We start from the raw sequence: 56,211 nt of genomic DNA on the forward strand, positions 1-56,211 counted from the left end.
CGGCGTCGAACCTCTCGTGCGCGAACAGGCGCTCGGTCTTGTCCGCGTCCGTGAGGTCGATCGCGTGCACCGGCACGTGCGCGCCGGACAGCGACTCCACGCGACCCATCACCGTGGGCTTGCTGTTGGAGAAGTCGTCCACCACGACGACGTCGTGCCCGGAGGCCACGAGGGACAGGACGGTGTGGGAGCCGATGTAGCCGGCGCCGCCGGAGACGAGAACGCGCATGGGCCAAGCCTAGGGCGTCGGGCGCCGTCGTCCGACGGGCGTCCGCACCCCGGGCCTGGCCCCTGCGTGGTGCCGTACCGGTGGTGCCGAGCGGGTGATTGCCGTGCGGGTGGTCAGCTCCCGCCGAGGAGCTCCGTGAAGCTCGGCGTCGCGGCGAACGGGTCGGCCGGGCCGTCGTTCTCGCGGCGCGACACCCGCTGCGCCAGCTCGCGTCCGGCGCGGGAGATCCGCTTCGGCAGTCCGCCGCTGTCCGGCCCTCCTGAGCCTGTCGAAGGGTCGGCGCTCGCGGCCCAGTCGTCGGTGGCGGCGAACACGCTGGTCGGCACGACGTCCGCGCGCAGGTAGGTGAACAGCGGCCGCATCGTGTACTCCAGCGCCAGGGAGTGGCGGGCGGTGCCGCCCGTGGCGCCGAGCAGCACCGGCATGCCGGTCAGGGAGTCGGGGTCGACGACGTCCCAGAAGGACTTGAACAGCCCCGAGTAGCTCGTGGTGAACACGGGCGAGACGGCGATGAGGCCGTCCGCGCCCGTCACGGTCTCCAGCGCCCGGGCGAGGTCGCCGGTCGGGAACCGGGTGAGCATCGCGTCGACGACGGCGTGCGCGAGGTCGCGCAGCTCGATCGTGGTGACCCGCACCGTGTGCCCGGCGTCCTCCAGCTCCCGCACCGTGGCGTCCGCGAGCCGGTCGGCCAGCAGCCGCGTCGAGGACGGCTGGGACAGGCCCGCCGAGACGACGGCGAGGGTGCGGGTCGGGGTGCCCGAGGCCCCGGTGGGCATGGTGGGCGTGGTCATGCGCGTGCCTCCTGCGATGCGGCGGGCTGGGTGCCCTCGGCAACGGTACCGGTGTACGGGTCGGCCGTGTCGCCGACGTGCGTGGCGCCGTCCTCCCCCGCGGCGCGGGCGGCGGCGACGCGCTCGGCGTGCGTCGGCGGGTTCAGCGGGACGTCGTCGGCGGGGCGCTTGGCCTCGACGATCTTGCGCAGCTCGGGCACGACGTCGGCGGCGAGGATGTCGATCTGCTCGAGGACGGTCTTCAGCGGCAGACCCGCGTGGTCCACCAGGAACAGCTGGCGCTGGTAGTAGCCCACCTCCTCGACGAATGACGCGTACCGGTCGATGACCTGCTGCGGCGAGCCGACCGTCAGCGGCGTCTGCTGCGTGAAGTCCTCCATCGACGGGCCGTGCCCGTACACGGGCGCCTCGTCGAAGTAGGGGCGGAACTCGTTCCACGCGTCCTGCGAGCGCTTGCGCATGAACGCCTGCCCGCCGAGGCCGACGATCGCCTGGTCGGCGCGCCCGTGCCCGTAGTGCTCGAACCGCTGCCGGTAGAACCGGACCATCTGCCGCGTGTGGTGCATGGGCCAGAAGATGTTGTTGTGCAGGAACCCGTCGCCGTAGTACGCGGCCTGCTCGGCGATCTCGGGGCTGCGGATGGAGCCGTGCCACACGAACGGCGGCACGCCGTCCAGCGGGCGCGGGGTGGACGTGAAGCCCTGCAGCGGGGTGCGGAACTTGCCCTCCCAGTCCACGACGTCCTCGGTCCACAGCCGGCGCAGCAGGGCGTAGTTCTCGATCGCCAGCGGGATGCCCTGGCGGATGTCCTGCCCGAACCACGGGTACACGGGGCCGGTGTTGCCGCGGCCCATCATGAGGTCCATGCGGCCGTCCGAGATGACCTGGAGCATCGCGTACTCCTCGGCCAGGCGCACCGGGTCGTTCGTGGTGATGAGGGTGGTCGACGTCGACAGCGTGATGTGCTTCGTGACGCCGGCCAGGTAGCCGAGCATCGTCGTGGGCGACGACGCCACGAACGGCGGGTTGTGGTGTTCGCCCGTGGCGAAGACGTCCAGGCCCGCCTCGTCCGCGTGCCGGGCAATGGTGAGCATGTTGCGCACGCGCTCGGTGTCGTCCGGGGTGTGGCCCGTCGTGGGGTCGGTGGTGACGTCGCTGACGGAGAAGATTCCGAACTGCACGGCTGCGCTCCCTGCTCGTGGACTCTGGCTCGCGGACCCGACATGAGTCCGATGGTTCATGCACGGTCCATGCGTTTGCATGTACATGGCGGTGAACCGCGGCACCCCGCCCGTTGTTCCCGGCCCCGGCCCGGGCTCCCAGGTGACGTCGCGCACAAAGGGCCCCCGACGGGCGCTCTCGAGTTGCGCACGGCGCGCCGACTGGCCAGCCTGGGGACGCAACCGTCACGTCCACCGCATCCCGCCGTGTCTCCGGCACCGGTGCGTGGACCGTGCTTCACGGGACCTTCACGGACAGCCGGAACAACCCCCGGCAGGGCCGCGTTGGAACCTCAGGCCCCTTCCCACCGACCTCCAGGAGGACGACATGCCCGACCGGTCCCTGCGCGGCATGAGCATCGGCAGCAAGAGCATGGAGTCCGACGAGGGCGTGGACTTCGCCCCCCGGTTCCAGGCGCACTACGACTGCCCCAACGGCCACACCATCATCCTGCCCTTCTCCACCGAGGCCGAGGTGCCGCCGGTGTGGGAGTGCCGGTGCGGCGAGGAGGCGCTCCTGCGCGACGCCGAGCGCCCCGAGGTGAAGCCCGGCAAGCCGCAGCGCACCCACTGGGACATGCTGCTCGAGCGCCGCACCGTCGCCGAGCTCGAGGAGCTCCTCGACGAGCGCCTCGAGCTGCTGCGCGCCGGCAAGCTCCGCCGCAGCGCCTGACACGGACTGCTGATCGCGAAGGGCGGGCACCCCACCGGGGTGCCCGCCCTTCGTCGTGCGGTGCGCACCGGCTCGCACCGGCGTGACCGTCGTCAGCCGCGCCGCGCCCGCGCCGCGGACACGATCCCGCCGACGACGAGGACCACCGCCGCGGCGCCCACTCCCCAGCCGGGCCAGTAGCCCGCCCGGACCGCCGGCGTCAGCTCCGTGCGCAGCGGCAGGTCCGCGACGAGGTGGTCCGCGGTGAACAGCTGCGTGCGCGCCACCAGCGTCCCGTCCGGCGCGACGACGCCGCTCACGCCCACCGTCGACACCTGCACCGCGGCACGGCCCGTCGTGATCGCCTGCATCCGCGTCATCGCGAGCTGCTGCGTCGACTCCGCCGTGTACCCGAACGACGCGTTGTTCGTCGGCACCACCAGCACCTGCGCGCCCCGCTGCACCGCGTCGCGCACGATCTCGTCGTACGCCACCTCGAAGCAGATCACCGTCGCCATCGGCACCGTCGCCGGCCCCGTGCCGTGCCCGATCGCCGCGCCGTCGACCGGCAGGTCGACCACGGCCGGCTCCGTGCCGGGGATCATGTCCGTCGTCACCCGGTCCACCTGCGCGCTGAACAGCCGCACGAAGGAGCGGATCGGGATGTACTCCCCGAACGGCGCCGGGTGCTGCTTCGCGTACCGCTGGGTGACGCCCACGCCCGGCTCCCACAGCAGGGCCACGTTATACCGGCCGCCCGTCTCGGGGAACTCCTGCGCCCCCACGAGGATCGGCGCGCCCGCCGCCCGGGCCGCGTCGTCGATAGCCGCGCCCACCTCCGGCGTCGTCTGCGGGTCCAGGTCCGAGCCGTTCTCCGGCCACAGCACGACGTCGACCCCGTCGCCCGGCCCGTCGCCGAACGCGCCCGCGGCCTGCTCGTCCGCGATCGCGTACGTGCCGTCCAGGTGGTTGTTCAGCACCTCCGCCCGGTTCGCGAACGAGCCCTCCCCCGGCTCCGACACGTTGCCCTGCACCGCCCCGGCCCGCAGCACGCCCGTCTCGGCCGCGCCCGTGCCCGCGTCCACGACGGTGCCGGCGTGCCCCGGGTCGGCGGCGTCGGTCACCTCCCGGGTGCCGGGGGCGTGCGCCAGCGGCAGCAGCAGCGGCCCGGTGACGAGCGCTGCCGCGGCCACGACGAACGCCCCGGCGCTCGCGGCCGACCGGGCGCGCCGTCGGGCCCCGGTCGATCCGGCGTCGCGCCACGGGGTGCGCACCAGGCGGCCGACGGCGAGAGCCAGCAGCACGCCTGCGGCCGCCACCAGGAACGACACGAGCGTGGTGCCGCCGAGCCACGCGGCACGCCCGGTCGGCGCGCCCGCCACGGTCCAGGCGAGTCGGCCCCAGGGGAACCCGCCGAACGGGATCTCCGAGCGCCACTGCTCCACCGCGACGAACACGACGGCGAAGACCACGGCCTGCGCGACGGCGTGCCGACGCACCCAGCCCCACCGCCGCGCCCACGTCCACAGCGACCCGAACGCGGCGAGGAACAGCGTCTCCAGCACCGACAGCGCCACCCAGGGCACCGTGTCCGTGGCGAAGTTCGCCCACCAGATGTGCGGCAGCCAGAACGTCAGCCCCGCGACGAGGCCGACGAGGAAGTTCCAGCCGGCCGCGCGGCGGCCGTCGCGGCGCAGGGCGGCGAACAGCAGCGCGACGCCGACGAACGCCAGCGGCCACGCCCCGACGTCGGGGAACGACGCCCACAGCGCGGCCCCCGCCGCGACGGCGAGCAGCAGGGTCGCCGGGCGGCTCGACCACCGGTCGGCCGGCGTCGTCGTGCGCGACGCGGTGCCCTGGTCTCGACCGGCATCACGCCCGTCCTCGACGGCGGAGGTGTCGGGGCCGCCTGCCCCGTCGGAGGGCTCGTCGACCGGGCTCGGGCTCACGTGCAGCACCCCCGCAGGGTACGTGACTCCGGGCTGTCGCCGAGTCCCCTCGAAGGCATCGTGGGCGGGGTCAGTCGAAGGTGTCGTACAGGACGACGCCGTCGCGCACGGTCTGCAGGCACACGGGCTCGGGCTCGCCCTCGGACAGGTCGGGCAGCAGCGGCTGGCCGGCACGCGCCTCGGGGTTCCACGCCGACAGGCGGTCCTCGGGCGCCTGGACGGACAGCGTGCCCGCCCGCCACACCGCCAGGTGCGCGGGGGCGCCGACGCGCAGCTGGCCTGCCCCGGTGTGGTCCAGCCCGGCGAGGCGCCACCCGCCGCGGGTGTGCGCGCGGAACGCGGCGCGCGCCGAGAGCCGCTGGGTGGCGTCCTCGTGGGTGAGGGTGGCGCGCACCGCCTGCCACGGGTCGAGGGGGGTGACGGGGGTGTCGGAGCCGAACGCGAGCGGCACGCCCGCCCCGGCCAGGTCGGCGAACGGCGACAGGGTCGACGCGCGGCCCGGCCCCAGCCGGGCCGCGTACATGCCGTGGCTGCCGCCCCACGCGGCGTCGAACGCGGGCTGCACGGACAGGGCCACCCCGTACAGCAGCAGCGCGGCCAGCGCGGACGCGTCCACGAACAGGGCGTGCTCGACGCGGTGGTGCCCGGAGCGCAGCAGGCCGGCCCCGTGCTCGGTGGCGGCCAGCTCGAGGCCGCGCACCACCTCGTCCATGGCCCGGTCGCCGATCACGTGGAAGCCGCCCTGCGTGCCGGCGGCCGAGCAGGCGGCGAGGTGCGCGGCGATGTCCTCGCCCGTGAGGAAGAGGCGGCCCGTGGGCTCGGCGCCGCCCGGCCCGGCGAGCAGGTCGCTGTACGGGTGGCGCAGCGCCGCCGTGCGCGAGCCGATCGAGCCGTCCGCGCACAGGTCGCCCGCGATGCCCGTGAGGAACGGCAGCTCGGCGAGCATCTGCCGCGCGTCGTCCGCCGTCGCGCACAGCTCGCCGCGGTATGCGACGACGTGCGGCAGCCCGCCCGCCGGGTCCGCGGTCAGCGCGACCAGCTCGGCCAGGCCCTCGCGGGTGTCCATGTTGGGCTCGCTCATCTCGTGCACGCCCACGATGCCGCGCGCGGCCGCGTCGGCCAGCGCGCGGCGGTAGGCGCGGGTGCGCCGCGCGGGCGACACCTGTCGGACAGCGGCCGCGGCGGCGTGGTGGGCGTCGGACGTCACCATGCCGGACGGCTCCCAGCCGGGCGTCCGGTCGATGCCCGCCGCGCGGGCGAACGACCCCGACACCACGGCGGAGTGGCCGTCGACGCGCGCCGCGTACACGCGCCGCCCGCCGCAGGCGGCGTCGAGCTCGTCCGCCGTGGGGGCGCGCCGCTCCGGCCAGCTCTGCTCGTCCCACCCGAACGCGAGCAGCACCTCCTCGCCGCCCGGGTCCGCGGCGTCCAGTTCGCGCGCGCCCCGGGCCAGGGCGTCGAGCGCCGTGGCCAGCGACGTCACGCCGCCGGCGGCGGTGAGGTCGACGGACTCGGCCGCGAGCCCCGTCTCCAGCAGGTGGACGTGCGCGTCGACGAACCCGGGGGCCACGAGGGCGCCGTCGAGGTCGACCACCCGGTCGGCCCGGGCCGCGAGGCCGGCGGCGGTGTCGTCGGCGCCCAGCCAGGTCACGACGCCGTCGTCGACGAGGAGCGCCTCGGCGAACGGGTCGGCGGGCGTGTGGACGACTCCGTTGCGGTACAGGGTGGAGGTCACGGCCTGCACTCTATGTCAGCCCTGCCGGGAGGGGACCCGTCAGACGCTGGAGTAGGCGACGACGCCGCGCAGCACCGCCGTCTGCGCCTTGCGGGCCGTGGCCCGCAGGGCGGGCCGGGGCGCGGCCTTCGCCAGCTGGTCCAGCACGTCGAGCACCTGCTTGCACCAGCGCACGAAGTCCCCGGCGGCCACGTCCGTGCCGCGCAGCACCGCGTCGAGGTTCTTCCCGGACGCCCACCGGTGCACCGGCGCCACCAGGCCCAGGTCCAGGGGCCCCGTCGCCTCCAGGCGGTGCTCCGCCTCGAGGTCGGTCACCTCCGACCAGGCCCGCGTGGTGGCGTCCAGCGCCTGCGCCAGGCGCCCGTGCGGTCCGCCCGGCACGAAGGGCTCGGACGCCTCCTCGCGGCGCCCCGAGTACACGACCGTCGAGACCGCGGCCGCCAGCCCGGGCGCGTCCAGCTCGTCCCAGATGCCGCGGCGCAGGCACTCCGCGAGCAGCAGGTCGTCCTCCGCGTACAGCCGGCCGAGCCAGCGTCCGTCGTCGGTGACGCGCCATGCGCCCGGCGTCCCGTCCTCGGCCCGCCCGTCGGCCGGGCGCTCCAGGTAGCCCAGCCGCGTCAGGACGTCGCACGTGCGGTCGAACGTGCGGGCGATCGTGCCCGTGCGCCCCTCCACCCGCCGTACCAGCTGCTCGTGCTCGGCCCGCAGACGCTCCCAGCGCTCCGCCCAGCGGGCGTGGTCGTCCCGCTCCGGGCAGCCGTGGCAGGGGTGGGCCCGCAGCGCGGCGCGCAGCCGCTGCAGCTCCGCGTCGGACGCCGCGTCCGAGCGGCGCCCCGGCCGGCCTGCCTGGCCGCCGCCCGCGGGCCCGCCGCGACGCCCGGGGTGCCTGCCGGTGCCGGCGTCGCCGGAGAACGCCCCCAGGGCGTTGCGCATGCTCGAGGCCAGGTCGCGCCGCTGGTCCGGGCGGCGCGGGTTGAACCCCTTCGGGATCCGCACGACGCCCACCACCTGCACGCCGTCGGGGGCGTCGGCGAGGGTGAGCTTCTTGACCTGCTTCTCCTGCGTGAGGACGGTGGGTCGCGGCCCGTCGAAGCCGCGGTCGTCGCGTCCCGTGTCGAGCACCACGACGTACCCGCGGCGGCGCCCCGACGGCACCTCGATCACGTCGCCGCGGCGCAGCTTCTCGAACGACGCGACGGCGTCGGCGCGGCGCGCCCCCGACGCGGCCCGCGACAGCTCCTTCTCGCGGTCCTTGATGGCGCGCCGCAGCCCCATGTACTCGGCGAAGTCGCCCCGGTCGCACGCCATCGACGCCGCGTAGCCCTCCATGGCCTCCGCGTGCGCCTGCGCCTGCTTCGCCAGGCCCACCACGCCCCGGTCGGCCTGGAACTGGGCGAAGCTCGTCTCCAGGACGTCGCGCGCCCGCTCGCGGCCCACCTGGCCCACGAGGTTGACCGCCATGTTGTACGTGGGCCGGAAGCTGGAGCGCAGCGGGTACAGCCGCTTGGACGCGAGGCCGGCCAGCGCCACCGGGTCCAGGCCCGTGTGGTCCACGACGACGGCGTGGCCCTCGACGTCGATGCCGCGCCGCCCCGCACGCCCGGTGAGCTGGGTGTACTCCCCCGGCGTCACGGGCTGGTGGGCGGTGCCGTCCCACTTCACCAGCTTCTCCAGCACCACCGACCGGGCGGGCATGTTGATCCCGAGCGCCAGCGTCTCGGTGGCGAACACCACCTTGACCAGGCCACGGGAGAACAGCTCCTCCACCGTCTCCTTGAACACCGGCAGCAAGCCGGCGTGGTGCGCCGCGATCCCGCGCGCCAGGGCCTGCGCCCACTCCCAGTACCCCAGCACGTCGAGGTCCTCGGTGGGGATGGTCGCGGTGCGCTCCTCCACGATGCGCCGGATCTCGGCCTCCTGGGCGGCGTCGGTCAGCCGCAGCCCGGCCCGCAGGCACTGCTGCACCGCCCCGTCGCAGCCGGCGCGGGAGAAGATGAAGTAGATGGCGGGCAGCAGCGCGTCCGCGTCCAGGGAGTCGACGACGGCGAACCGCGGCGGCGTGCGGCGGTGCGCCACCAGTGCGCCGCCGGGCCGCTTGCCGCCCCGCCCGCGGTAGCCGCGGTCGCCCTTGCCGCGGTGCCCTCGCGAGCCGTGCGGGGACTCCGCCCGCGCCGCCGTGCGGAACACCGCCTGCAGGTCCGGGTTGATCGGCGGGTTCGTGCCCGGGTCGGTCGGGTCCACGTGCCCCGCGTACAGGTCCATGAGGCGCGGCACGCCGCGCGGCTCCGGCGCGGACACCACGACGTGCTGCCACAGCGGCACCGGGCGGCGCTCGCTGACCACCACGGCCGTGTCGCCGCGCACGGTGGCGAGCCAGTCGCCGAACTCCTCCGCGTTGGACACCGTCGCGGACAGGGACACGAGCTGCACGTGGTCGGGCAGGTGGATGATGACCTCCTCCCACACCGGGCCGCGGAACCGGTCGGCCAGGTAGTGCACCTCGTCCATGACGACGTAGGCGAGCCCGTCCAGCGCGGACGACCCCGCGTACAGCATGTTGCGCAGCACCTCGGTGGTCATCACGACCACGGGCGCGCCGGCGTTGATGGACGTGTCGCCGGTGAGCAGGCCGACGTTCGCCGCCCCGTGCCGCGCGACCAGGTCGGTGTACTTCTGGTTGCTCAGCGCCTTGATCGGCGTCGTGTAGAACGCCTTGCCGCCGCGGGCGAGCGCGAGGTGCACGGCGAACTCCCCGACGACCGTCTTGCCCGCCCCGGTGGGCGCGGCCACCAGCACGCCGCGGCCCTCCTCGAGCGCCACGCACGCGTCCACCTGGAACGGGTCGAGCTCGAACCCGACCACCTGCCGGAACAGGCGCAGCTCGCCCTCGGCGTCGAGGCGGTCGCGGCTGCTGCGCGCCCGCGAGGCGGCGTACCGCTCGGCGGGGCTGGGTGCGTCCTGCTCGGCGGGCGCGCCGGAGCGGGGGCGGGGGTGGGCGGTCATGCCGCCAGCCTAGGCGCCGGGCCCGACGCGCGACGATCGCCGCCCGGTGCGTCGGGCGCAGGTCATGGCGCGCCGGTCAGCAGGGCTCGACCAGCACCCGTAGCGCGTGCGCCCGCACCTCGACCCGCAGCGGCAGCGGGCCCAGGCGCTCGCCGTCCGCGTGCGCGACCGGCAGGGGGCGCTCGCCGGCCGCCCAGGCGTCCGGGCCGGGCTCGACGGTCACGGCCCGCGCCCGCACGAGGTGCACCTTGCGGCGCCGCACGTGCCCGCCGGTGAACATGCGGGGGAAGACGGCGACGGCTCCGGCCTTGGACAGGTCGGTGGCGACCAGCACGTCGAGCAGGCCGTCGTCGAGGGACGCCGCGGGCGCCACCCGGATGCCGCCGCCGATCTGCGGCCCGTTCGCCGCGGTGACGAGCGCCGCACGGCCGGTCCACGTCGCGGTCCCGGCCGGCCCTGGGCGCAGGCGCAGCGCGGTGCCCGCCCCGGCGTCATGGTCGGCGTCGTGGTCGGCGACGCCGTCGAACGTGAGCCGGTAGGACCAGGGCCGGTAGCGCGCCAGCTCGAGCGCGGCCGCGACGGTGTACCGGGCGCTGCCGCGCGGGTGCCGCAGCTGGTTCGCGCGGGCGTTCACGGCGGCGTCGAGGCCGGCCGAGACCGCGCCCGCCACCCAGCGGGGCCCGCCGTCGAGCCCGGGGCCGGTCGCCAGCGCGGCGTCGACGGGGCGCCGTCCTGCGGGGCCGGCGTCCAGCGCCCGGCACAGCGCGGCGCCCGCGGCGGCCGGGTCGCGCACGGGCAGGCCGAGCGTGGCGGCGAAGTCGTTGCCCGTGCCCACCGGGACGATCCCGAGCGGGACGTCGGTGCCGGCGACGGCCTGCGCCCCGAGGTGCACCATGCCGTCGCCGCCCACCACGACGAGCGCGTCGACGGGCGCGGCGGGCCCGTGCGTCCCTCCGGTCCCGTCGACGGCCGCCCGGGCCCGGGCGAGCGCGACGGCGGCGTCCGGCCCGGAGAGGTCGACGACGTCGTGCCCCGCCCGGCGCAGCCCGGCAAGGACGCCCGTGCCGGCGTGCGCGGCCCGCCCCTTCCCCGCGGTCGGGTTGACGACCACGCCGAGGCGCAGCCGGCGCGGCCCCGTCTCAGACAGTGGGGGCGACCCTGCGCTTGTCGACGCGCCGGTCGTGCAGCACGCACAGCCCGAGCGCGCCGAAGTACAGCACGCAGATCGGCAGCGCCACGAAGATCATCGTCAGCGCGTCGGGCGTCGGCGTCATCACGGCGGCGAACACGAACGCGACGAGCACCGCCCACCGCCAGCCCTTGGCGAGCGTCTCGTGCCGCAGCACCCCGGCCATGTTCAGCCCGACCAGGAACACCGGCGACACGAACGCGATGCCGAACGCCAGCACCAGGCGCATGACGAAGCTGAGGTACCCCTGCGCGTCGGTGAAGTTCACCGCCCCGTCCGGGACGAACCCGGCGAGGATGTCCACGGCGTGCGGCAGCACCCACCACGCCAGCGCGGCGCCGCCGAGGAACAGCGGGACCGCGGCGCCGAGGAACCCGTAGGCGTACCCCTTCTCGCGCCTCGTCAGCCCGGGGGTCACGAAGGCCCACAGCTGGTAGAGCCACCACGGGCACGTCACGATGACGCCGAGGAACAGCGCGACCTTGATCTTCATGTCCAGCGCCGACGCCATGCCGGTGAAGTTCAGGGCGATCGTCTTGCCCTGCTCCTGCGCCGCCGCCGACAGGGGCGCCTGGAGTGCGGCGAGCAGCGGTTCGTACAGGACCCATCCGGCGACCGCACCCACCACGAGGCCGCAGGCGGCGAGGAAGAGCCGCTTGCGCAGCTCCAGCAGGTGCTCGCGCAGGGGCATGCGCCCCTCGGGGTCCCGGGAGTTTCCGGGCACCGACTACGCCCGCGGCTGCTTCGGGTCGATGAGACCCGGGATCTGGTCGTTGCCGTTGCTGCCGGCGCTCGGGGTGCCCGACGGCGGCTGCGCCGTGGGGGCCGTCGACGCGGGCGGCGCGGACTGAGCGGACTGAGCGGACGGCGCCTGCGCCGTCGGGTCCGCCGGCGGCTCGTTCGAGTCGTTGAGCTTGCCGTCGTCCGTGAGGTCCTTGACCTCCTTCTTGAAGATCTTCAGCGACTGGCCGACGCTGCGCGCCAGGTCAGGGAGCCTGCGCGCCCCGAACAGCAGCAGGATCACGACCACCAGCACGATGATGTGCCAGGGCTTGAGCATGCCCATGAGAATGGCTCCTCGTTCTCGTCCGCCCGTGAGCGGGGGTGTGTCGTGGTCAACCCTAGTGGGTCCCCGCGGCGGCGAAGGTGACGGTCAGGTGACGACGCGCCGCTTGCGGGCGGCGGGCCATGGGGCGGGGTGGACCGCACGGTCAGAACGGGTACCCCTGCACCCGGGACTGCACCGTGACCCACTGCGTCTCGGTGAACGCCTCGACGTTGGCGTCGTGACCGCCGAACCGGGCGCCCGTGCCCGAGGCCCCGACGCCGCCGAACGGCGCCTGCGCCTCGTCGTCCACGGTCTGGTCGTTGACGTGCACGATCCCGGCGGGCAGCCGGTCGGCCAGCTCGTAACCGGCGAACGCGTCCGTGGTGAGGACGGCGACCGACAGCCCGTACTCGCTGCCGCGTACCAGCTCCACCGCCTCGTCCACGTCGTCGAACGCCAGCACCGGCGCCACCGGGCCGAACACCTCCTGCGCGAATGCGGGGTGCTCCGGCCGCACCCCGGACAGCACCGTGGGCGCGTAGTACCGGTCGGTGTACGTGCCGCCGGCCTCGAGCCGGGCACCCGCGTCGAGCGTCGCGGTGACGAGGTCGTGCACGCGGTCGCGCTGGTGGTCGTCGATGAGCGGCCCGAGCGGGGCGCCCGAGGCGGGGTCCCCGGCCACCAGGGCGCGCGCCGACGCCGCCAGGCGCTCCACGTACTCGTCGTGCACGTCGGCGTGCACCAGGTGCCGGCCCGTGGTCATGCAGATCTGCCCCTGGTGCAGGAAGGAGCCCCACGCGCCCGCGGACGCCGCGGCGGCGACGTCGACACCCGGCAGCACGATCATCGCGTTGTTCCCGCCGAGCTCGAGGTGCACCCGCTTGAGCAGCCGGCCCGCCGTCGCCCCGATGGCGCGCCCCGCCGCCGTGGACCCGGTGAACGACAGCAGCGGCACGTGCGGGTGCTCCACGAGCGCCGTCCCGACGTCCGACCCGCCCGGCAGCACGGCGAGCACCCCCGCCGGCAGGCCCGCCTCCTCCAGCACCGCGGCCAGCAGCAGCCCGCCGCTGACCGCCGTGCGCGGGTCGGGCTTGAGCACCACCGCGTTGCCGAGGGCCAGCGCCGGCGCCACCGACCGGGACGACAGGATGGCGGGGAAGTTGAACGGCGAGATCACCCCCACCACGCCCACGGGGCGCCGTCGCGCCAGGGACAGCCGGGGGCGTCCCGACCGCAGCAGCTGCCCGTACGGCACGAGCGCCGTCGCCGCCGCCTGGTGCAGCTCGGCCACGACGAGGCCCACCTCGAACGCCGCCTTGCCGTGGGCGGAGCCCGCCTCGTCCGCGAGCCACCGCTCCAGCACGTCCCGGTGCGTCTCGAGGAGCGCGGCGGCCCGCCGCAGCACGGTGGCGCGCTCCTCGGCCGGTCGGGCCGCCCAGTCGGCCTGCGCCGCGCGCGCCGTCTCGACCGCCCGGTCGACGTCGGCCGGCGACGCGTCCGCGACCGTCGCGAGCGTCTCCCCGGTCGCGGGCGAGACGACGGGCCGCGTGCCCGCCAGCCGTGCCCAGCCGCCGACGTACGCGGCGGCCTCCCAGGTCTGCGGTGCGAAGAACGTCATCGTTCCCTCCCGGGTGCGTCGGGTGCCGCACCGGCCGGTGCGGCGGGTGGTGGGAGGCTAGCGCCTCCGCGCGGGCGTGCGGGACCGCAGCCCGGCGTGGGCGGCCTTGTCCGCGGTGCGGGCGGCGAGCCAGCTCTCGGAGTCCCAGCGGCGCCACGTCGTGGCCTGGCGCTCGCGGCGTACCGCGGCCCGCTCGGCCTTGAGCCGGCGGCGCTCGGCCACGCGCTCGCGGAGCACCACCGGGTCGTCGAAGAGGGTGGGCGACGTGTCGACGCGGTGCGCCTCGGCCTCGGCGACGGCGGCGGCGATGCGGTCGGCCGACGACCCGAGCACCTCCCCGGCGCGGGAGGCCTCCCGCAGGGCGCGCATGCCGGCGCGCCACAGGTGACGTCCGAGGAAGAACGCGCCCACGAGGGTCGCGACGACGAGCACCGCCCAGATCCAGCCCCACATGCCGGTCAGCCTACGGTCTCGTCGGTGGTGCGGTCGGTGCCGTCGGCGCCGGTCGCCGCGTAGGCGGCGAGCGCGGCCCGGGCGGACTGCGCGACGTCGCGCGCCACCTCGGGCGGGTCGACGGCGACGACGTCGGGCGCGTTGGCGAGCAGCAGGCGCCGCAACCACGCCGGGTTCGTGACCCGCAGCCGCACCTCGACGGTGCCGTCGGGCAGGTCGCGCACCGACTCGGCGGGCACCTCCTCGGCGACCCACCGGGCGGCGGACGCGAGGCGCAGCGTCGCGGCCGGCGCGCCGCGGTGGGCGACGGACGCCCACACGTCGGCGCCGAGGTCGCCCGCCACGGCGACGTCGCGCTCGGCCGCCGGCTCGTCGAGCACTCGCGCGTCGAGGATGCGGTCGACCCGGAAGGTGCGGCGCCCGTCCACGCGCAGGCACCAGCCCACCAGGTACATCGCGCCGTCCTGGGTGAGCAGCCGCAGCGGGTCGACGTCGCGCTCGCTGGTCACGTCGGCGGCGTTGACGTACCGCAGGTGCAGGCGGCGGCCCTCGGCGAGCGCGGTCGTGACGGCGGCGACCACCTCCGGGTCGCCCTCGCCCTCGAGCTGCACGTCGACGGCGCCGGCGGCCTCCCCGGTCGCGGCGGTGAGCTTGTCCAGGGCCGAGGCGACGACGGCGGCGCGCCGCCGGTCGGCCTGCACCGCCGGGGAGGCGTGCATCGCGCGCAGCGCGGCGACGAGCGCCACCGCCTCCCGGGTACCGAGGCGCAGCGGCCGCGTCATGCCGCGCGCCTGCGTGAGGGACACGACGCCGTCCTCCAGCGAGAACGCGTCGAAGTCGATGAGGTCGTCCGGCATGTACCCCGGGGTGCCGGACACCCACAGCGCGTCCACGTCCTCGCGCACCTGCCGCGGCGTCACCCCGAACCGGTCCGCGAGCTCCTCCACCCGCACCGGGCCGGCGCCGTCGAGGAACGCCACCAGGCCCAGCAGCCGCACCAGCCGGTCGTCCGCCCGCTCAGCCATCGGTCGTCTCCCCCGCACCCTCGCCGCCGTGCCCGTCGCTGTCGGGCCGGGCGCCGTCGAGGCCCGCGGCCGCCTCCAGCCGGCGCAGCACGTCCGCGCGCAGCTGCGCCGGCTCCAGCACCACGACCGCCGGCCCGTACCCCGCCACCTCGTCCGCGAACGCCGACAGGCTGCGGAACTCCACCTCGAGCACGTCCCGCCCGTCGTCGGTCGCCGACCGGGTCTCGCCGGGCTCGACCGGCGGTGGGGCCACCGCGCGGGCCCGCAGCGCCTGCGCCCGCTCGGGCACCACCGCGAGCCGTGCCCGCTGCAGCGCCCCGACACGCTCGCCCAGCATCGCGTCCACGTCCACCGCGTCGGGCACGTCGAACGCCCCCGCCTGCGACCCGACGCGCACCTTGCCCGCGATCCGCGACAGCCGGAACACCCGCGCGGCGCCCCGGGCCCGGTCGAAGCCCACCAGGTACCAGCCGCTGCCCCGGGCCGCGATGCGCCACGGCTCCACGTGCCGCGTCAGCTCCTGCCCCGTGCTCGCGGCCCGGTACCGGAACGACACGTCCCGCCGCTCCGAGACCGCCTCCAGCAGCGGCACGTAGGCGTCGCCGGCCGCCCGTACCCGAGGCGCCAGGCCGGCCACCGCGTCCGCGGCGACCTCCCCCGCCCCCGCGGCCCGCAGCTTCGTCATCGCGCGCGACATGTCCGTGCGCAGCGTCTTGTCCGACCACAGCTGCGCCGCCAGCGCGACCACGCCCAGCTCCGCCGGCGTCAGGTCCACCGCGCCCAGCGCGTACGCGTCGTTGTCGATCCGGTAGCCGACCTCGTCGCTGTGCCCGCCCGCGTCCACCGTGACGATCGGGATGCCCAGCGCCCGCAGCGTGTCCTTGTCGCGCTCGAACATCCGCTCGAACGCCTCCGTCGACGGCGCGTCGCCGTACCCGGCCACCCCCGCGCGCACCTGCTGCTTCGTCATCGACGCGCTCGTGTTCACCAGCGCGATGACGAGGTTGAGGAGGCGCTCGGCCGGGGGCGTGCCGCGCGACGACGGCGCGGGGTCGGACGGCGCGGCGGGAGCCGGGTCCACGGGGTTCGCAGGCATCGGGACCAACCTAGCCGCCGGTAGCCTCGGACGGGTGACGACAGCGCCGAACCACGCCCAGCCCCCCGCGCCCCGCGACGGCGCCCCGACCGAGCCAGCCACGAAGCCCGCCGGGCACGTCACCTGGCGCACCGGCACCGTCACCGCCCGCGGCGCCGCGTGGACCGGCGCCCGCGAGGTCACCGTGCGCCTCGACGCCCCCCTCCTCGCCCGGGACCTCACCACCGCCCCCGGCGAGGTCCGCGGCCTCGCCTACACCGCCCTCGTCGGCGACCCCGACGTCGGCGACCGGCTGCTGCTCAACGTCTCCGCCCTCGCCCGCGGCCTCGGCACCGGCGGGTACGCCCTCGTCGTCGGCCCCGCGGGCGAGACCGTCACCACCCTGCCCGCCGACCCCCCGCCCGGGCCCGGCCACCTCGTCAAGGCCCGCTACACCCCCCTGCAGGCCATGGTCCTCGGCGTCGACGAGCAGGAGTCCGCGCACCACGACGCCCTCCGCGACGCCGACGACCTCGCCGGCCTCCCCGTCGTCGTCGCCGACCTGCACTCCGCGCTCCCCGCCGTCGTCGCCGGCGCCCGCCACGCCGCCGACCTCGCCGGCCGCCCCCACCCCCGCGTCGCCTACGTCATGACCGACGGCGGAGCCCTGCCCGCCGCCTTCTCCCGCACCGTCGCCACCCTGCGCGACGCCGGCTGGCTCGAGGTGACCGTCACCGTCGGCCAGGCCTTCGGCGGCGACCTGGAGGCCGTCACCGTGCACACCGGGCTCCTCGCCGCCCGCCACGTCGCCGGCGCCGACCTCGTCGTCGTCACCCAGGGGCCCGGCAACCTCGGCACCGGCACCCGGTGGGGCTTCTCCGGCGTCGCCGCCGGCGAGGCCGTCAACGCCGCCGCCACCCTCGCCGGCCGCCCCGTCGCCTCCCTGCGGGTCTCCGGCGCCGACCCCCGCGACCGCCACCGCGGCGTCTCCCACCACAGCCTCACCGCGTACGGCCGCGTGGCGCTCGCGGCCGCCGACGTGCCCGTCCCCGCCCCCACCGCGGACCTCGAGGGCATGCCCGCCTGGGGACCGGAGCTCACCCGCCAGGTGCACGACCAGGCCGCCGCCCTCGCCGCCGCCCCCGCCGGGCACCGCGTCCTCGACGTCCCCGCCGACGCCGCCCTCCTCGACGCGCTGCGCCGCTCCCCCGCCCGCCTGTCCACCATGGGCCGCTCCCTCGACGGCGACCCCGCCGCCTTCGTCGCCGCCGCCGTCGCCGGCGTGCACGCCGCCCGGCTCACCCAGGGCACCGACACCCCGCCGGACAGCGCCACCCGATAGCGTCAGCGCATGGCCCCACCGACGCGGACCCCCCGCGCCGCAGCGCGCCGCGCCCTCGCGCCCCTCGCCGGCGCCGCGCTCGCCCTCCTCGTCGTGCTCGGGGCCGCCACCGCCACCCCCTGGCGGTTCCGCGCCCCCCGGATCGCCGTCCCCGAACCCGCCGCCTCCGACCCCGTCCAGCCCCAGGCACCCCAGCAGATCGTGCCCGGCGACGACGCACCACCCTCCACCGACGTCATCACCTGGGTCGTCGTCGCCCTCTCCGTCGCCGGCGCGGTGCTCGTCGTCGTCCTCCTGTGGCTACTCGCCCGCCGCGTCGTGCGCACCCTCGCCACCCCTGAGGAGGACGACGACGGCGACGATCTCGCCCCCGGCCACGCCACCACCGCCACCCTCGGCGACGTCCCCCTGCCCGAGCTCCAGGACGCCGTCACCACCGCCCTCGCCCGCGTCGACGGCGCCGCCACCCCGCACGACGCCGTCGTCGCCGCCTGGGTCGCCCTCGAGGACGCCGCCGCCCGGCACGGCACCCGGCGCGACCCCGCGCAGACCGCCACCGAGTTCACGGCGCACCTCCTCACCACCCACCGCACCGACGGGCGCACCGTCCCCGCCACCGACGTCGACACCCTGCGCCGCCTCTACCAGCACGCCCGCTTCACCGACCGGCCCGTCCCGCCGGACGCCGTTCACGCCGCACGCACCGCCCTCACCCGCATCGCCCGCGCCCTCGACCCCGCCGGCCGCCCGTGAGCCCGCCCATGCCACCGGCGCCGACCATGCCGACCAGGCGCACCTCGCGCCTGCGCGCCCTCCTCACGACCGGCCTCCCGGCGCTCGCGGCCTGCGGGGCGCTCACCCTCACCGGGGTGCTGGACCTCCTGCACGCCGCGCTGCTCGTGGTGGTCGCCACGACGGCGGCCGTGCTGTGGCGGCGCCTCGACGACGGCGAGGAGGCCCCCTGGCCCGACGTCGCCCAGGACCGTCGCGAGGGTGCGCGCAACGACGTCAGCGAGCTGGGCTGGGCGACGTTCACCCGCAGCGGCGCCGTGGGCGACCGCGTGCTGCGCCGCGTGCGGAGCCTCGCGGCAGCCCGGCTCGCCGCGCGCGGCGTGGACCTCGCCGCTCCCGGCGGCCGGGAGGCCGCCGCGCGCCTCCTCGGGTCCGACGTCGCCGACGGCCTACTCGCCCGGCGCCCGGTGAGCCGGCCCGAGGTGCACCGCTGGTTGGACGCGATCGACACCCTGCCCGGCGGCGCTCCGCCCGCCGCGCCTCGCCCACCGACGACCCGACCGACGACCCCCGACCGTCCCGCAGGAAGGCCCCAGAGATGACCGTCGACCCGCCCGCCGACCCGCGCCCCCTGCCCGTCGCCGAGGTGGCGGCGCTCGGCCGCCGCGTCCTGGACGAGGTCGGCACGGCCGTCGTCGGCATGCGCGACACGCTGGAGCTCGCCCTGGCCACCGTGCTCGCGGGCGGGCACGTGCTCTTCGAGGACGTGCCCGGGCTCGGCAAGACGCTCGCCGCCCGGTCGCTGGCCACCGCGCTCGGCCTCGACTTCGCGCGCCTGCAGTGCACGCCGGACCTGCTGCCCAGCGACATCACGGGCTCGTCGGTGTTCGACCCGGCGAGCCGCGAGTTCGTCTTCCGGCCCGGCCCGGTCTTCACGGGGCTGTTCCTCGCCGACGAGATCAACCGCACCCCGCCGAAGACGCAGTCCGCGCTGCTCGAGGCGATGGCGGAGCGCCAGGTCTCCGTGGACGGCGCCAGTCGGCCGCTGCCGCGCCCGTTCCACGTCATGGCCACCTCCAACCCCGTGGAGTACGAGGGCACCTACCCCCTCCCGGAGGCCCAGCTCGACCGGTTCATGGTCCGCCTCGAGGTCGGCTACCCCGACCGTGGCCAGGAGCAGGAGGTGCTGCTGCGCCGCGTCGCGCGGCGCCAGGAGGCGGCCACCGTCCGCCCGGTCGTCGACGCCGCGACCGTGCTCGGCATGCAGGCCGGGGTCGAGACGACCGAGGCGGACCCCGACGTCGCCGGCTACTGCGTCGACCTCGCCGCGGCCACCCGCACGCACGGGGCGCTCGAGGTGGGCGCCTCGCCGCGCGGCTCGCAGAACCTCCTGCTGTTGGCGCGCGCGGTCGCCGTGCTCGACGGCCGCGACTTCGTGCTGCCGGAGGACGTCAAGCGGGTGGCCGTCCCGGTGCTCGCCCACCGGCTCACGCTCACCCCGACCGCCTGGGCGTCGGCGGTCCGCGCCCAGGACGTCGTCACGGAGCTCCTCGGCTCGGTGCCCGGGCCCGCCACGGTGGGCGGCCGGGGGTGACGCCCGCATGACGGAGGGCACGCCAGAGAGCACACCCGTCGGTGCGACGGGCGTGTGGCGCCGGAGCCCGCAGGCGGTGGCCGGCCTGGGCACGGGTGTGCTCGTGCTGGGGCTGGGGCTGCTGGCCGGCCGGGCGGACGTCGCGCTGCTCGGCGTCGCGCCGCTCCTGGGTGCGCTGTGGGCGGGGCGGCCGGGGGCCTGGCGGTCCGGTGCGCCGGAGCGGGGCACGGGCGTCGCGATCGACCCGACCCCGGGCACCGGCCCCGGCGAGCTCACCGCCGTCCTGCGCCTCGACCCGGCCCCGGGGGCCGAGCTCCTGCACGCCCGCGTGTCCGCGCCCGGGCACCGCACGGCCGGGGTGGTCGTCGCCGCGACCGCCCGCGATCTGCCGCTCACCCTGAGCACCGTGCGCACCGGTCCGCAGCGCACCTTCCACGTCGACGCCCGCGGGTACGGCGCGGGCGGCACGACCGCCCAGGACCCCGTCGCGGTCACCGCGCCCGACCGCCTCGTGCTCCCCACCGCGATGCCGCTCGGGCGCGTGCCCGTGCCCCGGCGGCTGCGCGGGCTCACCGGCCCGCACACGTCCCGGCGCCTCGGCGACGGCGACGAGCTGCGCGACGTGCACCCGTTCGCCCCCGGCGACCGGCTGCGCCGCATCGACTGGCGCACCACCGCGCGGCGGTCCCCCGACCTGGCGACGCTGTACGTACGGCGCACCTACGCGACGGCCGAGGCCACGGCCGTGCTCGTGGTCGACTCGCGCGACGACGTCGGCCCCGACCTGCGCACCTGGCGCGGCACCGGCCCCCAGCGGGTGGACGAGCCGACGTCCCTCGACCTCGCCCGGCACGCCGCGGCGTCCGTGGCCGAGGCGCTCGTCACCGCCGGCGACCGGGTCGGGGTGGACGACCTCGGGCGGCGCCGCCGCCCGCTGCCGCCCGCCGCGGGCCGCCGCCACCTGCGCCGCGTGCTGCACGCGCTGGCGCTGAGCCGCCCCGTCGGCGCCCCCGGCCGCCGGCTGCGCGCCCCGCAGGTTCCCGCCGACGCCATCGTGTACCTGTTCAGCACCGTGCTCGACGACGAGCCGGTCGACCTCGTGCGGGCGTGGCGCGCCGCCGGGCACCCCGTGGTGCTCGTCGACACGCTGCCCGACGTGCGCGGCGCCCGGGAGGAGCACATGCGGCTCGCCTGGCGCGTCACCCGGGCCGAGCGCGACGACCGCCTGCGCCGGATGGCGGCCGAGGGCGTGCCGGTCGTGCGCTGGGCAGGCGACGCGCGCCGGGAGGCCGCCCTCCGCCTCGAGGCGCTGGTCCGCGCCGACGCACGGCACCACCGCGGCGGGGTGGGGGCGCGATGAGGCGGACCCTGCCCGCCCGGCTGCGGGCCTGGTGGCGGTCGCGGTACGACACCGGGCGACCGCTGCCCGTCGTCGGGGTCACGCTGGGCCGACACGTGCCCGGCGTGGCGCTCCGTGCCCTGTTCGTCGTCGCCGTCGCCGGCCTGCTGCTCGCCGCGGGCGCGCGGACCACCCTGATCACCGAGCTGTCCGTCGCGATCGCCGCCGTCGTCACCGTGTGGGCGGCCGTCCGCCCCGGTCCTGCCCCGGCGCACGTCGCCCTCCTGGCCGCGGCGCTGCTCCTGCTCGGCTCCGCCGCCGCGCCGTTCGACCCCGCGGTGGTGTGGCTCGCCCCGCTCGCGTACGTCGTGACCCGGCTCGGGTGGTGGGCGTCGCACGTGGCCGCGGCTGACCGGGTGGAGCTCGCGGCCCTGCGGCACGTCGCGGCGCGCGACGCCGTCGTCCTCGCGGTCGCGCTCGTCATCGGCGGTGCGGCCTGGTCGCTGGCCGACCGCCAGGTGCCGTGGCTCGTGGCCCTCGGCGTCGCGGCCCTGGCCGCGCTCGCGTGGACCGCCGTCCGGCGTGACGATGGCGAGGCGCGCTGACCGTCACGGCCGCGCCGACCCGACGAGGACGGAGACCCCCGATGGCTGACCGCAACACCCCGCTCTACACGGTGCCCTCGCTCACGCCCCAGCAGGGCGGCAAGGTGGCCGCCATCCTGCAGGAGCGGCTCAACTCCCTGACCGACCTCCACCTGACCCTCAAGCACGTGCACTGGAACGTGGTCGGCCCGCACTTCATCGCCGTGCACGAGATGATCGACCCGCAGGTCGACGCCGTCCGGGCCATGACGGACGCGATCGCGGAGCGCATCGCGACCCTCGGCGTCTCCCCCGTCGGGACCCCGGGCGCGCTCGTCGCCGCGCGCACCTGGGACGACTACGGGCTCCGCCGTGCGTCGGCGATCGAGCACCTGGGTGCCCTGGACGAGGTCTACCAGGGCGTGATCACCGCCCACCGCAAGGCCGCGAAGGACACCGAGTCCCTCGACGACGTGACGAACGACCTCCTCATCGGCCACCTGCACGACCTCGAGCTGTTCCACTGGTTCGTCCGCGCCCACCTGGAGAGCGCCGGCGGCGACCTGTCGACCGCCGGGGCCACCACCGAGAAGGGCGCCGCCCGCAAGGCCGGGGCCACCACGCGGTCCGGCGGGGCCACGAAGGCTGCGGCTGCGAAGCCCGCGGCCAAGAAGGCGTCCGCCAAGAAGAAGTAGGCACGAGGTCCGGAGGGGTGCCGCGCCGGTGCGCGGCACCCCTCCGGCATGATGACCCCGTGATCCGTGCCTACCGAGCCACCGACCGTGCCGCCGTCGCCGAGGTCTGCGTCCGCACCGCCGCCGGCGGGTCCGACGCCCGCGGCCTCTACTCCGACGACCTCCTCATGCCCGAGGTCTTCGCCCTCCCCTATGTCGAGTACGCACCCGAGCTCGCGTTCGTCGTCGTGCGCCCCGACGGGGAGGCCGGCGAGGAGGCCGCCGCCGACCCGGCAGACGACGTCCTGCGCGTCGACGACGGGCGGCTGACCGGCTACGTCATCGGGGTCGCCGACACGCGGGACTTCGTGGCCTGGTGGGAGCGGGCGTGGGGCCCCGGGTTCGCCGAGCGCCACCCGGCGGCCGGCACCTCGCCCGCGGGGCGCGAGCCGCGCTTCACCGAGGCCGCGCTGCTCGACGCCGGCGCCGACCCGGGCCGGATGGTGCGCGGCCTGACCGACGACGAGCTCGACCGCTATCCCGCGCACCTCCACATCGACCTGCTCCCCGAGAACCAGGGCCGCGGTCTCGGCCGTGCCCTCATGGACACGCTGCGCGCCGCGCTCGCCGAGCGCGGCGTCCCCGGCGTGCACCTCGGGATGGACCCGGGCAACACCCGCGCCCGGGCGTTCTACGACCGGTACGGGTTCCACGAGCTGCCGTCACACTCCCCCGGCGTGCCGCTGCTGGGCATCGCGACCTCCTGACGCAGCCCCTGCCGCGTGGCTTCCCCGCGCGGCAGGGACGGAGCCAGGACAACGGGGGCGGCTTCGCAGCGTGCGAGGCCGCCCTTCGGCGTCCGTGCTGGGCGGTGAGGGACTCGCGGAGCACCTTGGGTGTCGAGACGCTTGGCACACTATTTTCCTGATGACGCCTCGGCCTCGTCGGCGAGCGGAGCGAGCTCCCTGCCGAGGTCGGGCACGCCCGCGTCGACCCAGGCCCGGCGCACCTGCTCGAACCTCGTGGGCAGCGGCGCCCGCACCGCCCCGTACCGGGCGTTCGTCCGGTGGACGAACCGTCGCCACGAGAGCACCAGCCCCTGCCGCGTGATGGGCAGCCCGCTCGCGACGGTGGTGCCGTGGTCGTGCGTGTGGTGCACGGTGAGCAGCAGCGCGCGGGGCACCGAACCCTCCAGCTCGGCGGCGAGCTCCTCCCGCACGACCATCCAGTGCCGCAGCAGCAGCACCACCTCGGGGGGCAGCCGGTGCTCCCGCAGGGTCCGGTGCTTGCCGTGCCGCAGCAGCACCCTCCCCTCCCCCGCGTCCCGCGTGCCGCCGACCCGCCCGCGGCGCGCGGCGGCGTCCGGGTCCGGGCCCAGGTCGAGGTCCTCGGCCCGCACGCGCAGCAGGTCCCCGTACCGCGCGCCCGTGGCCCGGGTGAGGCCGGCGATCACCGCCAGGCGCACCACCTCGGGCTTCCCTCCCGGGCGCATCGCCTCCACGGACAGCTCGCGCCACACCCACTCCGCCTCGTCCAGCGTCACCGTGGGGCGCGGGTACCGGGCGACGGGCGCCGCGGCAGGGCCGCCGGGTTCCGGGTCGGGGGTCTCCCCCGTGCTCTGCGTCATGGGTCGATCCTGGCGCTTGGCACACTTTTTCTGAGGACGCCGCCCGGCGTGTCGCGGGCGACGTAGCCTCGTGCGGTGAGCCGACCCGACCGCCCCGCCCGAGCGACGCTCCCCGACGTCCACCACGTCGGGCTCCCGGGCACGCTGGCCGCCGCCGTCGACCACGAGCTCGTGGTGAAGAAGTCGCGCTTCCTCGCGCACCTCGCGCCCGCCCGGAGCATCGAGGAGGCGGACGCCGTCGTCGCCCGTCTGCGCAAGGAGCACTGGGACGCACGGCACCACTGCACGGCCCTCGTCGTCGGCACGCACGCCGACCAGCAGCGCTCCTCCGACGACGGCGAGCCCTCCGGCACCGCGGGCGTGCCCATGCTGGAGGTGCTGCGCCGCCGCGGCCTCACCGACGTCGTGGCGGTCGTGACGCGGTACTTCGGCGGCGTCCTGCTCGGGGCGGGCGGCCTGGTGCGGGCCTACTCCGGGGCGGTGGCCGAGGCGCTCGACGCGGCGGCCGCCCAGGGCGCCCTGCGGCGACGCGAGCTGCTCACGGAGGTCACCGTCGACGTCCCGCACGCGGACGCCGGGCGCGTCGACCACCTGCTGCGCGACTGGGCGACCACCCACGACGCCGTCCTGGAGGAGCCGTCGTACGGCGCCGTCGCCCGGCTGGCGCTGCTCGTCCCGCCGGCCGCGCTCCCCCGCCTGCGCGAGGACCTGGCCGCCGCGTCAGGCGGCGCCCTCGTCCCCGTCGCGGGCGCCGACCGCGTCGTCGACCTCCCCGCCGGTCAACAGGTCCGGTGATTGAGCCTCTCGAAATCCAGGAACCGGGTTTCGACAGGCTCAACCAACGGGGTGGGTCACGCCCGGACGCCGTCCGCGGTGACCGTCGCGCCGTCGGGCACGGTCGCGGGCTCGCCGGCGTCGGCCAGCGCGGCGTCGCCCTCGGCCGTCACGCCGGCACCGAAGGTCCAGTCCCCCTCGACGGTCAGCGACGACGCCCCGCGCAGCGACGGCGCGCCCGCGGCGAACCGCTCGTCGAACGCCGCGATCGGCTTGTAGGTCTTCGAGAGCTTCACCAAGGGCGCGTCGACCTGGGCGACGAGGCGGTAGTCCGCGGTCAGCTCGTACACGTCCGAGCGCATGAGCAGCAGGTCGCCGGTGGTCTTCACCGGCAGGAAGCGCTCGCGTCCCACCTCGATGGCCGTCGCGCCCTCGAAGACGGCCACGGCGGCGCCCATGGCGGACTCGATCTGCACGACGGCGGGCGACGACGCGTCGGTCGGGTCGACCGTCTTCTCGTTGCGGATCAGCGGCAGCTCGAGCACGCCGCCGGTGCGGTCCAGCTCGGCCGCGAGCGCCTCCAGGTCGAACCACAGGTTGTTGGTGTGGAAGTACGGGTGCACCGTCGGGTCGAGCGAGACCTCGACGTCGTCGGGGTGGGTCTGCGCGGTCTCGCGCTGCACGATGCGGCCGTCGCTCTTGCGCACCACGAGCTGGCCGCCCTTGACGTCGGCGGGCGACTTGCGGCACATCTCGGCCGCGTACGGGGCGCCGGACGCGGCGAACCACGCGGCGATCGCGCCGTCGGGCGCCGCGCCGAGGTTGTCGGAGTTGGAGACGCTGGCGTACCGGAAGCCCGCGTCCAGCAGGGCGCGCACGACGCCGGAGGCGTGCAGCGCCGGGTAGAGGTCGCCGTGCCCGGGCGGGCACCACTCGAGGCTCGGGTCGGTGGGCCACTCGACCGGCTCGAGCGTGTCGGCGCGGAGCTTCGGCTCGCGGTTCTGCAGGAAGTCCACGGGCAGCCCGTCGACGGCGAGGTCGCCGTACGGGGCGAGCGCGGCGAGCGTGTCGTCCCGGGTGCGGAAGGAGTTCATCAGCACCAGGGGCAGGCGGGCGCCGGTGGCGGCCCGGGCCGCGCGCACCTGGCGGACGATGACGTCGAGGAAGGACAGCGCGCCGCTCTCGTCGTCGGAGCCGCCGTCGGGCGCGTCGTCGCGCACCGTGAGCAGCGACTTCGCCCTGTCCATGCCCATCGACGTGCCGAGGCCGCCGTTGAGCTTGATGATCGCGGTCCGGGCCAGGGCATCCTGCGCGTCGGCCTCGGAGACGTCGAGGTCGGCGTGCCGCGGCAGGTCCACCAGCGGCTCGACGTCCGCCTCCCGGACGAGCCCCGTCTCCCCGGACTCGAGGAGGCGGTAGAAGCGCGTGAAGGTCTCGATCGCGGCGGGGGCGACGCCCTCCGCCTGCATCTTGGATCGGGCCAGGGCAAGTCCGCGGTCGCTCATGGGCAGCACCCTAACCGGGGCCCGGGGCCCGCGTGCGGGGTGTCCGGGCGCTACTCGAACCGTGACGGGTCGCCCGCCCCGACCCGGACGACGTCGGGGTACCCCTCGGACCAGTCGACCACCGTGGTGGGCTCGGCGAGCACCTCGCCGGCGTCGACCACGGCGTCCACCACGTGGTCGAGCTCCTCCTTCACCTGCCAGCCGTCGGTGAGGGGCTGCTCGGCGCCCGGCAGGATGAGGGTGGACGACAGCAGCGGTTCCCCGAGCTCGCGCAGCAGGGCCTGCACGACCCGGGAGTCGGGGATGCGCACGCCGATGGTCTTCTTCTTGGGGTGGGCGAGGCGCCGCGGCACCTCGGGGGTGGCCGGGAGGATGAACGTGTAGGGCCCGGGGGTGGCGGCCTTGATGGCGCGGAAGGCGTTGTTGTCGAGGCGCACCAGCTGGCCGAGCTGCGCGAAGTCCAGGCACACGAGGGTGAAGTGGTGGTGCGCGTCGAGGTGGCGGATCTGCCGGATCCGCTCGGTGCCGTCGTGCTGCCCGACGCGGCAGCCGAGCGCGTACCCGGAGTCGGTCGGGTAGGCGACGAGCGCCCCCTCGCCGAGCATCGCTACGACCTGGGAGACCGCGCGCGGCTGCGGGTCGACCGGGTGGACGTCGAAGTAGCGAGCCATGCCCGGCAGCGTATCCCCGGGCCCCGCTCCCCCACCCGGTGAGAGCGGTCGGTCAGACGGCGAGGGCGCGGCGGAGCTCGGCCTCGCTGGCGTTGCCGCCGGAGCAGACGACGCCGACGCGACGGCCGGCGAACGCGGCGGGGTGGGTGAGGACGGCGGCGAGGGCCGCGGCGCCGGCCCCCTCGGCGACGGTGCGCGCGCCCGTGAGGTAGAGGCGCTGGGCGGCTGCGATCGCGTCGTCGTCCACGAGCAGGAAGTCGGCCAGCCGCTCGCGCAGCACGGCCTGGGTGAGGGCGAACCCGCACCCGACGGCGAGCCCCTCGGCGCGGGTGGCGTTGGCGGCGGTGCGCAGCTCCCCCGCGCGCCAGGAGTCGTGGGCGGCCGGGGACGCCGCGGCCTGCACGGCGACCACCCGCAGCCCGGGCGCCAGCGCGGCCGCGACCAGACAGGCGGCCGCGGCGCCCGAGCCGCCGCCCACCGGCACGACGAGCACGTCGAGGTCCGGCGCCTGCTCCAGGAGCTCGAGCGTCGCGGTGGCCACGCCGGCGACGAGGACCGGCTCGTTGGCCGCGCCCACGAGGCGCGCCTCGGTGGCGTCGGCCACCTCGCCGGCGCGGGCGCGGGCGTCGTCGAAGGTCGCGCCGTGCAGCACGACGTCGGCCCCGAGGTCGCGTACCGCCCGCTCCTTGAGCGGGTTCGGCCCCTCGGGCATGACGATCGTGCACGCGGTGCCCGTGCGCCGGGCGGCGTGGGCGAGCGCCTGGGCGTGGTTGCCGGTCGAGTAGGCGACGATGCCGCGTCGGCGGGCCGCGTCGTCGAAGCCCAGCAGGAGGTTCAACGCCCCGCGCACCTTGAACGCGCCCGTGTGCTGCAGGTTCTCGTGCTTGACGACGACGCTCGCTCCGGCGGCCCCCGCCGCGGCGACGGCGCGGTCCAGCTCGGGGTGCGCCAGGGCGGGCGTCCGCACGACGAGCCCGTCGATCCGGCGGGCCGCGGCCAGCACGTCGCGCATCGTCGGCGGCGTGGGCGCGGCGGGGGCGGGCTGCTGCGTCGTCGTCATCTCCTCAGGATCGCCGCGGCGCGACCGATAGGTCCAATGCCTGTTCTGACTGCTCGTCATCGATACGACCGATGAATCGTCGTAGGCTGTCGCCGTGTCCGTCGAGCCCGCGCCCCCACCCCACCTGGACCTCACGCGCCTGCGCGTCCTGGCCGCCGTCGCACGCACCGGGTCCGTGACCGCGGCGGCGCGCGAGCTGCACTACGCGCAGCCGTCGGTGAGCCACCACCTCGCGCGCCTCGAGGCCGAGGCGGGGATCGCCCTGCTGCAGCGCGCCGGCCGCGGCGTGCGGCTCACGGAGGCCGGCCGCCTGCTCGCCGCCCGCGCGGAGGAGATCCTCGGCCGGGTCGAGGGCGCGCGCCGCGAGCTCGACGCCCTGGTCGGCCTCCGCGCCGGCCGCGCCCGGCTGGCGGCGTTCCCGTCCGCGCTCGCGACCCTGGTGCCCGCCGCGGTGGCCGGCCTGCGGGCCGCGCACCCCGGGCTCGGCGTCGGGCTGGTCGAGGCCGAGCCGCCCGAGGCCGTCGCGGCGCTGCAGGCCGGCGACGTCGACGTCGCCCTGGTCTTCCGGCACACCGACGCCCCGCACGCCCGGCCCGCCATGGACCTGTCCCGCTTCGAGGTCACCGTCGTGCACTCCGAGCCGATCACGCTGGTCCGGCGGGCGGCCGACGCGACGGCTCCCGGGACGGAGAGATCGGACGGCCCCGCGGACGGGCCGCCGCCGCTGGCCGACCTGCGCGACGCCGCCTGGATCGCGGGGTGCGAGCGGTGCCGCGCCGACCTGGTCGCGCGCTGCGCCACCGCCGGCTTCGACCCGCGCATCGCGTTCGAGACCGACGACTACGTGGCCGTGCAGGCGCTCGTCGCGTCGGGCGCCGGCGTGAGCCTCCTGCCGTCGCTCGCCCTGCGCGCGCACCGCAACCCCGACGTCGTGGCCCAGCCCCTGCCCGGCGCCACCCGGCAGGTGCTCGCCCTCACCGTCGGGGCGCCGACCCCCGCGGCACGCGCCCTCGTCGAGCGGCTCGTCGAGGCGGGGGACGCCGCCCGCGACTAGCGTGGAGGCGTGCCCGAGCAGCTGGGACGGCAGCTGACGGAGCTCACGGGCTGGTGGGCCGCCGCCGACTACGACGTCGCGCGCGAGGTGCTGCAGCGCGGCGTCGGGGCGCTCCTGTGCCTGGCCTTCCTGCAGGCGCTCGGCCAGTTCCGGCCGCTGCTCGGGGACCGGGGGCTGCTCCCCGTGCGGCGGTTCACCGCACGGGTCCGGTTCCGCGACGCGCCGTCGCTGTTCCACCTGCACTACTCCGACCGGCTGCTGGTCGCGGTGGCGGTGCTCGGGGCCGCGGGGGGCGCCGCCGTGGTGGTAGGGCTGCCGCAGACCGGGCCCTGGTGGGTCACGACCGTCGTCCTGCTCGTCCTGTGGGCGGGGTATCTCTCGATCGTCTCCGTGGGCCAGCGGTTCTACGCGTTCGGCTGGGAGACGCTGCTGTGCGAGCTGGCGTTCCTGGCCGCCTGGTTCGGCTCCCCCGCCGTGCCCGTGCCGTTCCTGCTGGTGCTGGCGGCCCGCTGGCTGCTGTTCCGGCTGGAGCTGGGCGCGGGCCTCATCAAGTGGCGCGGCGACCCGGCGTGGCGGAACCTCACCGCCCTCGACTACCACCACGAGACCCAACCCATGCCCGGCCCGTTCAGCTGGCACGCGCACCACCTGCCCCGCTGGTGGCACCGCACGGAGGTGGTGGGCAACCACGTGACGCAGCTGCTCGTACCGTGGCTGCTGTGGCTGCCGCAGCCCCTGCCGAGCGTGGCGGGCGGCGTCGTCGTGCTCACCCAGGGCTGGCTGGTGCTCACCGGCAACTTCGCCTGGCTGAACTGGGCGACCATCCTGCTGGGCGCCGCGACGGTGTCCGACGACGTGTGGCGCGCGCTCCTCGGGGTCGGCCCGGGGGCCGCAGACGTCGTCGCGCCGACGCCGCCCGGGTACCTCGTCGTCGTGGCGCTCGTGGTCCTGGTCCTCGCGGTGCTGTCGGTGCGGCCCGCGCTCAACCTCGCCTCGTCGCACCAGAAGATGAACACGAGCTTCGAGCCGCTGCGGCTCGTGAACGCGTACGGGGCGTTCGGCAGCGTGACCCGGCACCGCGACGAGGTGATCGTCGAGGGCACGCTCGTCGAGCGGCCCGGTCCGGACGACTGGCGCGAGTACGCGTTCCGCGGCAAGCCGGGCGACGTCCACCGCCGCCCGCCCCAGGTGGCGCCGTACCACCTGCGGCTGGACTGGGTGCTCTGGTTCGTGCCGCTCGGCGCGGCCGCGCCCTGGCTCCCGCGGCTGTGCGAGCGCCTGCTGCAGGCGGACCCGGCGACGCTGCGCCTGCTGCGGCGCGACCCCTTCGACGGGGCCCCGCCGCGGTGGGTGCGGATGCGCCTGTTCCGCTACCGGTACACGACGCCCGACGAGCGTCGCCGCTCCGGCGACTGGTGGGTGCGGCGCGAGATCGAGGTGATCGTCGCCCCGGTCGACCTCGCGCTCTTGTCCCGCCTCGGGCGGTCGTGACACGATGCCGAACGACGGGGAACCGGTTTCTCGCCCCGTCGGTCCACCTCACCGCGGGTCGACGGCGACCCGCCCGAGCCCCGGAGGCAGCGTTGCCCGCACCGCACGAGAGCTCCACCCCAGGACCCGACTGCGCCGGCCATGGCAGGCCCGGCAGCGGGCTCCCCACCGATCCCGGCGCCGGCCGCCACCCGCAGCCCCGCACCGTCCGACGCCGGTCCGTGCTGGCCCTGCCGGGGGCGTTCGCGCTCGGCGCGGTGCTCGCCTCGGCCGCCCCGGCAGCCGCCGGCGGCGCCGTGTCCCACACGCGCGCGGCCGCGGGCGCCCGCATCGTGGTCGCGGCCGACGGGTCGGGCGACGTCGCGACCCTGCAGGAGGCCGTCGACCTCGCCCCGGCCGGGTCCGCCGAGCGGGTCGAGATCCTCGTCCGCCCCGGCCGGTACCAAGGCCGCGTCGAGGTCGGGGCGGACAAGGTCAACCTCACGGTCGTGGGGTCGACGGGCGACCCCGAGGACGTCGTCATCACGGACGACCGCGCCGCGGGGACCCCGAAGCCCGGCGGTGGCACCTGGAGCACGACCGGCAGCGCCTCGGTCACGGTGTCGGGCGCGGGCTTCGAGGCCCGGCACGTCACCTTCGAGAACGCGTTCGACGAGGCCGCCCACCCCGACCTGTCCGGGCACCAGGCGGTGGCCGTCAAGACGCGCGCCGACCGGGTCGTGTTCGAGCACTGCCGGTTCCTCGGCAACCAGGACACCCTCTACCTGGACACCCCCAGCGCCGAGGTCCCGGCCCGCGTCTACGTGACGGACAGCTGGATCGAGGGCGACGTCGACTTCGTCTTCGGGCGGGCGACGGCCGTCATCGAGGGCTCCCGCATCAAGGCGCTGAAGCGGGACAGCACCCCGAGCGGGTACGTGTTCGCCCCGAGCACGTCCGCCGGCTTCGCGCACGGGTTCCTCGTCACCGGCTGCCGGTTCCTGTCGAACGCCGGCACCGGGACCTACTACCTCGGCCGACCGTGGCACCCGAGCAGCAACCCGGACACCGACCCCCGGGTCGTGGTCCGCGACTCGTGGCTGGGCGTGCACCTGCAGCGCGACGACGTGTGGTCCACCATGTCCGGCTTCGACTGGAACCCGGGCAGCAACGCCGAGCACGCCAACACCGGCCCCGGCGCCCTCACCGGCGCCGGGCGCCCGCAGCTCACCGCCGCCCAGGCCGCCGCACACACCCGCGAGGCGTACCTCGCCGGCGACGACGGCTGGGCACCCTACGACGTCGGCTGAGCCCACCGACCCGGACCGTGGCGAGGTGCCCGGCAGCTCCGGAGCACCTCGCCACCTCCCGAACTACCTCGCGAAGCCTCGAACTACCTCACGGGCTCCCGAACTACCTCGCGAGGAATCCAACTACCTCGGCAAGCCCCGAACTACCTCGCGAGCTCCCGAACTACCTCACGAAGTCTCGAACTACCTCGCGCGCTCCCGAACTACCTCGCGGGGTCGATCCCCCGTGCGGCCGTGAGCCGGAAGCGGACGAGCCGGCCGAGACGTTCTTCGCGGGGACGTATCCCTCCCGAAGTGGAGGGCGCCCTGGCGCCCGTGAACGCGTCCCCGCGAAGAACGTCTCGGCCGGCTCGTCCCGCAACCACAGCCCGCAACCACAGTCACACGAGCGAGTCCTGCCACGCGGCGTTGAGCGCCGCGTAGTGCCCGTCCCCCGCCGCCAGCTCGTCGGGCGTGCCGTCCTCGATCACGCGCCCGTGCTCCATGACGAGCACGCGGTCGGCGATCGCGACCGTCGACAGCCGGTGGGCGATGATGATCGCGGTGCGGTCGGCCAGCAGCGTCTGCAGGCCGTGCTGCACCAGGCGCTCGCCGGGGATGTCCAGCGAGCTCGTGGCCTCGTCGAGCACCAGCACCGCCGGGTCGGCGAGGAACGCCCGCGCGAACGACAGCAGCTGCCGCTGCCCCGCCGAGACGCGGCCGCCGCGCTTGTTGACGTCCGTGTCGTACCCGTCGGGCATGTCCATGATGAACTCGTGCGCCCCGACGGCGCGGGCGGCGGCCTCGATGTCCTCCTGCGGGGCTCCGGGCCGCCCGAGGGCGATGTTCTCCCGCACGGACCCGCTGAACAGGTACGCCTCCTGCGTGACCATGACGACGGCGCGCCGCAGGTCGGTCGTCGACAGGTCGCGCACGTCGACGCCGTCGAGGAGCACTCTGCCCTCGCTCGCGTCGTAGAACCGGGTGACCAGCTTGGCGAGCGTCGACTTGCCGGCGCCCGTCGTGCCGACCAGCGCGACCGTCTGGCCCGCCGGGAGGGTGAGGTCGAGGTCGGGGAGCACGACGGGCCCGTCGCCGTAGCGGAACGTGACGTGGTCCAGCTTCAGCGCGCCGCGCGCGTGCGGCAGCGCCACGGGGCGACGCGGCTCGACGACGGTCGGCTCCTCGGCCAGCAGGCCGGACACCTTCTCGAGGGCCGCCGTGGCGGACTGGAAGGAGTTGTAGAAGTTGCCGAGCTGCTGGATCGGCTGGAAGAACCGCTTCACGTAGAGCAGGGCGGCCACGAGCACGCCGACGTCGAGCGACCCGGAGTACACGCGCCAGCCGCCCACCGCGAGCGCCGCCGCGACCGCGATGTTGCCGATGAGCACGAGCCCGGGCTGGTAGCGCCCGTTGAGGCTGAAGGTCTTCAGGTTGGCGTCGCGGTACTCCTCGCCGAGGCGGCCGTACTCGGCCTCGGTGGTCGACTCGCGGCGGAACGCCTGCACGGCGCGCATACCGGTCATCGTCTCGACGAACTTCACGATGAGCCGCGCGGACGCGGTGCGCTGCTCGCGGTAGAAGACCTGCGAGCGCTTCTGGAACCAGCGGGTGAGGAGCCAGGCCGGCACGAGGGCGGCGGCCAGGACCAGGCCCGAGCGCCAGTCCAGCAGGAACAAGCTCAGCCCGGTGAAGATCATCAGCATGAGCGACGAGACGACGCCCGTCAGCCCGCCGTCGAGCAGCTCGCGCAGGGCCTCGAGGTCGGACGTCTGGCGGCTGATGATGCGGCCCGAGGTGTACGACTCGTGGAACTCCAGGCTCAGCAGCTGGGTGTGCCGGAACACGCGCCGCCGCAGGTCGAGGAGCACGCCCTGGGCGATGCGGGCGGCCTGCCGCACGTACGCGCCGGCGCACACGCCGCCGACGACGGCCGCGACCAGGTAGGCGGACCCGACGAGCACGAGGGTGCTCGCGTCCCCGTCCATCAGGTCGGGGACGGCGCCGTCGATGGCGAGCGACACGAGCCACGGCCCGGCCACCTGCCCGAGGGTGGAGACCACCACGAGGACGCCGGCGAGGGCGAGGGCGCCGCGGCGCGGCCGCAGCATCTCGCCCAGCAGGCGCATCGAGCGCGAGCGGACGGCCTGCGAGGTGGCCCGGTCGAGGCTGGTGGCGTCGTCGGCGGTGGCGTCGGTGGGGCGTCGGCGCCCCTCGTCGGGGTCGGGCGACGTGGGACCGGGCGCGGGCGTGCTGGGGCGGCTCACCGCTGGACCTCCTGGGTCTGTGCCTGCTCGGATGCCTGCTCGGACGCCTGCTCGGGGTCCTCCGGGCCGGAGTGCTCGGCGCACTCCTCCCAGTCCTGCTCCAGGCTGGAGATGACGTGCCGGTAGTGGGCGTCGGTCGCGAGCAGGTCGCTGTGCGTGCCCACCGCCGTGATCCGGCCGTCCTGCAGCACGGCGACGCGGTCCGCGAGCGCCACGGTGGACGGCCGGTGGGCGATGATCAGGCTCGTCGTGCCGTCCAGGACCTCCCGCAGGCGCGTGGTGACGGCCTCCTCGGTCGCGACGTCGAGCGCCGACAGCGGGTCGTCGAGCACGAGGACGGCAGGGCGAGCCGCGATGGCACGGGCCAGGGCGAGCCGCTGCCGCTGCCCGCCGGACAGGGACAGGCCCTCCTCGCCGATGCGCGTCTCGACCCCCTGCGGCAGGTCGGCGACGAAGCCGGCCTGCGCCACCTCGACCGCCTCGTGCAGCCGGCGCTCGCGCTCGGCCTCGGGCACGGCGTCCGGGCCGGACTCGGGGACGCCGAGGAGCACGTTGTCGCGCACGGAGGCGGAGAACAGCGTGGGGTCCTCGAACGCGACCGCGACCGCGCGCCGCACGTCGTGCCGGCGCATGCGCCGCACGTCCACGCCGTCGAGCAGCATCTGTCCGCCCGTGACGTCGAAGATGCGCGGCACCAGCATCGCGAGCGTCGACTTGCCCGAGCCGGTGAGCCCGACGAGCGCCGTCGTGGTCCCGACGGGCAGCTCGAGGTCGACGTGCTCGAGGACGGGGCGCGCCGAGTCCTCGTAGCGGAAGGTGACGTCGCGCAGCTCGACGTGGCCGCGCGACGCGCCGACGTCCACGGGCTCGGCGGGGTCGCCCAGGGGGTTCGGGGTCTCCATGACCTCGCAGAAGCGGTCCACCGCGGTCCGCGCGTTGAGCGTCATCGACAGCGTCATGCCGAGGTCGACCACCGGGCCGTTGATGACGGCGGCCGTGAGGAAGAAGGCCACGAGGTCGCCGAGCGTGATCTGGCCGCGGGCGGCCAGCACGGACCCGAGCACCAGGCAGACGGCCAGCGTGACCTCGGGGATGAGCTGCAGCGACGTGGTGACCGTCGCCTGGTTGCCCGCCTTGCGGATCTCGGTCTGGCGCAGCTCCTCGGCCTGGCCGGTGAACGAGTCGAGCGCGTCGCGGCCGCGGCCGAAGGCCTTGAGCACCCGGATGCCGTGCACGGACTCCTCGACCGTGGTGGCCAGGTCGCCCGACTGGTCCTGGGAGAGCCGCGCGATGACGCGGTAGCGCCGCGAGAACCGGAACGCGATGACCGCGACCGGGATCGCCCCCGCGAGGTACACCAGGCCGAGCCACCCGGCGGTGGCCAGGAGGATCCCGACGCCGACGACGATCGTCACGGTGCTGACCACGAGCTGCAGGAGGCCGAAGATCAGCCAGCGGCGCAGCAGGCCCAGGTCACCCATGATGCGGCTGAGCAGCTGCCCGCCGGGCCAGCGGTCGTGGAACGCGACGGGCAGGTCCTGCAGGTGGCGGAACAGCGACATGCGCATCTCCGCCTCGATCCGCGTGCCGGGGTACATCACGAGGTTGCGGCGCAGCAGCACGAAGCCGGCCTCGGCGACGCCGAGGACGAGCACGAGGACGACCGGCACCACGAGGGCGCCGAGGTCGTGGGCGGCTGCGCCCTGCGCGAGCGGCCCCTCGACGAGGGCCTGCAGCACGCGCGGGATGGCCAGCGCGGCGAGGCTGGCGCCGAGGGCGGAGAGCAGGCCGCCGACCAGCCGCGGCACGGCCGGCCGGACGTACGGGTAGAGCCGGCGCAGCGACGCGATCGTCGAGAGCTCGGACCCCGCCGGCACGGCCGGGGCGGCGGGTGGACGGGGAGCGGAGGAGTCGGAGCTCCTCCTGGGACTGTCGGAGGGATCGGCGCGGCGGGCGCCTCTGCTGCGGCTGCGCGAAGTGCGCTTCGTGTCGGGCATCACAGCCATTCTGTCACTCGCCCCCGACACGCTTGCCCCGGTCACGCGGTGCGGCGCGAACCCGGGACACCGCTTACCGGCGCGGGATCCCGCCGTCGCGCGCGAGGCGGCGGGATCCCGCGGCCGGCGGGTCAGCCCACCGCGACGCGGTCGCCGTCGCGGCGGCCGAGGTCGCCCGGGACGCCAGCGGCGTCGGGCAGCCCGGTCTGGTCGAAGAACGCCAGCTCGTGCTCGCACGCCGTCCGGAACGCCTCCGCCATCCGGGCGCGGACGGGCGCGTCGGCCGCCGCCGCGGCACGGCGCAGGATCGCGACCGCCTCGCGCGTCGACTCCGCGAACGCGTCGTCCGCATAGGTACCCAGCCACGCCGCGTACGGGTGGCCCGCGTGGTTGCGGGCGGCCAGCCGCTCCCCCACGTCCTGGTAGATCCAGTAGCAGGGCAGGACGGCGGCGACGAGGGTCGCGTAGTCGTCGCCGGCCGCGCGCAGGTGGTCGAGGTAGGCCGCCGTCGTGGGGCTGGCGGGCACGTCCTGCGGCTCCCCGCCCAGCCAGCGGGAGTGCAGGTCGAGCTCCGTGACGAGCGCGCCGTGCGCGCCGCCGGCCCAGAACGCCTGCTCGGCCCGCGTGGGCGCGAGCTCGCTCGCCCGGGCGAGGCAGCGCGCGTAGTCGCGCAGGTAGAGCGCGTCCTGCTCGAGATAGGCCCGGAAGTGGCCGGCGTCGAGCGTCCCGTCGCCCAGGGACCGGACGAACGCGAGGTCGTCGATCGCGGCACGCACGCCCGCGGCGTCGTCCCACCACCGGGCGACGACGTCCTCCCCGCGGTCCTCTCCGTGCGCGCCCGCCGCACCGGGCACCACGACCGGCTCGGCGCCGCCGGCGCGCAGCCCCGCCAGGTGGTCGACGGGGCCGTTCCCGCCGCCGACGCGCAGCGCCTCCCCCGCCCGGATCGCCGCGGTCAGCCAGGCCTTCGTGCCGCGCAGCGCCTCGACCCAGTCGCCCGTGCGCGCGTACCGCGCGGCCAGCCCGCTGGACAGGGAGCAGCCGGTGCCGTGGGTCGACGTGCTGCCCAGGCGCGGGCCGCCCAGCTCCGCGAGCACGCCGTCCGGCCCGACGAGGGCGTCCGGGGCGCCCGCGTCCCCGGCGGCAAGGTGCCCGCCCTTGGCCACGACCAGCACCCGGTGCCGGGCCGCCAGCCGCCGCGCCTGCTCGAGCGCCGCGGGCCAGTCCGGTGCGGGCGCCTCCTGCGCCAGGACCGCGAGCTCGGGCAGGTTCGGCGTCACGACGTCGACCCGCGCGAGCAGGTCCCGCACGGCGTCCTCGGCCGCGGCATCGAGCAGCCGGTCGCCGCTGGTGGCCACCATGACCGGGTCCAGGACGACGGCGGGGCGCGCCGTCGTGGCTCCGCGCGGCAGGCCGTCGAGCCAGGCGGCCACGGCCTCGGCGACCGGGGCCGAGGCGAGCATGCCGATCTTCACCGCGTCGACGGCCACGTCGTCGGCGAGAGCGTCGAGCTGCGCGGCGAGGAACGCGGCCGGCGGCACGTGCACGTCGCGCACCCCCCGCGTGTTCTGCACCGTGAGGGCCGTGACGGCCGCCATCCCGTAGCCGCCGGCGGCGGCCACCGACTTGAGGTCCGCCTGGATCCCCGCGCCGCCCGAGGGGTCCGACCCCGCGATCGCGAGGACCCGCGGCCGGCTGCCCCGGGGCGGCGGCGACGCGGCCGTGGCGGAAGCGGTGGCGGGGGCGGTGGTGCCGGCGCGGCCGGCGGAGCTGTCTTCAGGTGCGCGCGCACTCATGTCGACATCCCTTCGCTAGTACGAGCTAGATCAGGTTCGACGGGTGTGTTCTCAGCGCCCGGCGGCCCACGTCGTGACAGCCGTGAACGGTGTCGTGACGTCGACCGGTCGGGACGCACCCCGTGTCGTGGCGCCCACCGTAGCCCAGGTCACGGCGGCGGGGCCGGCGGCGGACCGCGTGTCAGGATCGGGTGGCGGGGCGCGTACCCGGCGCCGCGATAGGGTGCGGGGGTGCCCGCCGTCGTCCGTCGTGCGCGCGAGCTCCTCGTCGCCGGCACGACGCTCAGCATCGCGGCCGCCGCCCACCTCCTGGCCGGCGGCGCGCTCCCCGGGGCACCCCTCGCCTGGTTGGTCGTCCTGGCCCTCACCGCGCCGCTCGCGGTGTGGACCGCGCGGCGCCGGCTGACGCTGCGGCGCCTGCTGCCCGCCATGGTCGCCCTGCAGCTGGTGCAGCACACCGCGCTGTCGGTGCTGGGCGCGGCCCGCCCCGCGGGCTCGGGCTCCCCCGGCTCGCTCGGTGCCGACGGGCACGCGCTGCACGCCCTGGGCCCCGGCTCCCTGCCGCCCGCGACAGGCCCCGCGCTGCACCACCACGCGGACGACCCGCGCACGGCGTCCTGGATGCTCGCCGCGCACGCGGCCGCCGTCGTCCTCACCGCGCTCCTGCTCGCGGCGGGCGACCGGGCCGCGACCAACGTCGTGGCCCACCTGCGGCACGTGGCGGTCCTGGTGCAGGGGCCGCCGGCGCTGCCGGTGGCCCGCGCGGCCGCCGTCGTCGGCGGGCACGCCTGGCGTCCCCGTGCCGCCCGCACCCGCCGGCGCACGCCCCCACGAGGTCCCCCGCTGCTCCCGGGCGCCCTCGCGCGCACCGCCTGAAGCCTGCCCTGGTCCGTCGTCGGACGAGGGCGGGTCCCTCGTCGTTGCACGGCCACCTGACCACCAGGAGCAGACAGTCATGACCACGCACTCCCGCACGCCCTCCCGCACGCCGCTCGCCCCGCCCGCCCGGGCCGCGCGCCGGCTCGCCGGCACCGCCGCGCTCGCCCTGCCGGCCCTCGTGCTCGGCGCCGCTGCCGCGTCCGCGCACGTCACCGTGACCCCCGACGCGGCGGAGGCCGGGTCGTACGCGACCCTCACCTTCAAGGTGCCCAACGAGTCCGCCGACGCGTCGACGACCGCGGTGAAGGTCGATCTCCCGACCGACACCCCGTTCACCAGCGTGTCCGTCGAGCCCGTGCCGGGCTGGACCGCGAAGGTCACGCAGGCGCCCCTCCCCGAGCCGGTCGAGGTGCACGGCACCACCGTCACCGAGGCGCCGGCCAGCGTCGAGTGGACGGCCGACGACGCCGACGCCGCCATCGCGCCGGGCGAGTTCCTCCGGTTCACCGTGTCCGCCGGCGCCGTCCCCGACGGGGTGGACGAGCTCGCGCTGCCCGCCACGCAGACCTACTCCGACGGCGAGGTCGTCGCGTGGGACCAGGAGGCCACGGGCGACGCCGAGCCCGAGCTCCCCGCACCCGTCCTGCAGGTGACCCCGGCCGCCGAGGGCGAGGGGCACGGCGCGGCGGCCGCCGCGGACGCCGCCGGCGAGGGCACGCCGGCTGCGTCGGACGACGACGGTTCCGGCACCCTCCCCCTGGCGCTGGGCGCGGCGGGCCTCGGGCTCGGCCTCGTCGGCGCCGTCACCGGCGTCGCCGCCCTCGCGCGGACGCGTGCCCGCGCCGACAGCACGGAGCAGCGGTGACGGCCCGCGGCGGGCGCGCCGCGGCCCTGGGCCTGACCCTCGGCCTCGCGGCCGCGGGCCTGGTCGGGGCGGCGGCACCGGCAAGCGCCCACAACGTCGTCGTCGGCACGACGCCGACCGGTGGGTCGACCGTGCACGAGGCCCCGAAGAGCGTCGACGTGACGTTCGACGACGTCGTGCTCGACCTGTCGGGCGAGGGCTCCAGCACGGTCGTCACCGTGACCGACGCCGACGGCACGGACTACGCGACCGGGTGCCCGACGACCCAGGACCGCACCGTCTCGGTGCCGGTCGCGCTGGGCGCGGCCGGCGAGTACACGGTCGACTGGCGGATCGTGTCGGCCGACGGGCACCCCACGAGCGGGGAGTTCTCGTTCACGTACGACCCGCCGGCCGGTACGGAGGCCGCCACCCCGTCCCCGGGCGCGGCCCCCTGCGCCGCGTCGGGAGCATCGGCCGACGACGGCGCGACCGGCGCCCCGCCGGCCGCCGCGGACGGTGCTGCGGGCTCCGACGACGCGTCGGAGCTCGTCGTGGTGCTCGGCATCGCCGGCGGCGTGGTCGTGCTCGCGGGCGCGGCCGTGCTCGTGGCGCTGCGCCTGGCGCGGCGTCGCGACTGACGCACGGCACCGACGGCGACCTGTCAGGGCCAGCGCCGGGTACGGCGTGCGCCGGCCCTGACAGGTCCGCTCGCCTGGTCCTCGTCCACGCACCCCGCCGGCGCCGCCTACGATGCCGACCATGGATGCGGGGCAGATCGTCGGGATCGTGACGGGCCTGGTCGTGGTGGTGGTGCTGGTCACGGCGGTCGCCTTCTGGGCGGCGCGCCGCCGGCGCGCGGCCCGCGGGCGGGCGCAGGACCTCGAGTCCCAGCTGCAGCGGCTCGGGGTCGAGGCGGGCTCGGCGCTGGTGCGCGCCGACGAGCGCGCCCGCCTCGCCGAGGACGAGCTCGCGTTCGCCCAGGCCGAGCTCGGCGACCGCGAGACGAGCGAGCTCGCGCCCAGCCTGCGGCGCGCGCGGGAGCGGCTGTCCGAGGCGTTCCACCTCAACCAGCTGCTCTACGACCACGTGCCGGACACCGACCAGCAGCGCCAGGAGTGGTCGGCCCGCATCGTCGACCTGTGCCGGTCGGCTGACGGGTCGCTCGACGAGCTCGACCGCGGGCTCGCCGCCCTGCGGCAGACGGTCCGCTCCACGCCGGACGCCGTCGAGCGCGTCGACGCGGAGCTGGCCCGCGTGCGCGAGGCCGTCCCGGCGGCCCGTGCCGACCTCGACCGGCTGCGCGGACAGTACGCCGAGCAGGCGCTGCTGCCCGTCGCGGACAACGCCCAGCAGGCGGAGCGGCTGCTCGAGTTCGCGGGCCGCAGCACCGCCGCGGCCCGCAAGCGCCTGGCGTCGCAGCAGGTGGCGGAGGCGGGCGCCGCCGCCCGTGCCGCCGAGGAGGCGGTGCGCCGGGCCGAGGGGCTGCTGCGCGCCGTCGACGACTACGAGGCGGAGGCGCTGCGCGCCGAGGCCGCGCTCGGCGCGATCGTCGCGGAGTCCCGCGCCGAGCTGGCCCAGGCGCGGGCGCTGCCGGCGGCCCAGCGGGCGGGGCGGATCGACGGCGCGGTCGCCGCGCTGGAGGACGCGTTGGCGGCGCTGCCCGCGCCCGGCGATCCGGGCGACCCGGTGGGCTCGCTCACCCGCGTTCGCGAGGCCAACACCGCGCTCGACGACGCCGTCGCCGAGCGGGCCGAGCGCGACGAGCGCGCCCGTCGGGCGGCGGCCAGGCTGGGCCCGGCGCTCGACGACGCGGAACGGCAGCTCGCGACGGCGCGGTCCGTCGTCGACGACTACCGCGCGCCCGTGGGGCCCGACGCCCGCACGCGCCTCGCGGAGGCGGAGCGCGAGGTGGCGCAGGCCCGCGCCGCCGACGACCCGGAGCGGGGCGTCGCCGCCGCCCGCCGGGGCGCCGCGCTCGCCGCCGAGGCCGCGACCCTCGCCCACCGCGACATCGCCCGTTCCGGGCAGGGGCAGCGCTGGGACGGCGGCTACAACGGCGGCTACGGCGACGCGTACGGGGGCGGGTACGGGCGGGGCCGCCCGGGCGGCCGCGGCGGCTCGGACGTCTTCGGCGCGGTCCTGGGCGGCATGGTGCTGGGCGGCATCCTCGACGACATCGGGGACATCGGGGACATCTTCGACTGACGACGGCCGGTGCTCACGGCCGCCCTCGTGACACGGGAGGACGCATGACCACGGTGCGGCGACGGGTGCGGGTGCACGGCCGCGTGCAGGGCGTCGGCTTCCGGTGGGCGACGCGCGAGGCCGCCGCGCGGCTCGGCGTGGCCGGGCTCGTGCGCAACCTGGCCGACGGCACGCTGGAGGCCGAGGTCGAGGGCCCGCCGGACGCCGTGGACGCGATGCTCGGCTTCCTGCGCGAGGGCCCGACCGCCGCGGTCGTGACCGGCGTCGACGTCGAGGACGTCCCGGCGCGCGGGGCGACGACGTTCGACGTCACCGGCTGACTGTGCCGATGCGGGTGGCGCCCGGGACTCGGGCCGCCACGTGCTCGACGACGCCCGCGCGCGTGCGGCCGTGCTCCTCGACCGCGAGCCCCTGCTCGAGCACCCACCGCATCGGCCGGCGGCCGAAGTGCTCGCCCGCCAGGGGCACGCTCACCAGGTCCGCCAGCCCCTGCAGCGCGCGCAGCGGCCAGACGGTCGAGGCGACGTGGTCGGCCAGCAGGAGCAGGCCGCCGGGCCGCAGCACGCGCGTCATCTCGCCGAGCGCCGCCCGGTCGTCGCCGATGCCGCACAGTGAGAACGTGCACACGACCGTGTCGAAGGAGGCGTCCGGGAGGTCGAGGTCCTGCGCGTCGCCGACGCGCAGGTCGACTCCGAGGCCCAGCCGGTCCGCCCGGCGCCGCGCGACGTCGAGCATGCCCGCGCTGCTGTCGACGCCCACGAGGCCGCCGGGGGCCGCCGAACCCGCCCCTCCATCCGTGGCCCCACCCGTGACGCCCGCCGGGTAGTGCTCGAGGTTGAGACCCGTGCCGATCGCGACCTCCAGCGTGCGCCCCTCGGCCAGCGCGCACACGTGCTGCCGCAGGCCGGGGAACATGCGCCGCTCGGCGGCCGCGAACGCCCGGTCGTAGCCCGCGGCCTCGCGGTCCCACCGGCGGCGCAGCCGCTCCGCCCGGCGCCCGCCCGGCGTCGCCCCGTCGCGCTCCCGCCCCGCACCGTCCTCGCTGGTCACCGCCTCAGGCTCCCACGGTCCCGGCCCGTGCGACAGGGACGTCGCACCAGCCGACGAACCGACGGACGCGCGCGCCGCGGCCGGCCGGCGGACCACGTACCATCGCGCACGTGACGAGTCCCACCCACGCCCGCCCGTCCCGACACCGGGGCGTCGGCAGCGCCGTCGTGGGCGGCGTCGGCGAGCTCCTCATCACCCTGGGCGTGGTGCTCGGCCTGTTCGTCGTGTGGCAGCTGTGGTGGACGTCGGTCGAGGCCACCGCGCAGGCGCAGCAGGTCATGCAGGAGTTCGAGGCCACGCTGCCGCCGGCCAACCCCGAGCCCGCCGAGCTGCGCACGGACGACCCGCCCGTCCCGGAGCCGGTCGGCTACGGGGAGACGATCGGCACGCTCATCGTGCCTGCCTGGTACGGCCTGACGAACAACGCGATGCCGATCGCGGAGGGCACCGGCATGGACGTGCTCGACCGGGCGATGGCCGGCCACTACGAGACGTCGCAGCAGGTGGGCGACGTCGGCAACTTCGCGCTGGCGGGCCACCGTCGCACGCACGGCAACTCGTTCCGGCACGTCGACACGCTGGAGAAGGGCGACCAGATCATCGTCGAGACGGCCACGACCTGGTACGTCTACGAGGTCACCGACCACGAGATCGTCACGCCCGACCAGGTGGACGTCGTGGCGCCGGTGCCGCACCATCCCGACGAGAAGCCCACCGAGCGGCTGCTGACCCTGACCACCTGCCACTCGCTCACCCTGGGCGAGTACGGCAACGACCACCGCTGGATCACGTACGCCACCTTCGTCGGCTGGATGGACCGCGCCGACGGCACCCCCGAACAGGTCCGCTGAGCGCGGGCCGGGCTTCGACGAGAACGAGAGACGACATGTACGCGTGGATCTTCCGTCACCTGCCGGGCAACGTGTTCTGGCGGGTGCTGCAGTCGCTGGTGCTGGTCGCCGCCGTGGTGGCGGCGCTGTTCCTGTGGGTCTTTCCCGCGCTCGCCCCCTACCTCACGCTGCTGGAGGGCGACCCCGCGGTCGGCTGATCCTCAGCTGCTCGCGCGCACCACCAGCTCCGGGTCGAACAGCACCTCCTCGGGCGCCGACGCCGGGTCGTCGATCTCCCGCAGCAGGATCTCGGCGGCGGCCGTCCCGATGGCGGCGGCGGGCTGGCGCACCGTGGTCAGCGGCACCGCGCCGGTGGTGGCGAAGGGGATGTCGTCGTAGCCGACGAGCGCGACGTCGTCCGGCACCCGTACGCCGCCGTCCAGCAGGGCGCGCACGAGGCCGAGGGCGTGCATGTCGTTGCCCGCCAGGACGGCGTCGGGGCGCTCGCCGGGCGCCGCCGAGACGATCCGGCGCCCGACCTCGGCGCCCTCGTCCATGCCCAGGTCGTCCGAGTGGACGACCTCCAGGGTCGCGCCCGGTGTGCCGTCCACGACCTCCCGCATCCCCTCGAGCCGCCGCCGCACCTGCTGCACCCGGGCCCGGCCGGTGGCGGCGAGCAGCCGGCGGCGGCCGCCGTCCACGAGGTGCTGCGCGGCGAGCCGGCCTCCCTCGCGGTGCCGCAGGGAGACGGTCGACAGCCGGCCCGCGGCGTCCTGCTGGTCGACGACGACGACCGGGCTGCCCCGCTCCTTGCGCGCCGTCAGGGCGGCCACCTGCGCGTCGTGCGGCGCCACCACCATGCCGTCGAAGCGCAGCTGCTCGAACAGGGCGACGAGGCGCTCCTGCTGCTCCGGGGACTCGTGCGTGCTGCCCGTGACGAGGGTGAGGCCCGCCCCCGCCACCACGCGCTCGACGGCGTTCACCACGTCGGAGAAGAACGGGTTGGACGCGTTGATCACCGACACGCCGACGATCCCCGAGCGCTGCCATCGCAGCTGCCGGGCCGACAGGCTCGGGACGAAGCCGAGCTGTTCCACGGCGGCCCGGATGCGCGCCGTCGTCGCGGGCGCCACCTTCTCCGGGCGGTTGAGGTAGTTGGAGACGGTCGCGGCGGACACGCCGACGTGCCGCGCGACGTCGTGGATGGTCACCATGCGTGCTCTCCGGCCAGGATGGGGTGATGGACACGCGACCGACGCCCGGACCGCTGCGGTTCGGGGTCAAGCTCACGCAGGACGCCCCGGTCGGCACCTTCCGTCAGGTCTGGCAGACCGCCGACGAGGCCGGGTTCGACCACGTGTGGGTGATGGATCATCTCGCCTCCCTGGGCCCGGACGACGACCGCCCGATCTTCGACGCGTGGGCCATGCAGGCGGCGATGGCCGTGGCCACCTCGCGGGTGCGGATCGGCTGCATGGTGTCGGGCAACTCTTACCGCCACCCGGTGATGCTGGCCAAGCTGGCCACCACCGTCGACCACCTGTCGGGCGGCCGGCTGGAGCTCGGGATCGGCGCCGGCTGGAACGAGCACGAGCACACGATGTACGGGCTCGACCTCGGCAGCGTCCGGACCCGGATGGACCGCCTCGAGGAGTCGCTGCAGGTCCTCACGTCGCTCTGGACGCAGCCGCGCACCACCGTCGACGGCGCGCACTACCGGCTCGCCGACGCCGTCGCGGAGCCCAAGCCGGTGCAGCGCCCGCACCCGCCGATCTGGGTGGGTGGTTCCGGCCCACGGCGCACGCTGCGGCTCGTGGCGCGGTACGCCGACGCGTGGAACGACACGTCCAGCACGCCGGAGCAGGTCGCGGCGCTCGGCGAGGTGCTCGACCGGCACTGCGCCGACGTCGGGCGCGACCCGGCGCAGATCCGCCGCACCGTGCAGCTGCGGCTGCGCGAGCACCCCGTCGCCGCGCTGCCCGGCCTGGTCGAGCGGTACGCCGCCGCCGGCGTCACCGAGTTCGTGGTGGTGCTCAGCTCCGGCGAGGCGGCGTTGCGCGAGCTCGACGAGGTCGTCGTCGAGCTCGATCGCCTGCGCGGCCGCTGAGTCACCGCGATCCTCGGCCGTGGCCACTACGCCGCCCCCGCCTGGGCCGCGTGCAGCGCGGCGTACCGGGCGCCGCGGGACATGAGCTCGTCGTGGCTGCCGACCTCCACCACCCGGCCCCGCTCCAGGACGACGATGCGGTCGGCGGCGCGCACCGTGGACAGCCGGTGCGCCACGACCAGCGTCGTGCGGTCGCGCATGAGGCGGTCCAGGGCGTCCCGGACGACGGCCTCCGCCTCCGGGTCCAGCGCGCTCGTGGCCTCGTCGAGGAACAGGATGCGCGGGTCCCGCACCAGCGCCCGCGCGATGGCGAGCCGCTGCCGCTGGCCGCCGGACAGCCGTGCGCCCCGCTGCCCGACGACCGTGTCCCAGCCGTCCGGGAGGGCGTCGACGAACTCCAGGGCGTTGGCGTCGCGCAGCGCGGCGCGGACCCGGCCGTCGGTCGCGGCGTCGTCCTCCAGCCCGTAGGCGACGTTCTCGCGGATCGTGCCCTCGAACAGCACCGACTCCTGCGGCACGACGGACACCCAGCGGCGCACCGTCCGCAGGTCGAGCCCGGCCATGTCGGCGCCGTCGAGCAGCAGGCGCCCCGACGTGGGCCGCACGAAGCCCAGCACGAGGTTGAGCAGCGTCGACTTCCCGGAGCCGGAGGGGCCGACGAAGGCGACGGTCTCGCCCTCGCGGACCTCGAGGTCGACGTCGTGCAGCGCGTCGTCCGACGCGTCGGCGTAGCGGTGCGAGACGTGCTCGAGGCGCAGGTGCCCGCGCACGGCGTCCACGTGCCGGCGCCCCTCGTTGCGCTCCAGGTCCGGCTCCGCGAGCACCTCCGCGATCGAGCGCACGGACTCGACGCCGCGCGCCGTGACCGGCACGAGGTTGAGCACCTGGGTGAGGCCCTGCGTGAGGAGGCCGAAGTAGGTCGACAGCAGCACCACCTCGCCCGGCGTCACGGGCACGACGCCGGTGAGCGACACGACCGCCGCGAGCACGAGGCAGCAGACCCCGAGCAGCTGCATCGCCACCCACGACACCGAGGCGACGCGGCCGTTGAGCAGGTCGAGCCGCAGGGCCGAGCGGCGCACCCCGTCCGCGCCGTCCGCCACCCGCGAGACGGCGGTGCGCTCCAGCCCGTGGGCGCGCGTGACCGGGATGAGGGACGCCATCTCCCCCACCTGCGCCGAGAAGCCCTCGATCTCCCGGCGGAACTCCGCGTTGCGCGCCTGCGAGCGCCGCGCCATCGTGCGGCGGATCAGCAGGGCCGTGGGGATCGCGAGCACGTACACGAGCAGGAACTCGGGCACCTTGATCGCCGTCATGGTGATCGCGCCGACCATGACCATCGCCGCAGACAGCAGCGGGTGGGTGACCTGCTGCAGCATCAGCTCGACGTTCTCGACGTCGCGCACGACCTTGCTCTGCACGACGGCGGAGCTGGCGCGCGCGTAGTACCCGATGGACAGCACCTGGAGGCGCTCGACGAGCGCGTTGCGCAGCGTGGCGCCCGTGCCCCGCACCACGGTCATGAAGTTGCGGGTGTACACGAGGTGGTTGGGGTAGTGCTGCGCCAGGAGCAGCACGGCCACGGCGAACCAGAGCAGCACGGACCGCACCGTCCCGCCGTCGGCGACGATGTCGATCACGGCCCCGGTGATGACCGGAAGGAACCACAGGGGCGTCTCCTTCACCGCGAACGCGAGGAGCGCCACCGTCACGCGGCGCGGCTGGGTGCCCAGCAGGCGCAGCAGCGAGCGCACCGGCCGGCGGCCGTCGAGAAGGGGTTGGTCGGACGAGCTGGCAAGGGCTTTCCGGCGCACGAATCGATTCTAGACGGCACCGGGTCACCGACCCGGCACGGTCGCTCCCCGGTCGTGGTCCAGGCGGTCCTGCGCCGCCAGCAGCACCGGGGTGTTGTCCGTGGCGTACACGTCGTAGCCCCCGACCCGCTGGACCAGCTCGAGGCAGAGGTTGCCGAGGCGCGGCGTGTAGAAGTGCCAGAACTCCCCCGCCGCCGACCGGTCGAAGAGCAGCTGGTGGTCGCGCAGGGTCGCGAGCGTCTTCTCGTCGAGCCCCCATCGTGCGCGCAGGTCGTCGTAGTAGTTGTCGGGCACGGGGATCTGGCGCAGCCCCCGCTCCCTCGCGCGGCGCACGAGGGCGACGACGTCGTCGCACGACAGCGCGACGTGCTCCGGGTGGGAGACCCCTGGTGGAGAGACGTTGAGCGAGAGCCGCACGGAACCGCTGGCCGAGCGCACGACCTGGCTCCGCACGAGCCCCTGCGGCCCCGCCGCCTCCGTCGCGGGCGGCGTCCGCAGACCCAGCACGCTGGTGCAGAACAGCACGGCCTCGTCGTGCGCGTCGCGGCCGTGCGAGACATTCACGTGGTCGACGGCCGTCACGGCGCCGGGACGCCGTCCCGCGTCGTCGTGACCGTGACGGAACTCGTCGACCCAGGCCGGCTCGTCCCCCGGAGGCCGGTCGTCGAGGAAGACCTCGATCCCGCTCGGCGCCACCACGCCCGCCATCGCGTGCTCCCCCGCCTGGGTCCTGCGCACCGCCGGGCGGACCGCGAGCGCCCGGGCACGCTCGACCCCCGCGGCGGCGTCCGCGACCTGGAGGCCGATCCCCGCGAGGTGCGGGGCCTCGTCACGGGCGTGCTGCTCGTTGAGCACGATGCGCGCCCGCCCGGACGACCACAGCCGCACGGGCTTGGTGCGGTGCTGCCCGCGGAACGTCATGCCGAGCTGCTCGAGCATCGCCTCGACCTGCCCGGTGTCCTCCGCCTTGACCTCCACGTAGTCGAACCCGAGCGGTTCGTCGACGTCGGCGATCCGCCGCAGGTGCGGCGGGCTGCCGGGCAGCCGCGCCGCCCGGTCCTCGAGCCACACCAGGGAGCGCAGGGCGTGCTCCGCGGTCCGTCGGGTGTCGGCCTGCCGGAAGACGTCGTTGAACACCTCGAGCGACAACGGCCCCCCGTAGCCGGCGCGGGCGACGTGCGCCACGAACCGGCCGAGGTCCCAGGCGCCCTCCCCCGGGAAGAGCCGGTGGTGCCTGCTCCACGACAGGACGTCCATGGTGAGCGCCGGAGCGTCGGCGAGCTGCACGAAGAAGATCTTCTCGCCGGGGATCTCCTCGATCCCGGCCGGGTCGTGGCCGCGGGCGAGGATGTGGAAGCTGTCGAGGCAGACCCCGACGGCCTCGTGGTCCGCCTCGGCGACGATCCGCCAGGCGTGCCGGTAGTCGTCCACGAACCGGCCCCAGGCCAGCGCCTCGTACGCCACGCGGATCCCGTGCCGGGCGGCGAGGTCGCCCAGGCGACGGAGCTGGGCGACCGCCACCGCGTCCGAGCCGTCCGTGGCCGTCGCGACGTTGCTGCAGACCAGGACCGTGCGCACGCCCAGGCGTTCCATCGCGCCGAACCGTTCACGCGCCCGGCGCAGGTTGTCCTCGAGGAGCGCCTCGGGCACGCCCTCGAAGTCCCGGAAGGGCTGGTAGAGGTCGAGCGTGAGGCCCAGCCGGTCCGCCAGCGCACGGATCTCCTCCGGGCTGCGGTCGCTGACCACGAGGTCCGGCTCGAAGACCTCGACCCCGTCGAACCCCGCGTCGGCGCAGGCGTACAGCTTGTCCTCCAGGCTGCCGCTGAGGCACACCGTGGCGATCGACCGGCGCACGGTCACTCCTCTCCGGGCCGGACCCGGCCCGTCGTCGGCCCCTCGTGGGCACTGTCGTCGTGGGCACCGTCGTCGTGGGCACCGTCGTCATGGGCACCGTCGTCGGCGACCAGGCGAGCAAAGTGAGCGCGCATCCGGCCGAGATCGGGCTCGAGCCCGGTGATCAGGCGCAGGCTGTCCGCCGCCTGCCCGACGGCCATCGCGCCGCCGTCGAGGGTGGCGAGCCCCCGCGCGCGGGCACGTCGCACGAGCGCCGTCTCCAGCGGGCGGTACACCACCTCGGCCACCCACGCCCCGGCGGCGAGGCGGTCCACGTCGAGGGCGACGCCGGGGTGCCCGACCATGCCGACGGGCGTGGCGTGCACGACGCCGTCGGCCCGCGGCAGCCAGTCCTCCAGCGACCCGCCCGTCCCGCGCAGGCGGCCCGGCGCGAGGGGCCCGAACCGGTCGAGCACCGCCGCCACGGCGGCGGGAGCGACGTCGTGCACCACGACCTGCTCGAACCCCATGTCCACGAGCGCCGACACGGTCGCCAGCCCCGCCCCGCCGGCCCCGACCTGGACGACGCGGCCGCCGGCGGGGCGGCCCGCGAGGAAGCGCTCCAGCGCGCCCCTGAACCCCGTGCCGTCCGTGTTGTGCGCGGTGCGGCTGCGCCGACCTCGGGCGCGCCCGAGCAGCACGAGGTTGGCGGCGCCGATGCGCCGCACGGCGGGGCTGAGGCTGTCCACGTGCCCCAGCACGGACCGCTTGAAGGGGTGCGTCACGTTCGTCGCGACATAGCCCTGCTCCTCCAGCCGGCTCAGCTGCGCGCCGAGGTCGGCCCGAGGGGCGTCGCGCAGGTCCACCGTCCGGTACTCGTAGTCCAGCCCGAGGCGGTGTGCCTCCTCCATGTGCAGCGCCGGGGACAGCGAGGACCCGATGCCGTGCCCGAGCAGGGCGACCCGGACCGTCGCCGTCATGGCGCGGCGCCTTCCCCGCCGGTGCGGGCGCCGCGCGGCCCGCGGCTCACGACGCCGAGTCCCGCATGGCCTCGTACACCGCCAGCGAGTCGCCCTCGAGGTTCTCGCGGAACCAGGCGTCGGTCTGCGCGGCGAACGCCGTCGTGTCCACGTCGTCGACGATCTCGATGGCATCGCTCTCCCGCCAGCCGTCGAGGATCTTCTTCTCGGCCTCCGCGACGCACCCGGGCATCTGCGCGACGGCCGCCGCGACGGCGTCGTCCAGGGCCGCCCGCTGCGCGTCGTCGAGCTCCGTGTCGTACGTCGGGGCGGCGACGATGAGGTTGGAGTTCTGCTGGTGCCCGGACAGGCTGAGCACGTCCTGGACCTCGACGAGGTTCGTGGCGTCGATGTTCGTCAGGGGGTTCTCCTGCCCGTCCACAACGCCCTGCTGGAGGGCGAGGTAGAGCTCCTCGTACGCGACGTCCGTCGCCTGGGCGCCGAGCGCCTGCGCGTTGAGGAGGTACTGGCCCGAGCCGGGGAACCGCATCCGCAGCCCCTCGAGGTCGGCAGGCTCGCGGATCGCGGTGTTGGCGGTGAAGTGGCGCGCCCCCGCGGACCAGGCCCCGAGGATCGAGACCCCGCCCGACGCGTCCTTGAAGTCCTGGACCAGCTGGTCCGCGGAGCCGTCGGTGAAGAACCGCGTGAGGTGCTCGGCGTCGTCGAAGCCGTAGGCCGCGTCGAGCACCCCGGCGGGCTCGTAGACGGCCGCGAGCGCCGACGCGCCCTGGAGGTCGAGGTCGATGTCCCCCGACTGGACGGAGGCGATGCGGTCGGCGTCGCCGCCGAGCTGGCTGTTGGCGTAGATCTCGACCGTGAGGCCCACGTCGGCGGCCTCCGCCTCCTGCTTGATCACCTCGGCGCCGCAGGTGTGCTGCGGCTGGTCCTCGGTGTAGCTGTGCGCCAGCGTGAGCTCGACGTCGCCGCCGGACGGCTCCTCGCCGCCACCGCTGTCGCACGCCGCGAGGACCCCGAGGGGCAGCACGACCGCGGCAGCGGCGGCCGTGCGGTGGATGCGCTTCATGGTGCAGTCCTTTCGGTTGCTGCCGACGCCGTCGTCGGCAGGACGGTCGGAGCGGGCGCTCAGAGCCCGAGCGTGGCGGGGAGCCACGTCACGAGGCCGGGGACGAACACGACGAGCAGGCAGCACACGAGCAGCGGGACGAGGAACGGCAGGACGCCGCGGAACACCTCCCCGACCCGCACCCGCTGCGTGGAGCTGAGCACGTACAGGACGGTGCCGACCGGCGGGGTGAGCAGGCCGATCATGAGGGCGAGGATCATCGCCACCCCGAGCACGACGGGGTCCACCCCGAGGCGGGTCGCGACGGGCATGAGGATCGGCACGACGAGCACGAGGGTCGCGGTGGCGTCCACCACGGTGCCGAGCAGCAGCATGAGGGCGACGACCAGCAGGAGGAACACGGTCCCGTCGTCGGTGAACCCGAGGACGAGGTCGGCCAGGGCCTGCGGCACGCGCTCCTTGGCGAGCACGTAGCCGAGCAGCGCCGCGGACGCGACGATCAGCATGATCGCTGCGGTGGTGGTGACTGTCTCCACGAGGATCCGTGGCAGGTCGCGCACCTTGAGGGTCCCGTACCCGAAGCCGAGCACGAGCATGTACGCGGCCCCGACGGCGGCGGCCTCCGTCGGCGTGAACAGCCCGCCGAGGATGCCGCCCAGGATCACGACGGGCGCCAGGATCGGCAGCGCCACGCGGCGGGCCGCCGCGGCGAGCCGGGCGCGCGAGAAGCCGAGGTGGACGATGCCCTCCTGGCGGCGCACGAGCACGAACACCACGACGCACAGCCCGAGCGCCATGAGCAGCGCGGGCAGCACCGATCCCGCGAACAGCGCGCCGGTCGAGACGGAGGCCTGCCCCGCGAAGATCACCGCCGGGATGCTCGGCGGCATGACGGGCGCGATGAGCGCCGACGCGCCCACGACCCCCAGGCCGAAGCGGCGCGAGTAGCCCGCGCGCAGCATCGGGGGGATCTCGACCTTGCTCAGGGCGGCGGCGTCGGCCACGGCCGAGCCGCTCATCCACGAGAACCCGAGGCTGACGCCGACGCTGACGTAGCCGAGCCCGCCGCGCACCCGGCCGAAGAGGGCGAGCGCGAAGTCGAACAGCCGGTCGGCGATGCCCGCACGGTTCGCGATCACGCCGAGCAGGACGAAGAGCGGCACGGCGAGCAGCACGAAGCTGCCGGCCGCGTTGGCCACGAGCCGCATCGGCAGGCCGAGGGACTCGCCGTCGAGCACGAGGTACACGAGGCCGGGCCCGAGGAAGGCGAAGGCCACGGGCACGCGCAGCGCCAGGAGGAGCAGGATGGCGACGAGGAGCGCGAGGACGGTCATGGCCGCGCCGCGCCCTGGTCGTTCTCGTCGACGGGCGGGTCGTCCACCGACGCGCCCGCCACCGCGACGCCGGTGCGCTCGGCGGGCGTGACGCCGTAGCGCACGATCTGCACCGCGCGTGCGAGGGCGCGCACGGTCGTGCTGACGAGTCCCACCAACGTGATCGCGTACACCCAGGACATCGGGACGCCGAGCGCCGGCGAGGTGAGGAAGCCCGCGCTGTCGACGAGCTCCCAGCACGCCCAGGCGAACGCCGCCGCGATCAGTGCGACGAGAAGCATCGCGACGGCGTGCACGGTCCGCACGAACGTCGCGCTCGGCACGTTGTCGACCAGCTGCAGGGCGATGTGGCCGTCGCGCGTCACCAGCACGCCCGCGGCGCCGAAGGTGAGCCAGATGAGCGCGAACTCCGAGAGCTCCCCCGTCCAGAGCACGTTCGGCACGGGCAGGTAGCGCTGCAGCGCCTGGTAGAGGATCAGGACGAAGATGGTGGCCGCGGCGAGACAGGCGACCCCCAGCTCGAGGCCCGTGAGGATCCGGACGACCCGGCTCACGATCGCCTCACGCCCATCGTGACGCTCCCCTCCGTCGGTCGGCCGTGCACCGTCGCGCGGCCGTCGTCACGTCGACAACCCTAGAAACTGACCGGCAACCCGGACAAGGGATTGCCAAAGTTGCCACCCGGTGCGTCAATGGCGGGCATGGGGCCGACGATCTACGACGTCGCGCGCGCCGCCGGGTTGGCGCCGTCGACGGTCTCGCGGACGTACACCCGGCCGGGACGCGTGAACGCCGCGACCCGGGACCGGGTGCTGGCCGCGGCGGCGGAGCTCGGGTACCGCCACACCCCGCAGAACCGGGCGGTGGCGGGCGAGCGGCACCTGACGATCGCGATGGTGCTCTCGGACATCACCAACCCGCACTTCTTCGAGCTCATCCGCGGGGCCGAGCAACGGGTGAAGGCCGCGGACGCGACGCTGGTGATCGTCAACGCGGAGGAGTCGGAGCGCATCGAGCAGAGCCAGGTCGCGGACCTCGCGAGCAGCGTCGACGGCTTCGTCCTGGCCTCCAGCCGCCTCGACGACGACGCCCTGCGCGACCTGGCCCGCCGCCACCGCGTCGTCCTCCTCAACCGCGAGGTCGCAGGGTTGAGCTCCGTGGCCCTCGACACCACGTCGGGATGCCGGCAGATCCTCCAGCACCTGGCCTCGCTCGGGCACCGCAGCTTCGCCTACTGCGCGGGGCCGCCCGCCTCCTGGATGGGCGCCGCGCGGTGGGCCGCGCTCAGCGCGGGCGCCGAGGAGCACGGCCTCACGGCGCACCGCGTCGGCCCCTACACCCCGAACGTCGCGAGCGGCGGGGCGGCCGCGGACGGCGCGCTGCGCACCGACGCCACGGCGTTCGTCGCGCACAACGACCTCCTGGCGATCGGGCTGGTGCGGCGGCTCGCGCAGCGCGGGATCCGGGTGCCCGACGACGTCAGCGTCGTCGGCTTCGACGACATCTTCGCGGCCGAGTTCGTCCATCCCTCCCTCACCACGCTCGGCGGGCCCGGCGCGCACGCCGGCCGGCTCGCGGTCGAGATGCTCATCGACCAGCTCGCGGGTCGGGCCCGCGACTCCGGCGAGCAGGTGCGGCTGCCCACCGGGCTGGTGCTGCGCGGCTCGTCGGGGCAGGCCCCGCGGCCATGACGCGGGCCACAGTCGGGCCGGGACGGTCGGGGCGGGCCCGGGACGCGACTAACCTGAGGCCGTGGCTACCTTCTCGAGCGTGACGCGCCAGCACATCCTCCGGGCGATCGAGGAGCACGACGACCGTGGTACCGATGCGTTCATCGGCGTGTACGGCTTCACCCGCAACCCGGGTCACACCTTCGTCCACGAGGACCGCGCGTACGACTCCAAGGCCGTGCTCGGGGTGGCGCACAAGTTCGCGACCGGCAGCCCCGCCCGCCCCGAGGACCTGGTCGACGCCAAGTGCGACGACGCCGCGATCCTGCGCAAGCACGGCTTCGACGTCATCGCGCCCGCGGCCGCGGCCGTGGCGCCGGCCCCCGCGCGCAAGCAGGCCGCCCCGCGCCGCAAGGCCGCGAGCGCCCCGGCCCGCAAGCCCGCCGCGCCGGAGCCCGAGCTCGCGATCTGCCCCACCTGCTACACCGCGCTGCCGGCCACCGGCATCTGCGACGAGTGCGGCTGACCGCCGGCCGCTGAGGCGGCGTGGGCGGCCCGGCCGAGGCATGCTGGACCGGAACCCCGGACGCCCACGGAAGGCCTCCATGCCCGGCCGCATGCCCACCCGCTCCTCCCCCGGTGCGAACGCGCGCAAGTACGCGCGCATGTACCGGCTCGGCATGACGCCGTGGGAGGGCTACGCGCAGGCCGCCGCGCCGAGCGTCGCCGCGGTGCTGGACCGCGAGGAGGTCGGCCGAGACCGTCCGCTCGGGCGGGCGCTCGACCTCGGGTGCGGGCGCGGGCAGTACACCCCCGAGCTCGCGCGCCGCGGCTGGGACGCGGTCGGGGTCGACGTCGTGCCCCGCGCGATCGAGGAGGCCCGGCGCCGGGCCCCGGGCGTCCGCTACGAGGTCGCCGACGTCACCGACCTGCCGGGCGCGGGACTGGGCACCTTCGACCTGTTCCTCGACGTCGGCTGCTTCCAGGGCCTCGACCCGGCGCAGCGCGTGGCCGAGGCCCGCGGGGTGACGGCGCTGGCGAACCCCGGCGCCACGCTGCTCATGCTCGCGTTCGGGGCGTCGAGGTGGCGGCGGCTGGTGGAGGGAGCCGCCGAGAGCGACATCGTGACGGCGTTCTCCGGCTGGGAGCTGCTCGACGTGCGCGACGCGGACACCGCGGGCCTGGGCTTCCCCATGAACCGCACGGCGCCCCGGTGGTACCGGCTCGGGGTCGACAAGCCCTCGACCTAGCCGCCGAGCTGCCGCACCCGCGCCGCCTGCCGGGTGAGGTGGGCCCGCTCGGCGGTGCTGGTCGCGACGCCCGCGGCCTCCGCGTAGAGGCGGGCGGCGACGCCGAGGTCGCCCGCCTGCTCGTGCAGGTACGCCGCCGTGGCGTCGCGGCGCGGCAGGTCGTCCGGCAGGCCCTCCAGGAGCCGGAGGCCGGCCAGCGGGCCGTCCACGTGCCCGACGGCGACCGCCCGGTTGAGCGCGACCACCTGGTTGCGGGGCTCGAGGCGCGCCAGCTCGTCGTACCACTCGAGGATCTGCGGCCAGTCCGTCTCGTCCGCGCGCGCGGCGTCGTCGTGCAGGGCCGCGATCGCGGCCTGTGCCTGGTAGGGCCCGAGCCGGTCCCGCGCGAGTGCGCCCTGCAGGAGCGCCACGCCCTCGGCGACCGCCGCGGTGTCCCACAGCGCGCGGTCCTGCCGGTCGAGCGGCACGAGCTCCCCGGTCGCCGTGGTGCGGGCGGCGCGGCGCGCGTGGTGCAGCAGCATGAGGGCGAGCAGCCCCGTCGCCTCGGCGTCGTCGGGCACGGCGGCGACGAGCTGGCGGGTCAGCCG

The 56,211-nt window shown here is 75.9% G+C and carries 53 protein-coding genes and 1 riboswitch (2 of these 54 only partly in view); of the genes, 24 read left to right on the plus strand and 29 right to left on the minus strand.

Annotated elements, in window-relative coordinates; translation table 11 throughout:
- The 3 genes from galE to AAG589_RS03985 all read right to left on the minus strand — a co-directional run.
- Positions 1–229: the beginning of a UDP-glucose 4-epimerase GalE gene (galE, locus tag AAG589_RS03975; RefSeq protein WP_430565934.1), read on the minus strand. It extends 794 nt beyond the left edge of the window; 229 of the gene's 1,023 nt are visible here — the first part of the coding sequence; it begins with the start codon at positions 227–229; the stop codon falls past the left edge of the window.
- 113 nt (positions 230–342) lie between these two features.
- On the minus strand, positions 343–1,020 hold the full coding sequence (locus AAG589_RS03980) for an FMN reductase (RefSeq protein ID WP_430565935.1): 678 nt from the start codon (positions 1,018–1,020) through the stop codon (positions 343–345).
- Positions 1,017–2,201 carry an LLM class flavin-dependent oxidoreductase gene (locus AAG589_RS03985; protein ID WP_430565936.1) on the minus strand — a complete coding sequence of 395 codons (1,185 nt, stop codon included), beginning with the start codon at positions 2,199–2,201 and terminating at the stop codon, positions 1,017–1,019. The genes AAG589_RS03980 and AAG589_RS03985 overlap by 4 nt, the downstream gene beginning before the upstream one ends.
- Positions 2,202–2,568: 367 nt before the next feature.
- On the opposite strand from AAG589_RS03985, the gene AAG589_RS03990 reads away from it, so the two are divergent.
- Complete coding sequence (locus AAG589_RS03990; protein ID WP_079575180.1) at positions 2,569–2,913, plus strand: RNA polymerase-binding protein RbpA; 345 nt, start codon at positions 2,569–2,571, stop codon at positions 2,911–2,913.
- A gap of 92 nt (positions 2,914–3,005) precedes the next feature.
- Here the strand turns inward: AAG589_RS03990 and lnt are convergent, their stop codons facing one another.
- From lnt to AAG589_RS04040, 10 genes are all read right to left on the minus strand, one after another.
- A complete protein-coding gene (lnt, locus tag AAG589_RS03995) occupies positions 3,006–4,850 on the minus strand; it encodes an apolipoprotein N-acyltransferase (RefSeq protein ID WP_430565937.1) in 1,845 nt (614 codons plus the stop codon).
- A 61-nt stretch (positions 4,851–4,911) separates the two neighbouring features.
- Positions 4,912–6,576, minus strand: coding sequence for an amidohydrolase (locus tag AAG589_RS04000; RefSeq protein ID WP_430565938.1), 1,665 nt, complete (start codon positions 6,574–6,576; stop codon positions 4,912–4,914).
- Positions 6,577–6,615: 39 nt separating this feature from the next.
- Complete coding sequence (locus AAG589_RS04005) at positions 6,616–9,579, minus strand: DEAD/DEAH box helicase (RefSeq protein WP_430565939.1); 2,964 nt, start codon at positions 9,577–9,579, stop codon at positions 6,616–6,618.
- 76 nt (positions 9,580–9,655) lie between these two features.
- Entirely contained in the window at positions 9,656–10,690 is a 1,035-nt protein-coding gene (locus AAG589_RS04010) for a diacylglycerol/lipid kinase family protein (RefSeq protein WP_430565940.1), read from the minus strand.
- 28 nt (positions 10,691–10,718) lie between these two features.
- Positions 10,719–11,459, minus strand: a complete 741-nt coding sequence (tatC, locus tag AAG589_RS04015; RefSeq protein ID WP_430565941.1) for a twin-arginine translocase subunit TatC — start codon at positions 11,457–11,459, stop codon at positions 10,719–10,721.
- 36 nt (positions 11,460–11,495) lie between these two features.
- Positions 11,496–11,834, minus strand: a complete 339-nt coding sequence (gene tatA, locus AAG589_RS04020; RefSeq protein ID WP_430565942.1) for a Sec-independent protein translocase subunit TatA — start codon at positions 11,832–11,834, stop codon at positions 11,496–11,498.
- A 145-nt stretch (positions 11,835–11,979) separates the two neighbouring features.
- Positions 11,980–13,434, minus strand: coding sequence for an aldehyde dehydrogenase family protein (locus tag AAG589_RS04025; protein WP_430565943.1), 1,455 nt, complete (start codon positions 13,432–13,434; stop codon positions 11,980–11,982).
- A gap of 57 nt (positions 13,435–13,491) precedes the next feature.
- On the minus strand, positions 13,492–13,887 hold the full coding sequence (locus AAG589_RS04030; RefSeq protein WP_430565944.1) for a hypothetical protein: 396 nt from the start codon (positions 13,885–13,887) through the stop codon (positions 13,492–13,494).
- Between the two features lie 5 nt (positions 13,888–13,892).
- Positions 13,893–14,912: a helix-turn-helix transcriptional regulator gene (locus AAG589_RS04035; RefSeq protein WP_430565945.1), complete on the minus strand. Its 1,020-nt coding sequence runs from the start codon at positions 14,910–14,912 to the stop codon at positions 13,893–13,895.
- Positions 14,905–16,008: a helix-turn-helix transcriptional regulator gene (locus AAG589_RS04040; RefSeq protein WP_430565946.1), complete on the minus strand. Its 1,104-nt coding sequence runs from the start codon at positions 16,006–16,008 to the stop codon at positions 14,905–14,907. Before AAG589_RS04040 ends, AAG589_RS04035 begins: the two co-directional genes overlap by 8 nt.
- A 34-nt stretch (positions 16,009–16,042) precedes the next feature.
- On the opposite strand from AAG589_RS04040, the gene AAG589_RS04045 reads away from it, so the two are divergent.
- The 8 genes from AAG589_RS04045 to AAG589_RS04080 are packed head-to-tail and all read left to right on the plus strand — an operon-like array spanning position 16,043 to position 23,019.
- On the plus strand, positions 16,043–17,329 hold the full coding sequence (locus AAG589_RS04045; RefSeq protein WP_430565947.1) for a DUF3866 family protein: 1,287 nt from the start codon (positions 16,043–16,045) through the stop codon (positions 17,327–17,329).
- Between the two features lie 9 nt (positions 17,330–17,338).
- Positions 17,339–18,082 carry a DUF4129 domain-containing protein gene (locus AAG589_RS04050; RefSeq protein ID WP_430565948.1) on the plus strand — a complete coding sequence of 248 codons (744 nt, stop codon included), beginning with the start codon at positions 17,339–17,341 and terminating at the stop codon, positions 18,080–18,082.
- A gap of 26 nt (positions 18,083–18,108) precedes the next feature.
- Positions 18,109–18,663 (plus strand): hypothetical protein, encoded by a 555-nt coding sequence (locus AAG589_RS04055; RefSeq protein ID WP_430565949.1) that lies wholly within the window; start codon positions 18,109–18,111, stop codon positions 18,661–18,663.
- Positions 18,660–19,655: an AAA family ATPase gene (locus AAG589_RS04060; protein ID WP_430565950.1), complete on the plus strand. Its 996-nt coding sequence runs from the start codon at positions 18,660–18,662 to the stop codon at positions 19,653–19,655. The genes AAG589_RS04055 and AAG589_RS04060 overlap by 4 nt, the downstream gene beginning before the upstream one ends.
- A gap of 7 nt (positions 19,656–19,662) precedes the next feature.
- On the plus strand, positions 19,663–21,015 hold the full coding sequence (locus AAG589_RS04065) for a DUF58 domain-containing protein (protein ID WP_430565951.1): 1,353 nt from the start codon (positions 19,663–19,665) through the stop codon (positions 21,013–21,015).
- Positions 21,012–21,599, plus strand: coding sequence for a hypothetical protein (locus AAG589_RS04070; protein WP_430565952.1), 588 nt, complete (start codon positions 21,012–21,014; stop codon positions 21,597–21,599). The genes AAG589_RS04065 and AAG589_RS04070 overlap by 4 nt, the downstream gene beginning before the upstream one ends.
- Before the next feature lie 41 nt (positions 21,600–21,640).
- Positions 21,641–22,273 (plus strand): Dps family protein, encoded by a 633-nt coding sequence (locus AAG589_RS04075; protein WP_430565953.1) that lies wholly within the window; start codon positions 21,641–21,643, stop codon positions 22,271–22,273.
- Between the two features lie 59 nt (positions 22,274–22,332).
- The gene (locus AAG589_RS04080) at positions 22,333–23,019 is read left to right on the plus strand and encodes a GNAT family N-acetyltransferase (RefSeq protein ID WP_430565954.1); all 687 of its coding nucleotides are present in this window, start codon (positions 22,333–22,335) and stop codon (positions 23,017–23,019) included.
- Positions 23,020–23,168: 149 nt separating this feature from the next.
- Here the strand turns inward: AAG589_RS04080 and AAG589_RS04085 are convergent, their stop codons facing one another.
- Positions 23,169–23,879 (minus strand): hypothetical protein, encoded by a 711-nt coding sequence (locus AAG589_RS04085; protein WP_430565955.1) that lies wholly within the window; start codon positions 23,877–23,879, stop codon positions 23,169–23,171.
- Positions 23,880–23,954: 75 nt separating this feature from the next.
- On the opposite strand from AAG589_RS04085, the gene AAG589_RS04090 reads away from it, so the two are divergent.
- On the plus strand, positions 23,955–24,674 hold the full coding sequence (locus tag AAG589_RS04090) for an IMPACT family protein (RefSeq protein WP_430565956.1): 720 nt from the start codon (positions 23,955–23,957) through the stop codon (positions 24,672–24,674).
- A 56-nt stretch (positions 24,675–24,730) separates the two neighbouring features.
- On the opposite strand, the gene AAG589_RS04095 is transcribed toward AAG589_RS04090, so the two are convergent.
- The 3 genes from AAG589_RS04095 to AAG589_RS04105 are packed head-to-tail and all read right to left on the minus strand — an operon-like array spanning position 24,731 to position 27,889.
- Positions 24,731–26,158 (minus strand): UTP--glucose-1-phosphate uridylyltransferase, encoded by a 1,428-nt coding sequence (locus tag AAG589_RS04095; RefSeq protein WP_430565957.1) that lies wholly within the window; start codon positions 26,156–26,158, stop codon positions 24,731–24,733.
- A 50-nt stretch (positions 26,159–26,208) separates the two neighbouring features.
- Positions 26,209–26,829 carry an L-threonylcarbamoyladenylate synthase gene (locus AAG589_RS04100; protein WP_430565958.1) on the minus strand — a complete coding sequence of 207 codons (621 nt, stop codon included), beginning with the start codon at positions 26,827–26,829 and terminating at the stop codon, positions 26,209–26,211.
- 52 nt (positions 26,830–26,881) lie between these two features.
- A complete protein-coding gene (locus AAG589_RS04105) occupies positions 26,882–27,889 on the minus strand; it encodes a threonine ammonia-lyase (protein ID WP_430565959.1) in 1,008 nt (335 codons plus the stop codon).
- Between the two features lie 94 nt (positions 27,890–27,983).
- On the opposite strand from AAG589_RS04105, the gene AAG589_RS04110 reads away from it, so the two are divergent.
- From AAG589_RS04110 to AAG589_RS04120, 3 genes are all read left to right on the plus strand, one after another.
- Entirely contained in the window at positions 27,984–28,943 is a 960-nt protein-coding gene (locus AAG589_RS04110) for a LysR family transcriptional regulator (protein WP_430565960.1), read from the plus strand.
- Between the two features lie 9 nt (positions 28,944–28,952).
- Entirely contained in the window at positions 28,953–30,434 is a 1,482-nt protein-coding gene (locus AAG589_RS04115) for a lipase maturation factor family protein (protein WP_430565961.1), read from the plus strand.
- 221 nt (positions 30,435–30,655) lie between these two features.
- Positions 30,656–31,723, plus strand: coding sequence for a pectinesterase family protein (locus AAG589_RS04120; RefSeq protein WP_430565962.1), 1,068 nt, complete (start codon positions 30,656–30,658; stop codon positions 31,721–31,723).
- A gap of 380 nt (positions 31,724–32,103) precedes the next feature.
- On the opposite strand, the gene AAG589_RS04125 is transcribed toward AAG589_RS04120, so the two are convergent.
- The 3 genes from AAG589_RS04125 to AAG589_RS04135 all read right to left on the minus strand — a co-directional run bounded on the left by AAG589_RS04125 (position 32,104) and on the right by AAG589_RS04135 (position 37,762).
- Complete coding sequence (locus AAG589_RS04125) at positions 32,104–33,969, minus strand: ABC transporter ATP-binding protein (RefSeq protein ID WP_430565963.1); 1,866 nt, start codon at positions 33,967–33,969, stop codon at positions 32,104–32,106.
- On the minus strand, positions 33,966–35,846 hold the full coding sequence (locus AAG589_RS04130; RefSeq protein ID WP_430565964.1) for an ABC transporter ATP-binding protein: 1,881 nt from the start codon (positions 35,844–35,846) through the stop codon (positions 33,966–33,968). Before AAG589_RS04130 ends, AAG589_RS04125 begins: the two co-directional genes overlap by 4 nt.
- 251 nt (positions 35,847–36,097) lie before the next feature.
- Positions 36,098–37,762, minus strand: coding sequence for a bifunctional hydroxymethylpyrimidine kinase/phosphomethylpyrimidine kinase (locus AAG589_RS04135; RefSeq protein ID WP_430565965.1), 1,665 nt, complete (start codon positions 37,760–37,762; stop codon positions 36,098–36,100).
- Positions 37,753–37,895, minus strand: a riboswitch (TPP riboswitch). (Overlaps the previous gene by 10 nt.)
- 98 nt (positions 37,896–37,993) lie before the next feature.
- Between AAG589_RS04135 and AAG589_RS04140 the strand changes: the two genes are divergently transcribed.
- From AAG589_RS04140 to AAG589_RS04160, 5 genes are all read left to right on the plus strand, one after another.
- Positions 37,994–38,638, plus strand: coding sequence for a hypothetical protein (locus AAG589_RS04140; protein ID WP_430565966.1), 645 nt, complete (start codon positions 37,994–37,996; stop codon positions 38,636–38,638).
- 79 nt (positions 38,639–38,717) lie between these two features.
- Entirely contained in the window at positions 38,718–39,506 is a 789-nt protein-coding gene (locus AAG589_RS04145) for a YcnI family copper-binding membrane protein (RefSeq protein ID WP_430565967.1), read from the plus strand.
- Positions 39,503–40,126 (plus strand): copper resistance CopC family protein, encoded by a 624-nt coding sequence (locus AAG589_RS04150; RefSeq protein WP_430565968.1) that lies wholly within the window; start codon positions 39,503–39,505, stop codon positions 40,124–40,126. Before AAG589_RS04145 ends, AAG589_RS04150 begins: the two co-directional genes overlap by 4 nt.
- A 121-nt stretch (positions 40,127–40,247) precedes the next feature.
- Positions 40,248–41,693, plus strand: a complete 1,446-nt coding sequence (locus AAG589_RS04155; RefSeq protein ID WP_430565969.1) for a hypothetical protein — start codon at positions 40,248–40,250, stop codon at positions 41,691–41,693.
- Positions 41,694–41,737: 44 nt separating this feature from the next.
- Positions 41,738–42,013: an acylphosphatase gene (locus AAG589_RS04160; protein WP_430565970.1), complete on the plus strand. Its 276-nt coding sequence runs from the start codon at positions 41,738–41,740 to the stop codon at positions 42,011–42,013.
- Here the strand turns inward: AAG589_RS04160 and AAG589_RS04165 are convergent.
- Entirely contained in the window at positions 42,003–42,743 is a 741-nt protein-coding gene (locus tag AAG589_RS04165; protein ID WP_430565971.1) for a class I SAM-dependent methyltransferase, read from the minus strand. The two genes, AAG589_RS04160 and AAG589_RS04165, sit on opposite strands and share 11 nt — an antisense overlap.
- Before the next feature lie 110 nt (positions 42,744–42,853).
- On the opposite strand from AAG589_RS04165, the gene AAG589_RS04170 reads away from it, so the two are divergent.
- The gene (locus tag AAG589_RS04170) at positions 42,854–43,594 is read left to right on the plus strand and encodes a class E sortase (RefSeq protein WP_430565972.1); all 741 of its coding nucleotides are present in this window, start codon (positions 42,854–42,856) and stop codon (positions 43,592–43,594) included.
- A gap of 35 nt (positions 43,595–43,629) precedes the next feature.
- A complete protein-coding gene (locus AAG589_RS04175) occupies positions 43,630–43,791 on the plus strand; it encodes a hypothetical protein (protein ID WP_430565973.1) in 162 nt (53 codons plus the stop codon).
- 3 nt (positions 43,792–43,794) lie between these two features.
- On the opposite strand, the gene AAG589_RS04180 is transcribed toward AAG589_RS04175, so the two are convergent.
- Positions 43,795–44,787 carry a LacI family DNA-binding transcriptional regulator gene (locus AAG589_RS04180; RefSeq protein ID WP_430565974.1) on the minus strand — a complete coding sequence of 331 codons (993 nt, stop codon included), beginning with the start codon at positions 44,785–44,787 and terminating at the stop codon, positions 43,795–43,797.
- Positions 44,788–44,813: 26 nt separating this feature from the next.
- Here AAG589_RS04180 and AAG589_RS04185 point away from each other — a divergent pair, with 26 nt between their 5' ends.
- The gene (locus AAG589_RS04185; protein WP_430565975.1) at positions 44,814–45,680 is read left to right on the plus strand and encodes an LLM class F420-dependent oxidoreductase; all 867 of its coding nucleotides are present in this window, start codon (positions 44,814–44,816) and stop codon (positions 45,678–45,680) included.
- Between the two features lie 26 nt (positions 45,681–45,706).
- Here AAG589_RS04185 and AAG589_RS04190 read toward each other — a convergent pair whose 3' ends face one another.
- From AAG589_RS04190 to AAG589_RS04215, 6 genes are read right to left on the minus strand one after another with little or no spacing between them, the layout of a single operon-like run.
- Positions 45,707–47,494 carry an ABC transporter ATP-binding protein gene (locus AAG589_RS04190; RefSeq protein ID WP_430565976.1) on the minus strand — a complete coding sequence of 596 codons (1,788 nt, stop codon included), beginning with the start codon at positions 47,492–47,494 and terminating at the stop codon, positions 45,707–45,709.
- A 24-nt stretch (positions 47,495–47,518) separates the two neighbouring features.
- Positions 47,519–49,348, minus strand: coding sequence for a bifunctional sugar phosphate isomerase/epimerase/4-hydroxyphenylpyruvate dioxygenase family protein (locus AAG589_RS04195; protein ID WP_430565977.1), 1,830 nt, complete (start codon positions 49,346–49,348; stop codon positions 47,519–47,521).
- Between the two features lie 2 nt (positions 49,349–49,350).
- Entirely contained in the window at positions 49,351–50,307 is a 957-nt protein-coding gene (locus AAG589_RS04200) for a shikimate dehydrogenase (protein ID WP_430565978.1), read from the minus strand.
- Between the two features lie 46 nt (positions 50,308–50,353).
- Positions 50,354–51,370: a TRAP transporter substrate-binding protein DctP gene (dctP, locus tag AAG589_RS04205; RefSeq protein ID WP_430565979.1), complete on the minus strand. Its 1,017-nt coding sequence runs from the start codon at positions 51,368–51,370 to the stop codon at positions 50,354–50,356.
- Between the two features lie 59 nt (positions 51,371–51,429).
- On the minus strand, positions 51,430–52,704 hold the full coding sequence (locus tag AAG589_RS04210) for a TRAP transporter large permease (protein WP_430565980.1): 1,275 nt from the start codon (positions 52,702–52,704) through the stop codon (positions 51,430–51,432).
- A complete protein-coding gene (locus AAG589_RS04215) occupies positions 52,701–53,258 on the minus strand; it encodes a TRAP transporter small permease (RefSeq protein ID WP_430565981.1) in 558 nt (185 codons plus the stop codon). The genes AAG589_RS04210 and AAG589_RS04215 overlap by 4 nt, the downstream gene beginning before the upstream one ends.
- Before the next feature lie 147 nt (positions 53,259–53,405).
- Between AAG589_RS04215 and AAG589_RS04220 the strand changes: the two genes are divergently transcribed.
- The 3 genes from AAG589_RS04220 to AAG589_RS04230 all read left to right on the plus strand — a co-directional run bounded on the left by AAG589_RS04220 (position 53,406) and on the right by AAG589_RS04230 (position 55,624).
- On the plus strand, positions 53,406–54,395 hold the full coding sequence (locus tag AAG589_RS04220; protein WP_430565982.1) for a LacI family DNA-binding transcriptional regulator: 990 nt from the start codon (positions 53,406–53,408) through the stop codon (positions 54,393–54,395).
- A gap of 79 nt (positions 54,396–54,474) precedes the next feature.
- Positions 54,475–54,900 (plus strand): hypothetical protein, encoded by a 426-nt coding sequence (locus AAG589_RS04225; protein ID WP_430565983.1) that lies wholly within the window; start codon positions 54,475–54,477, stop codon positions 54,898–54,900.
- A gap of 91 nt (positions 54,901–54,991) precedes the next feature.
- The gene (locus AAG589_RS04230; protein WP_430565984.1) at positions 54,992–55,624 is read left to right on the plus strand and encodes a class I SAM-dependent methyltransferase; all 633 of its coding nucleotides are present in this window, start codon (positions 54,992–54,994) and stop codon (positions 55,622–55,624) included.
- Here AAG589_RS04230 and AAG589_RS04235 read toward each other — a convergent pair.
- On the minus strand, positions 55,621–56,211 hold the 3' portion of the coding sequence (locus AAG589_RS04235) for an RNA polymerase sigma factor (protein WP_430565985.1). It continues 618 nt past the right edge of the window; only the last 591 of its 1,209 coding nucleotides appear in the window; its start codon lies off the right edge, out of view — the gene reads right to left on this strand; it ends in the stop codon at positions 55,621–55,623. The two genes, AAG589_RS04230 and AAG589_RS04235, sit on opposite strands and share 4 nt — an antisense overlap.

It is taken from the genome of Isoptericola sp. F-RaC21, from assembly GCF_038593535.1.
Taxonomy (GTDB): domain Bacteria; phylum Actinomycetota; class Actinomycetes; order Actinomycetales; family Cellulomonadaceae; genus Isoptericola.

What these genes read in the sequence shown, in the direction of transcription:
- AAG589_RS03980 (WP_430565935.1), bottom strand. Translation starts at nt 1,020, where the DNA reads ATGACCACGCCCACCATGCCCACCGGGGCCTCGGGCACCCCGACCCGC.
- AAG589_RS03990 (WP_079575180.1), top strand. Translation starts at nt 2,569, where the DNA reads ATGCCCGACCGGTCCCTGCGCGGCATGAGCATCGGCAGCAAGAGCATG.
- AAG589_RS04005 (WP_430565939.1), bottom strand. Translation starts at nt 9,579, where the DNA reads ATGACCGCCCACCCCCGCCCCCGCTCCGGCGCGCCCGCCGAGCAGGAC.
- tatC (WP_430565941.1), bottom strand. Translation starts at nt 11,459, where the DNA reads ATGCCCCTGCGCGAGCACCTGCTGGAGCTGCGCAAGCGGCTCTTCCTC.
- tatA (WP_430565942.1), bottom strand. Translation starts at nt 11,834, where the DNA reads ATGGGCATGCTCAAGCCCTGGCACATCATCGTGCTGGTGGTCGTGATC.
- AAG589_RS04025 (WP_430565943.1), bottom strand. Translation starts at nt 13,434, where the DNA reads ATGACGTTCTTCGCACCGCAGACCTGGGAGGCCGCCGCGTACGTCGGC.
- AAG589_RS04030 (WP_430565944.1), bottom strand. Translation starts at nt 13,887, where the DNA reads ATGTGGGGCTGGATCTGGGCGGTGCTCGTCGTCGCGACCCTCGTGGGC.
- AAG589_RS04035 (WP_430565945.1), bottom strand. Translation starts at nt 14,912, where the DNA reads ATGGCTGAGCGGGCGGACGACCGGCTGGTGCGGCTGCTGGGCCTGGTG.
- AAG589_RS04040 (WP_430565946.1), bottom strand. Translation starts at nt 16,008, where the DNA reads ATGCCTGCGAACCCCGTGGACCCGGCTCCCGCCGCGCCGTCCGACCCC.
- AAG589_RS04050 (WP_430565948.1), top strand. Translation starts at nt 17,339, where the DNA reads ATGGCCCCACCGACGCGGACCCCCCGCGCCGCAGCGCGCCGCGCCCTC.
- AAG589_RS04055 (WP_430565949.1), top strand. Translation starts at nt 18,109, where the DNA reads ATGCCGACCAGGCGCACCTCGCGCCTGCGCGCCCTCCTCACGACCGGC.
- AAG589_RS04060 (WP_430565950.1), top strand. Translation starts at nt 18,660, where the DNA reads ATGACCGTCGACCCGCCCGCCGACCCGCGCCCCCTGCCCGTCGCCGAG.
- AAG589_RS04065 (WP_430565951.1), top strand. Translation starts at nt 19,663, where the DNA reads ATGACGGAGGGCACGCCAGAGAGCACACCCGTCGGTGCGACGGGCGTG.
- AAG589_RS04070 (WP_430565952.1), top strand. Translation starts at nt 21,012, where the DNA reads ATGAGGCGGACCCTGCCCGCCCGGCTGCGGGCCTGGTGGCGGTCGCGG.
- AAG589_RS04075 (WP_430565953.1), top strand. Translation starts at nt 21,641, where the DNA reads ATGGCTGACCGCAACACCCCGCTCTACACGGTGCCCTCGCTCACGCCC.
- AAG589_RS04085 (WP_430565955.1), bottom strand. Translation starts at nt 23,879, where the DNA reads ATGACGCAGAGCACGGGGGAGACCCCCGACCCGGAACCCGGCGGCCCT.
- AAG589_RS04095 (WP_430565957.1), bottom strand. Translation starts at nt 26,158, where the DNA reads ATGAGCGACCGCGGACTTGCCCTGGCCCGATCCAAGATGCAGGCGGAG.
- AAG589_RS04100 (WP_430565958.1), bottom strand. Translation starts at nt 26,829, where the DNA reads ATGGCTCGCTACTTCGACGTCCACCCGGTCGACCCGCAGCCGCGCGCG.
- AAG589_RS04105 (WP_430565959.1), bottom strand. Translation starts at nt 27,889, where the DNA reads ATGACGACGACGCAGCAGCCCGCCCCCGCCGCGCCCACGCCGCCGACG.
- AAG589_RS04135 (WP_430565965.1), bottom strand. Translation starts at nt 37,762, where the DNA reads ATGAGTGCGCGCGCACCTGAAGACAGCTCCGCCGGCCGCGCCGGCACC.
- AAG589_RS04145 (WP_430565967.1), top strand. Translation starts at nt 38,718, where the DNA reads ATGACCACGCACTCCCGCACGCCCTCCCGCACGCCGCTCGCCCCGCCC.
- AAG589_RS04155 (WP_430565969.1), top strand. Translation starts at nt 40,248, where the DNA reads ATGGATGCGGGGCAGATCGTCGGGATCGTGACGGGCCTGGTCGTGGTG.
- AAG589_RS04160 (WP_430565970.1), top strand. Translation starts at nt 41,738, where the DNA reads ATGACCACGGTGCGGCGACGGGTGCGGGTGCACGGCCGCGTGCAGGGC.
- AAG589_RS04175 (WP_430565973.1), top strand. Translation starts at nt 43,630, where the DNA reads ATGTACGCGTGGATCTTCCGTCACCTGCCGGGCAACGTGTTCTGGCGG.
- AAG589_RS04180 (WP_430565974.1), bottom strand. Translation starts at nt 44,787, where the DNA reads ATGGTGACCATCCACGACGTCGCGCGGCACGTCGGCGTGTCCGCCGCG.
- AAG589_RS04185 (WP_430565975.1), top strand. Translation starts at nt 44,814, where the DNA reads ATGGACACGCGACCGACGCCCGGACCGCTGCGGTTCGGGGTCAAGCTC.
- AAG589_RS04200 (WP_430565978.1), bottom strand. Translation starts at nt 50,307, where the DNA reads ATGACGGCGACGGTCCGGGTCGCCCTGCTCGGGCACGGCATCGGGTCC.
- dctP (WP_430565979.1), bottom strand. Translation starts at nt 51,370, where the DNA reads ATGAAGCGCATCCACCGCACGGCCGCCGCTGCCGCGGTCGTGCTGCCC.
- AAG589_RS04210 (WP_430565980.1), bottom strand. Translation starts at nt 52,704, where the DNA reads ATGACCGTCCTCGCGCTCCTCGTCGCCATCCTGCTCCTCCTGGCGCTG.
- AAG589_RS04220 (WP_430565982.1), top strand. Translation starts at nt 53,406, where the DNA reads ATGGGGCCGACGATCTACGACGTCGCGCGCGCCGCCGGGTTGGCGCCG.
- AAG589_RS04230 (WP_430565984.1), top strand. Translation starts at nt 54,992, where the DNA reads ATGCCCACCCGCTCCTCCCCCGGTGCGAACGCGCGCAAGTACGCGCGC.